This is a genomic window from Trinickia soli (assembly GCF_002879855.1).
Lineage (GTDB): Bacteria > Pseudomonadota > Gammaproteobacteria > Burkholderiales > Burkholderiaceae > Trinickia > Trinickia soli.
Genome location: NZ_PNYB01000030.1, coordinates 1 through 56416, shown reverse-complemented (window position 1 = coordinate 56416; position 56416 = coordinate 1). Strand labels below are relative to the sequence as shown.

Annotated in this window: 54 protein-coding genes, 3 pseudogenes and 1 riboswitch (1 of these 58 cut by a window edge); of the genes and pseudogenes, 26 read left to right on the top strand and 31 right to left on the bottom strand. The window is 60.8% G+C overall.

All coding sequences use genetic code 11. From position 1 onward, the window contains the following. The 7 genes from C0Z19_RS24655 to C0Z19_RS24625 all read right to left on the bottom strand — a co-directional run. Positions 1-640 carry the 5' portion of an alpha/beta fold hydrolase gene (locus tag C0Z19_RS24655; RefSeq protein ID WP_102612464.1) on the bottom strand. Its footprint begins 14 nt before the window's first position, so 640 of the gene's 654 nt are visible here — the first part of the coding sequence; its start codon is at positions 638-640; the stop codon falls past the left edge of the window. Positions 641-815: 175 nt separating this feature from the next. Next, positions 816-1325, bottom strand: a complete 510-nt coding sequence (gene lspA / locus C0Z19_RS24650; RefSeq protein ID WP_102612463.1) for a signal peptidase II — start codon at positions 1323-1325, stop codon at positions 816-818. A gap of 151 nt (positions 1326-1476) precedes the next feature. Then, positions 1477-2238, bottom strand: coding sequence for a hypothetical protein (locus tag C0Z19_RS24645; RefSeq protein ID WP_102612462.1), 762 nt, complete (start codon positions 2236-2238; stop codon positions 1477-1479). A gap of 163 nt (positions 2239-2401) precedes the next feature. Further along, positions 2402-3019, bottom strand: a complete 618-nt coding sequence (locus C0Z19_RS24640; RefSeq protein ID WP_102612469.1) for a class I SAM-dependent methyltransferase — start codon at positions 3017-3019, stop codon at positions 2402-2404. Between the two features lie 173 nt (positions 3020-3192). Beyond that, positions 3193-3870, bottom strand: a complete 678-nt coding sequence (locus tag C0Z19_RS24635) for a pyridoxine/pyridoxamine 5'-phosphate oxidase (RefSeq protein WP_199180794.1) — start codon at positions 3868-3870, stop codon at positions 3193-3195. Between the two features lie 333 nt (positions 3871-4203). Further along, positions 4204-5301: an extracellular catalytic domain type 1 short-chain-length polyhydroxyalkanoate depolymerase gene (locus C0Z19_RS24630; RefSeq protein WP_102612460.1), complete on the bottom strand. Its 1098-nt coding sequence runs from the start codon at positions 5299-5301 to the stop codon at positions 4204-4206. A 36-nt stretch (positions 5302-5337) separates the two neighbouring features. Then, positions 5338-5763, bottom strand: a complete 426-nt coding sequence (locus tag C0Z19_RS24625; protein WP_102612459.1) for a ribbon-helix-helix domain-containing protein — start codon at positions 5761-5763, stop codon at positions 5338-5340. Positions 5764-5944: 181 nt separating this feature from the next. Here C0Z19_RS24625 and C0Z19_RS24620 point away from each other — a divergent pair. Then, positions 5945-6149 (top strand): annotated as a pseudogene (locus tag C0Z19_RS24620) (3-keto-5-aminohexanoate cleavage protein); the annotation flags it as partial. On the opposite strand, the gene C0Z19_RS24615 reads toward C0Z19_RS24620, so the two are convergent. The 3 genes and pseudogenes from C0Z19_RS24615 to C0Z19_RS28805 all read right to left on the bottom strand — a co-directional run. After that, positions 6146-6622 carry a nuclear transport factor 2 family protein gene (locus C0Z19_RS24615; RefSeq protein WP_102612457.1) on the bottom strand — a complete coding sequence of 159 codons (477 nt, stop codon included), beginning with the start codon at positions 6620-6622 and terminating at the stop codon, positions 6146-6148. The pseudogene C0Z19_RS24620 and the gene C0Z19_RS24615 overlap by 4 nt on opposite strands. Positions 6623-6682: 60 nt before the next feature. After that, a complete protein-coding gene (locus C0Z19_RS24610; protein ID WP_102612456.1) occupies positions 6683-7414 on the bottom strand; it encodes an oxygen-binding di-iron domain-containing protein in 732 nt (243 codons plus the stop codon). A gap of 203 nt (positions 7415-7617) precedes the next feature. Beyond that, positions 7618-7737, bottom strand: a pseudogene (locus tag C0Z19_RS28805) (gluconate 5-dehydrogenase); the annotation flags it as partial. Positions 7738-8384: 647 nt separating this feature from the next. On the opposite strand from C0Z19_RS28805, the gene C0Z19_RS24595 reads away from it, so the two are divergent. Together C0Z19_RS24595 and C0Z19_RS24590 are read left to right on the top strand one after the other, a co-directional pair. Further along, a complete protein-coding gene (locus C0Z19_RS24595; protein WP_102612454.1) occupies positions 8385-8906 on the top strand; it encodes an arsenate reductase (azurin) small subunit in 522 nt (173 codons plus the stop codon). A gap of 12 nt (positions 8907-8918) precedes the next feature. Further along, positions 8919-11408 (top strand): arsenate reductase (azurin) large subunit, encoded by a 2490-nt coding sequence (locus C0Z19_RS24590; RefSeq protein ID WP_102612453.1) that lies wholly within the window; start codon positions 8919-8921, stop codon positions 11406-11408. Positions 11409-11811: 403 nt separating this feature from the next. Here the strand turns inward: C0Z19_RS24590 and C0Z19_RS24580 are convergent, their stop codons facing one another. The 3 genes from C0Z19_RS24580 to C0Z19_RS24570 all read right to left on the bottom strand — a co-directional run bounded on the left by C0Z19_RS24580 (position 11812) and on the right by C0Z19_RS24570 (position 14423). Then, positions 11812-12339 (bottom strand): hypothetical protein, encoded by a 528-nt coding sequence (locus C0Z19_RS24580; RefSeq protein ID WP_102612452.1) that lies wholly within the window; start codon positions 12337-12339, stop codon positions 11812-11814. 113 nt (positions 12340-12452) lie between these two features. Next, complete coding sequence (locus tag C0Z19_RS24575; RefSeq protein WP_102612451.1) at positions 12453-13442, bottom strand: D-2-hydroxyacid dehydrogenase family protein; 990 nt, start codon at positions 13440-13442, stop codon at positions 12453-12455. 195 nt (positions 13443-13637) lie between these two features. Continuing rightward, a complete protein-coding gene (locus C0Z19_RS24570; RefSeq protein WP_102612450.1) occupies positions 13638-14423 on the bottom strand; it encodes an AraC family transcriptional regulator in 786 nt (261 codons plus the stop codon). Between the two features lie 155 nt (positions 14424-14578). Here C0Z19_RS24570 and C0Z19_RS24565 point away from each other — a divergent pair, with 155 nt between their 5' ends. Beyond that, complete coding sequence (locus tag C0Z19_RS24565) at positions 14579-15430, top strand: alpha/beta fold hydrolase (RefSeq protein WP_102612449.1); 852 nt, start codon at positions 14579-14581, stop codon at positions 15428-15430. A 35-nt stretch (positions 15431-15465) separates the two neighbouring features. Here C0Z19_RS24565 and C0Z19_RS24560 read toward each other — a convergent pair whose 3' ends face one another. The 4 genes and pseudogenes from C0Z19_RS24560 to C0Z19_RS24545 form a co-directional block, all read right to left on the bottom strand. Next, on the bottom strand, positions 15466-16578 hold the full coding sequence (locus C0Z19_RS24560; protein WP_102612448.1) for a histidinol-phosphate transaminase: 1113 nt from the start codon (positions 16576-16578) through the stop codon (positions 15466-15468). Positions 16579-16999: 421 nt separating this feature from the next. Beyond that, complete coding sequence (locus tag C0Z19_RS24555; RefSeq protein WP_102612447.1) at positions 17000-18445, bottom strand: DEAD/DEAH box helicase; 1446 nt, start codon at positions 18443-18445, stop codon at positions 17000-17002. A gap of 185 nt (positions 18446-18630) precedes the next feature. After that, positions 18631-19305 carry a type 1 glutamine amidotransferase domain-containing protein gene (locus tag C0Z19_RS24550; protein ID WP_102612446.1) on the bottom strand — a complete coding sequence of 225 codons (675 nt, stop codon included), beginning with the start codon at positions 19303-19305 and terminating at the stop codon, positions 18631-18633. Positions 19306-19542: 237 nt separating this feature from the next. Continuing rightward, positions 19543-19692, bottom strand: a pseudogene (locus C0Z19_RS24545) (ABC transporter permease); the annotation flags it as partial. A 282-nt stretch (positions 19693-19974) separates the two neighbouring features. Here C0Z19_RS24545 and C0Z19_RS24540 point away from each other — a divergent pair. Next, positions 19975-20307 (top strand): putative quinol monooxygenase, encoded by a 333-nt coding sequence (locus C0Z19_RS24540; protein WP_102612445.1) that lies wholly within the window; start codon positions 19975-19977, stop codon positions 20305-20307. Positions 20308-20684: 377 nt separating this feature from the next. Here the strand turns inward: C0Z19_RS24540 and C0Z19_RS24535 are convergent, their stop codons facing one another. Beyond that, on the bottom strand, positions 20685-20990 hold the full coding sequence (locus C0Z19_RS24535; protein WP_102612444.1) for a panthothenate synthetase: 306 nt from the start codon (positions 20988-20990) through the stop codon (positions 20685-20687). A gap of 313 nt (positions 20991-21303) precedes the next feature. On the opposite strand from C0Z19_RS24535, the gene C0Z19_RS24530 reads away from it, so the two are divergent. From C0Z19_RS24530 to atzF, 8 genes are all read left to right on the top strand, one after another. Then, positions 21304-21624 (top strand): hypothetical protein, encoded by a 321-nt coding sequence (locus tag C0Z19_RS24530; protein ID WP_102612443.1) that lies wholly within the window; start codon positions 21304-21306, stop codon positions 21622-21624. Positions 21625-21849: 225 nt separating this feature from the next. After that, positions 21850-21949: riboswitch (guanidine-I (ykkC/yxkD leader) on the top strand. A 58-nt stretch (positions 21950-22007) separates the two neighbouring features. After that, complete coding sequence (locus C0Z19_RS24525; RefSeq protein ID WP_102612442.1) at positions 22008-23078, top strand: putative urea ABC transporter substrate-binding protein; 1071 nt, start codon at positions 22008-22010, stop codon at positions 23076-23078. A gap of 35 nt (positions 23079-23113) precedes the next feature. Next, a complete protein-coding gene (locus C0Z19_RS24520; protein ID WP_102612441.1) occupies positions 23114-23926 on the top strand; it encodes an ABC transporter permease in 813 nt (270 codons plus the stop codon). Beyond that, entirely contained in the window at positions 23923-24714 is a 792-nt protein-coding gene (locus C0Z19_RS24515) for an ABC transporter ATP-binding protein (protein WP_102612440.1), read from the top strand. Before C0Z19_RS24520 ends, C0Z19_RS24515 begins: the two co-directional genes overlap by 4 nt. Positions 24715-24730: 16 nt before the next feature. Beyond that, positions 24731-25435 (top strand): urea amidolyase associated protein UAAP1, encoded by a 705-nt coding sequence (locus C0Z19_RS24510; RefSeq protein WP_102612439.1) that lies wholly within the window; start codon positions 24731-24733, stop codon positions 25433-25435. Between the two features lie 15 nt (positions 25436-25450). Then, positions 25451-26092 (top strand): urea amidolyase associated protein UAAP2, encoded by a 642-nt coding sequence (locus C0Z19_RS24505; protein WP_102612438.1) that lies wholly within the window; start codon positions 25451-25453, stop codon positions 26090-26092. Positions 26093-26264: 172 nt separating this feature from the next. Then, positions 26265-29864 carry an urea carboxylase gene (gene uca / locus C0Z19_RS24500; RefSeq protein ID WP_102612437.1) on the top strand — a complete coding sequence of 1200 codons (3600 nt, stop codon included), beginning with the start codon at positions 26265-26267 and terminating at the stop codon, positions 29862-29864. Positions 29865-29883: 19 nt separating this feature from the next. Then, a complete protein-coding gene (atzF, locus tag C0Z19_RS24495; RefSeq protein ID WP_102612436.1) occupies positions 29884-31704 on the top strand; it encodes an allophanate hydrolase in 1821 nt (606 codons plus the stop codon). A gap of 16 nt (positions 31705-31720) precedes the next feature. Here the strand turns inward: atzF and C0Z19_RS24490 are convergent, their stop codons facing one another. Then, positions 31721-31993: an SDR family NAD(P)-dependent oxidoreductase gene (locus C0Z19_RS24490; RefSeq protein ID WP_269844890.1), complete on the bottom strand. Its 273-nt coding sequence runs from the start codon at positions 31991-31993 to the stop codon at positions 31721-31723. A gap of 107 nt (positions 31994-32100) precedes the next feature. Next, positions 32101-33003, bottom strand: a complete 903-nt coding sequence (locus C0Z19_RS24485) for a LysR family transcriptional regulator (protein WP_102612434.1) — start codon at positions 33001-33003, stop codon at positions 32101-32103. A gap of 160 nt (positions 33004-33163) precedes the next feature. On the opposite strand from C0Z19_RS24485, the gene C0Z19_RS24480 reads away from it, so the two are divergent. The 7 genes from C0Z19_RS24480 (at position 33164) to maiA (ending at position 38812) form a co-directional block, all read left to right on the top strand. Next, a complete protein-coding gene (locus C0Z19_RS24480) occupies positions 33164-34150 on the top strand; it encodes a 2Fe-2S iron-sulfur cluster-binding protein (RefSeq protein WP_102612433.1) in 987 nt (328 codons plus the stop codon). 51 nt (positions 34151-34201) lie between these two features. Continuing rightward, entirely contained in the window at positions 34202-35458 is a 1257-nt protein-coding gene (locus C0Z19_RS24475) for an aromatic ring-hydroxylating dioxygenase subunit alpha (RefSeq protein ID WP_102612432.1), read from the top strand. A gap of 1 nt (position 35459) precedes the next feature. Beyond that, positions 35460-35933, top strand: a complete 474-nt coding sequence (locus tag C0Z19_RS24470; protein ID WP_102612431.1) for an aromatic-ring-hydroxylating dioxygenase subunit beta — start codon at positions 35460-35462, stop codon at positions 35931-35933. A gap of 8 nt (positions 35934-35941) precedes the next feature. Continuing rightward, complete coding sequence (locus C0Z19_RS24465; protein WP_102612430.1) at positions 35942-36253, top strand: non-heme iron oxygenase ferredoxin subunit; 312 nt, start codon at positions 35942-35944, stop codon at positions 36251-36253. A gap of 26 nt (positions 36254-36279) precedes the next feature. Further along, positions 36280-37326, top strand: a complete 1047-nt coding sequence (gene gtdA, locus C0Z19_RS24460; protein ID WP_102612429.1) for a gentisate 1,2-dioxygenase — start codon at positions 36280-36282, stop codon at positions 37324-37326. A gap of 130 nt (positions 37327-37456) precedes the next feature. Then, on the top strand, positions 37457-38155 hold the full coding sequence (locus C0Z19_RS24455) for a fumarylacetoacetate hydrolase family protein (protein ID WP_102612428.1): 699 nt from the start codon (positions 37457-37459) through the stop codon (positions 38153-38155). Positions 38156-38167: 12 nt separating this feature from the next. Further along, positions 38168-38812: a maleylacetoacetate isomerase gene (gene maiA, locus C0Z19_RS24450; RefSeq protein ID WP_102612427.1), complete on the top strand. Its 645-nt coding sequence runs from the start codon at positions 38168-38170 to the stop codon at positions 38810-38812. 84 nt (positions 38813-38896) lie between these two features. Here maiA and C0Z19_RS24445 read toward each other — a convergent pair whose 3' ends face one another. Both C0Z19_RS24445 and C0Z19_RS24440 read right to left on the bottom strand, forming a co-directional pair. Continuing rightward, positions 38897-40123: a porin gene (locus tag C0Z19_RS24445; RefSeq protein WP_102612426.1), complete on the bottom strand. Its 1227-nt coding sequence runs from the start codon at positions 40121-40123 to the stop codon at positions 38897-38899. 147 nt (positions 40124-40270) lie between these two features. Beyond that, positions 40271-41635, bottom strand: a complete 1365-nt coding sequence (locus C0Z19_RS24440) for an MFS transporter (protein ID WP_102612425.1) — start codon at positions 41633-41635, stop codon at positions 40271-40273. 278 nt (positions 41636-41913) lie between these two features. Between C0Z19_RS24440 and C0Z19_RS24435 the strand changes: the two genes are divergently transcribed. Then, positions 41914-42357, top strand: a complete 444-nt coding sequence (locus C0Z19_RS24435; RefSeq protein WP_102612424.1) for a hypothetical protein — start codon at positions 41914-41916, stop codon at positions 42355-42357. Between the two features lie 62 nt (positions 42358-42419). On the opposite strand, the gene C0Z19_RS24430 is transcribed toward C0Z19_RS24435, so the two are convergent. Further along, positions 42420-42695, bottom strand: a complete 276-nt coding sequence (locus C0Z19_RS24430; protein ID WP_233196275.1) for a CGNR zinc finger domain-containing protein — start codon at positions 42693-42695, stop codon at positions 42420-42422. A 142-nt stretch (positions 42696-42837) separates the two neighbouring features. Here C0Z19_RS24430 and C0Z19_RS24425 point away from each other — a divergent pair, with 142 nt between their 5' ends. Beyond that, positions 42838-43026: a hypothetical protein gene (locus tag C0Z19_RS24425; protein WP_102612422.1), complete on the top strand. Its 189-nt coding sequence runs from the start codon at positions 42838-42840 to the stop codon at positions 43024-43026. 7 nt (positions 43027-43033) lie between these two features. Here the strand turns inward: C0Z19_RS24425 and C0Z19_RS24420 are convergent, their stop codons facing one another. The 7 genes from C0Z19_RS24420 to C0Z19_RS24390 form a co-directional block, all read right to left on the bottom strand. Continuing rightward, positions 43034-43972, bottom strand: a complete 939-nt coding sequence (locus tag C0Z19_RS24420) for an NHL repeat-containing protein (RefSeq protein ID WP_102612421.1) — start codon at positions 43970-43972, stop codon at positions 43034-43036. Then, positions 43969-44901 (bottom strand): SMP-30/gluconolactonase/LRE family protein, encoded by a 933-nt coding sequence (locus tag C0Z19_RS24415; protein ID WP_102612468.1) that lies wholly within the window; start codon positions 44899-44901, stop codon positions 43969-43971. The genes C0Z19_RS24420 and C0Z19_RS24415 overlap by 4 nt, the downstream gene beginning before the upstream one ends. 53 nt (positions 44902-44954) lie before the next feature. After that, a complete protein-coding gene (locus tag C0Z19_RS24410) occupies positions 44955-46085 on the bottom strand; it encodes an ABC transporter substrate-binding protein (protein ID WP_102612420.1) in 1131 nt (376 codons plus the stop codon). Between the two features lie 61 nt (positions 46086-46146). Continuing rightward, positions 46147-47205, bottom strand: coding sequence for an ABC transporter permease (locus C0Z19_RS24405; protein WP_102612419.1), 1059 nt, complete (start codon positions 47203-47205; stop codon positions 46147-46149). Positions 47206-47232: 27 nt separating this feature from the next. After that, positions 47233-48720, bottom strand: a complete 1488-nt coding sequence (locus C0Z19_RS24400) for a sugar ABC transporter ATP-binding protein (RefSeq protein ID WP_175084095.1) — start codon at positions 48718-48720, stop codon at positions 47233-47235. 39 nt (positions 48721-48759) lie between these two features. Then, complete coding sequence (locus C0Z19_RS24395; protein WP_102612417.1) at positions 48760-49863, bottom strand: porin; 1104 nt, start codon at positions 49861-49863, stop codon at positions 48760-48762. Positions 49864-50051: 188 nt separating this feature from the next. Then, entirely contained in the window at positions 50052-50993 is a 942-nt protein-coding gene (locus C0Z19_RS24390; RefSeq protein WP_102612416.1) for a LysR family transcriptional regulator, read from the bottom strand. Positions 50994-51165: 172 nt separating this feature from the next. Between C0Z19_RS24390 and C0Z19_RS24385 the strand changes: the two genes are divergently transcribed. From C0Z19_RS24385 to C0Z19_RS24375, 3 genes are read left to right on the top strand one after another with little or no spacing between them, the layout of a single operon-like run. Further along, positions 51166-52218, top strand: a complete 1053-nt coding sequence (locus tag C0Z19_RS24385; RefSeq protein WP_102612467.1) for a 4-hydroxythreonine-4-phosphate dehydrogenase PdxA — start codon at positions 51166-51168, stop codon at positions 52216-52218. Between the two features lie 49 nt (positions 52219-52267). Then, entirely contained in the window at positions 52268-53440 is a 1173-nt protein-coding gene (locus tag C0Z19_RS24380; RefSeq protein WP_102612415.1) for an L-rhamnonate dehydratase, read from the top strand. A gap of 2 nt (positions 53441-53442) precedes the next feature. Further along, positions 53443-54360: a dihydrodipicolinate synthase family protein gene (locus tag C0Z19_RS24375; RefSeq protein ID WP_102612414.1), complete on the top strand. Its 918-nt coding sequence runs from the start codon at positions 53443-53445 to the stop codon at positions 54358-54360. A 372-nt stretch (positions 54361-54732) separates the two neighbouring features. On the opposite strand, the gene C0Z19_RS24370 is transcribed toward C0Z19_RS24375, so the two are convergent. Beyond that, positions 54733-55140, bottom strand: coding sequence for a tautomerase family protein (locus tag C0Z19_RS24370; RefSeq protein WP_102612413.1), 408 nt, complete (start codon positions 55138-55140; stop codon positions 54733-54735). A gap of 117 nt (positions 55141-55257) precedes the next feature. On the opposite strand from C0Z19_RS24370, the gene C0Z19_RS24365 reads away from it, so the two are divergent. After that, positions 55258-56208 (top strand): LysR substrate-binding domain-containing protein, encoded by a 951-nt coding sequence (locus tag C0Z19_RS24365; protein WP_102612412.1) that lies wholly within the window; start codon positions 55258-55260, stop codon positions 56206-56208. The last annotated feature ends 208 nt before the right edge of the window (positions 56209-56416 follow it).

The window sequence follows — 56416 nt, the reverse complement described above, 5'->3', positions numbered from 1 at the left end:
AAAGAATTTCCGCGAGAGCCTCGGGGGCCAGTCGAGGAATATCGTGTGCACAGTCGAGGCGATGCGTGACCCATTCAGGATCCAGTCGCAACCGTTCGTATAATTCAACGAACGGGCTCCCCTCCCAGCCGAACGCAGCGACGAAGGCCTTGCAGGGAACACTGCGCCAATTACCCGTCAACTTTATCGCCTGCAGAAAGGTGGCAATGGGATGGGGACGGCATCGGCGGTCGAGATGGGCAGGGGGTATGCAATTCAACCCATCCGCAGCGACGCCCGCGATGAAACGTTCCCGATAGCTCTGGGTGGTGAGCGACCACACCGATGCACCGTCGTTCGGCACATAGGCATCGGCATAGACAATCGCATCTATGCGCGAGGGCTCCTTGTCCGCCGCGCCAGTGATGACCATTCCCCCGTACGAATGACCGACAAGAACGACACGCGTGTCGCTCCTGCGAATGGCCCGAACCGCCTCGTCAATGTGACGATCGAGATTGACCCTCGTCGAAATCTCGTCAGCCATCCCCGAGAGGGTGAGCGCCTGTACTTCGTGACCTTCGCTTGATAGCACTTTGCTGACAGCATCGAAGGCCCAGCCTCCATGCCAACCACCCGGCACCAAAACGAATCTTGCCATCGGATTTATCCTCGCAAATGCGCAAGCCTGGCCAGCGCTGCGCAATTGGGCACAGCAATGACGACACGCGCGCGCTCATTGTCTTTTGGATATCGCGCTCACGCAATTGGCGATTCCGGCCCTGCTCTGCTCACGCTTACCGCGCGGCACCCGGCGGTATCAGGGGCCGCGGTTCTCAGGCCTTCACCGACCCGGGCGAGCTGGGCCGCCGTTTCGTGCCACCAAGAAGAAGTAGCACCACTCCGAGCGAAATCCCAATGTCTGCAACATTAAATATACCTGTTCGCAAATGCCCGATGCCCATGTTCAAGAAATCGAAAACGCGGCCATCATAGACACAACGATCGATCAAATTGCCAAGTCCGCCGCCCAGAATGCAAGCAATCGCAATCACTTCTACACGGCCCAGCCTGGACGAACGCACCAGCCATCCGAACAGCCCCACCAAAATCGCGAGAACACCGTATATGAAGACAAGATTTCGAGTGGCATCAGACATTTCAGCCCCGAAGCTCAGGAACGCTCCGTGGTTATAAGTCGGAAGAGCCAGAAGGCCTCCAGCAAGAAGCGACACCACCTCGCCGGGCGCCAATATGTGCTTGAATAATGCCTTGGTCGACTGGTCAATGATGACCCAGACAAGCGCGCCAACCAGCGCAGTAGCAAGTCTCTGTTTGGTTGTCATTTTAGAAACGGTCTGTAGACGGGCAGGAGCATATTCTATCCACCCTTGAATGCAGTGGATCGACGATTTACGCACTGATGTCGAAGGGCCGATGTCGGCCGAATACTGTCGGAGCGTTCGATCGACCGCGCAAACGCTGCCGCGATGGTCATCACTGAGCCCGCGTTGTTGCCAGTCGCCTGGTGCCCCACTGCACGAGCATCGCTAGGACTGCCGCCTCAGCAAACGCCAGGAGCGGGCGTTGGTAAGGCAGTGAGAACGAAAGCAACAAACAAAATGCGGCGAACGAGAATCTGCCAAGTACCATGCCCCGAAGCAGCGAGATCACAAAAGCCGCTCCATGTGCGCGGTGAGACGAAACCGATAAGACAATCCCGAGCAGCGGAAATACCGCGAGCAGACCGCTCCATGCGGGGCCTGCCCATCCAGACAGCGAGGTGACCAGTACCGTCAGCACCGCGCCGGCAACCATCCTGCCTATCAGGTCGGGCCGCGTAAGTGGCGCGCCCGCTGCGACCGCTGAGCTTCGCGGCAAGAACGACTGGCCGAAGCACACGGCGGCGAGGGCGGCGGCGGCGGCCCACATAGTTGAACTGGGCAACATTGATAGGCCACACGCGGATATAAACCACGCGATGAGCCCGACAGCCAGTGCAACCGGCCACGTACGCGAGCGGCAGGTCCATGCATACGCGAAATTGAATGCTTCTGACGCGAGGATCGCAGAGAGAGACAGCGTGGCAGCACGCGCTCCGAAGCTCGGACCATGCGCGAGCACAAGAAGGAACAGAATCGGACCGGCCACCACGGGCAAACCAGCCAACCAGCCAGCAATCGAAGGCCCCCACCATTTGCCCGACATTGAAACGACAAGCAAAAATAGCGGGACGAGCGTAAGTTTGAGCGCGAGCATGCTGAAATCGAGCGGATTCGAAGTGGGATCATACCGTCGTCCCCGACGTCACGGCTCCTGATTATTGTCTGACTCGCCGCGCCGCTGAATGCCTGTTATCCGGACCCCGCAACAAAGGACTGCTTCCGGCCATCTTTCGCCTGATGCCGGCCAAGACTAGCCCTTAGGTGCCGTCTTTGACGAAGGCCAGTTGGGTCCATGTCACGCCCATGCGCCGATTTCCGTGCTGGATGGATTCGGTCTCGACGTTCAGCACAGTTCGCAAACGATAAGCGCTTGCAAGTTGAATGGTCTCTTCCGCCGAAACATCGAACATCCGTCGCCCTTTCGGAACCATGCCGTGACGTAAGGACATGACCAGCATGGCGCCGTCGCGCAGCAGAGCGCTGACGATCGGCATCGCCCGATGACGCTCGGTTTCGTCAAGGTGCATCCAAACGGCCGACAGCATCGCAAAGTCAAATTCTTTTCGTTTTGAGCGCAGGATCGCGAGATCCGGCAGGCTATCGTCCAGCCATTCGATCCGGGGGGGATGCTGCCTGGATCCGGCAACGCGCAACGCGTCCACCGGTTCTACCGCTACGACTGTATGCCCCATCGCCGCTAAAGCAGCGGCGTCGGTTCCGATACCGGCCCCAACGTCGAGAATGCTAGCCGGGCGCGTCGGAATGAGATGCGTGATGGGCTCATGATGTTCCGCAAACGAAATGTCTTGCCATTGCTCGATGAGCGATTCAGCGCTGTCTTCGTAGCCTTCCGTACCGCTTACGTTGATAGACATCACCGCCACTCGTGCCCCGCTTTTTGCGTGAACTGTTTCGATTCAAATGAATTGGTCGCCTTGGTACTCAGTAGTAGATCAACGCGATACATGGCCGCCGGTGTTCCGAGAGGTCTTTCTCGCATTCGACGCCGGAGAGTTCTTCCGGGCTGGTGAGCGCGACAGAGCACTTCTCAAGGCCAGAGCATCTGCTTCGACCAAGTCGAGGCCATCCGCGCATACTTGAGCCGAGCATGCTTGCGATTGCGGTCAGCTTGCCAAAATTCAATCTCTATCGGCTCGACCAAGTACAGCGTCCAGTCCGCAGCTACCAGCGACGGGTCTTCCTCCTGACGTTGGCGAGCAAGCTCAATTGCTTCTTCCCAATCGCTCCATGATTCGAGTGGTTGGCTTTGCTTTCCCAATAACGACTCAGCGCGCGCCTCGGCAGACCGCGCCCGAAAATCGGCAACGCTACGTTGCGGATCGCATGGAGTGACGGTGCCACGAACCCGAATTTGCCGCCCAAACTCTCGCCAGTAGAAATTTAAAGCCGCGCGAGGCAACGATGCAAGCTCAGCGCCTTTTCTGCTGTTCGCACTGCTGGCGAAATACAACCCTTGCCTGTCGAAGTCTTTCAAAATCAAGGTCCTCGATGACGGCCAACCTTCCTCGTCGATCGTCGAAAGCGTCATCGCGTGCGGTTCTATGGCACCGTGCTTAACGGCATCGCGAAACCATTGATCGAACAACAGCAATGGATCTTCAGGAGCCTGCTCGATGTCGAAAAAGGCCAATTCACCTTGGAATACTTTCAACTGCCGCACGACGCGACAAGCATCCGTCGGCAAAGTATCTTTCGTGTCCGTCAAAGTACCCCCTTTCGGCATCACTCAGTCGCCTGAAATTGTCAGAGATCTGAACCGCACCGTCTAGCGTCCGCTTCTGGTAACCAGATCCCTCCGGCGCGTCGAAGCGACAATCCAACGCGATTTTCAATTCGGCTTCTTCCGCAATGGTAGCGTAGCGTTCCAGCAATTCGTCTTCTGCGGCCCGTACGGCATCGGCAGCAGACTTGTTTTCAAGGATACCCGCCGCCGTCAGGCAATAAAGTGCACAACACAAGGAAGCACCAATTGCTCGACGCCTTCAACGACCCCCAACGATACCGTTGCGCTTTTATATAAGCACAGGCGCGGAGCGCATTATCGCCGTTGCGGATGCTCAAGAAAGAAGCGCAGCATTTCGGCACTCGCATCAGGACCGGCGGGATCCGTGTAACTGCCTCCTGCATTGCCGCCCGCCCACGCGTGCGCCGCGCCATGAATTGTCCATAACTCAGCATCGATACCGTCGCCGGAAACCAGCCGCGCGACGGTACATCCGCGTCGGCCTGCGTCGGTCCGACGTGCTTCGCTGCCGACGTCCACCTGTACATCGAAGCCATTCACGATATGCATGGCATTCGATATATGCACGGTGGCATCAGCATCACCGTGAAAGACGATCACGGGCCGTTGCGGTGCGTCCGTACTGGCGCGCTGTGCCTTGGAACGTTTGCCGCCTTTCATCGCCGCCAGCGCCGACGGTACATCCTGCGCGCAGCGCGCTGCGAGACCGGAATGAATTCCGGCCGCAGCATACAACTCGGGATACTCGGCGATCATGATCGCTGCCATTGCGCCCCCCGCGGACATGCCGGCGACGTACACGCGCGCAGAATCAACGTTGTGGGCGGCGATGATCTCGCGCGTGATGCCTGCGATCAATGACGGCTCGCCGCGCTCGCGATGCTGATCGTCAGGCTTGAACCAGTTCCAGCACTTCGACGGATTGGCCCGCCGCGGCTGCACCGGATAAGCAACGAGGCATCGATGCGACTCGGCAAGTGCGTTCATCTGCGTGCCGGCTGCGAAGTCGTCGGCGTCCTGCGTGCAGCCGTGCAGCATCACAATCAGCGGCAGCGGCAGCGGCTCGCCGGCGGCCCCCGCTGGCACATAGAGCCGATATTGACGGCTGCCAGCGGCATTCGAATACGCGTGAGTGCCGAAATGTCCGCGATCCTCCACGTCGATGCCTGCGTCCCTTGCCGTATACGGGGCGGCTTCCTTCGTCTTTGCCTCGGCAAACGGGAAGGGAATGGGTCCCGGCAACTTGTCATGCCACACGGTTTCGTTCGCCGCACCAGCCGTCTCGCCTCGCAGCGCGCGTTGTATGACTTCTGTCGCTTCGGCAGGGCCGCGGGTACGCAGCACCGTCATCGCTTCCTGCATTGAGTTCAGGAAGCCCTCGTTCAGTTTCATGTCATTTGTCCGGTTAGCGGGTTGGGCGTCGCGCGGCTAGCGGATTCTGCCGGCGAGTGCCGTCTTGACGGCAGGCGAAGCGTGAAATGCGCCCAGCACCACCACGCTTTCGATGGTCGCGAGCGCGAGTTCCGGTGAGACGTCGGCGGCGATACTGGCCAGCCCCAGCACCTGAATGTTCAGGCGCTCGTGCGCAGCCTGCACCGTCTCCAGATCCTGCCTGGAAAAATGCTGCAGCCCGAGCACCAGCGCGCGTCGCGTAATGGTTTCCTGAACGACATGCGCGTGCAGCGCGAGCTGGTTTCGAATCGCCGTGCGGATCAGGTCGGTCCGGTTCGAATAAAAGCCTTCCTCGACGAGCAGATCGATCTGCCCAAGGTCGACGGGACCCAGGTTGATCGTGATTTTTTCCGAGTCGCCACCTTTGGTGCGCATCGTGTCGGGTAACGTCGATTTCTTCATCGAACCATCCTGATACCATCTACATGGATGGTTTATACGGAAGTTTTATGTGCCGTGCAACATCAAAATTTGGGGCCGAGACGGGGGTTGGCGCGCGTCCCTTGGTTGCGCATGCGCGCGGCGTATGGCTACGCCAATGGCAATGTTGGCCACGCTGGTGCGCAGTCGCGCTTCGGTCCTTACCTATGGCGCCGTGATGAGCTCGCATGGGCGAGTCGGCCTGGAGGACAGCCTGTATCTTGGTGCCGGGGAAAAAGCAAAGTCGAATGCCGAGCAGGTGCGCAAGATCCGGCGCATCCTGGAGGAACTCGGAATCGAGGTTGCCGCACCGGATGAAGCGCGGCAGCTGCTCTGGCTTGAAGGGACGCGATGAGGTCGCGTTTTAAAGCGGCGGACTAGCGCGATACGCATCGAGACTTCTGCGCGCTTGCGCTCGGATTGCGCGCTGCACGAAAGGTGTCCAGCCGAGCAATGCCCCCTTCGGGCCGAGCGCTTGGCGCGCCCAGCGCCACAAATCGAAGCTGTCGCGATGCTGGACAATGCGCCCGTCACGAAACGCGAAGCGCGCCTCGATCCGGTTCTCCACCGTGCGGCCGGTCTGACTGAACAGATAGCGCGCGATCCACTGCGCCCGCCCGGTCTGATCGTTCGCGTCGACATCCGCAAACGTCAAGGAAAACGCTTGCGCGCGCTGCACCAGCATGCGCCACATGTCGCGTGCGGCCTCACCGCGCAGTTCACCGAATACGGGATCGCTGAACACGACGTCGTCGGCATAGCAGGCAACCATCGCGATGGCGTCGCGCCGCTGAAAAGCGTCGTAAAAGCGTTGAATCAACTCGGCGTTGGGATGAGTCATCGTGGGTGTCGTGGTTGCTGTCGTTGTCGTTGTCGTTGTGAACGAGCCTCCGCGCTGAGCTTAGCCGCGCTCCACGCTGTCGGCGAGTCCGCGCAGCAGGGCCGCGCCGTCACCACGCCAAGCGCTACCATGCATGCAGGCAAGCGTCGTCGGCTTCAGTGCAGCGAGGCGCTCCAGCATTACGCGGGCGTTCCTGGTGTGTGAGAAGTAGTCCATCTCGCGACGGAATGCCTCGCTCGGTTCGAGGATATCGCTCTCGGTGAGCGGCGGGAGATGCGAACCGCCTTGGGTAAACAAGTCGCCGCAGAGCAGCGTTGCCGACGTAGTTTCCATGAGGAAGCCGCATTCCCACGCGTGTGGTAGATGCGGTGTATACAGCCAGCGCACACTGTGCCGTCCAAGCGAGACTGTCTCGCCATCATCGAGCGCGCGTGGCGGCCGGTCGGCATAATCACTCACCGAGACCATGGCCGCGATCTGGCCGCACAGTGGCTCCGCACGCGGCGCTACCGCGAGAAACGCATTGAGCGCGCCGCATTCGTCGGCCTCGAAATGCGAGAAACCGACATAGCGCAGACGATCGAGTGCCACGATCCGCGCGACCGCATCCGCGACGACAGGGAACATCTTGCGCAGGCCGGTATGAAACAACAACGGCTCGTCGTCATCGATGAGGTACTGATTGAACGAGAATCCCCCCCCGCCGGGAATCTCGACCGGAGTGGAAATGCGATAGATGCGGTCCGCAATCTCGTCAATCGTTGTATCGCTAGAAAAGGATGGGGTCGCCATGATGCGCTCCTTTGATGCGCTCCTTTCTTGAATCACCGACGTAGGGGGCGTGTCAGCTCCCCCCGTGCAGCTTCGTCGATTGTTGCCCATCCGCGTATTGATGTCCAATGGCCACCGCTCGGCCGCGAGCACATGCCGCAGAACTGCTGCGTGACCGGAAACATCATATGAAGCACACGGTCGCGCCGGGGCATGTCCGTTGTCGGGCCAAGCCTCTGGATGCCATGCTGCCCCCAGTCGATCGCCACGCCCTTGGTCAGCATCTTCACCGCTCCTTTACTCGACTCGCGGGTATAAGCCGCAATGCTCGGACGCCCCAGTTCATGCCCGCTCCCTCTCCATACAGGAAAATCACCGTGCATGCACTCGTCATTCACGCGCCGCTGGATCTGCGCATCGAGGACGCTCCGACTCCGGAACCCGAAGCCAATCAGTTGCTCGTGCGCATTCGTGCCGAATTCGCGGTTGCCGTCGAGCTGTTGAACAAGGGGCTCCTCGACGTCAAGCAACTGATCTCCGACGTGTTTCCTTATCGCGAATCGGTGCGGATGTTTCGAACCGCGAGTGATAGATCGAAGCCGTGTGCAACTGATTGGGCACCTTGAACATTTCTTCTTTCTTGGCTTTCGGTCGACGCCGGACACGACCTCCCGAAAGGCGAGACTCCCAAGGAAGCTCAGACAGTTGCGTGACTACGAGATTTCTATTCTGAGCGCTGTAAGCCTTCGCTGGATCCTGCCTACCGCCGCCGGAGTTCGCTACCGGTAAACCCGCGAGCACACGATTCGCCTTTCAGCACGCTTGAAATACCGAAAGGTTTGCCCTAAACCCGTATCAATACTTCAAGAAATATAAAAATTGTGCGCCGTACCCATTCGGCAGTGCGATCACAAGTCATTCGAGCGAACGACATCAATCCACACACAAATCCAATCAATTCGCTCCCTCACAACTCATAACGGAGGAGACTATGAGTCTTAGCCGCAGGCAATTTCTCAAGCTCACTGGTGGTGCGGCCGCCGGAGCCACCGTCACCGTCGCAGGCACTCCGGCCGCTCAAGCAGCTCAAGCAGCCCGAACCGATGCTGGTCGAACGACTTTGCCCTACACCCCAAAGGTGATCGCACATACTGCTCAATTACGAGAGAACGCCCCGTTCGCGTTCACTTTTCCAGATGCCTCGTCGCCGTGCGCCGTGGTTAAGATGGGCACGCCCGTGCCCGGTGGCGTCGGCCCCGAACGCGACATCGTGGCGTTCAGTGTGTTGTGCACGCACATGGGCTGCCCGGTTTCGTACGATTCGGCCACACGCGAATTTAGATGTCCATGCCATTTCAGCACGTTCGATGCCGAAAAATCCGGTCAGATGATTTCGGGTCAGGCAACCGAGAAGCTCCCGGCCATCGTGCTCGATTACAACGCGAGCGACGGCACAGTGCGTGCAATCTCGGTCGACGGTTTGATCTACGGCCGTCAATCCAATCTGCTGTAGAGAGGGGCGATCATGGCTACCAACAAGGATCGGGTGGCGCTGCCGCCCGTTCAAGCCCAGCGCACGAATCTCACGTGCCACTTTTGTATCGTCGGATGTGGATACCACGTCTTCAAGTGGCCGGAAAACACCGAGGGTGGGCGCGCACCCAATCAGAACGCATTGGGGCTGGACTTCCGTACGCAATTACCGCCGTTGTCCTTAGTCATGACACCGGCAATGCAGAACACGGTCATCGACAAGGATGGGCACCGGTACAACATCATGGTCGTGCCGGACAAGCAATGCAGCGTCAATCACGGCTTGTCGTCGACGCGCGGCGGGCAGCTTGCGAAGGTGATGTACAGCCCCGATGGCGGGGTAGCGAAGGAGCGTTTGCGAAACCCACGGGTGTACTTGGCTGATCAATGGATGGACACGAGCTGGGACGATGCGCTTGCGCTGTATGCTGGCCTCACCAAGAAGATTCTCGATAGCACCGGCCCTTCGGTGCTCGCCTTCGATTGCTTCGATCACGGCGGCGCCGGCGGCGGCTTCGAGAATACCTGGGGCACAGGTAAACTGATGTTCACCGCGCTCAAGACGCCGCTCGTACGCATCCATAACCGTCCTGCCTACAATTCGGAGTGCCATGCGACGCGTGAAATGGGCATCGGTGAGTTGAACAACAGCTACGAGGATGCCGAACTGGCCGACGTCATCATGGCGATCGGGTGTAACTCCTACGAAACACAGACCAACTATTTCCTCGCCCACTGGGTGCCGAATCTGCAAGGGCAGACAGTCGACAAGCGCAAACAGCGCTTCCCCGGGGAGAGTGTTCAGGCGGCGAAGATCATCTTCGTGGACCCGCGTCGCACCACCACGATCGCGATCGCTGAGCGCGTTGCCGGGAAACAGAACGTATTGCATCTGGACATCGAGCCCGGTACCGACATTGCGCTCTTCGACGGCCTGTTGACATACGTCGTGGATCAGGAATGGCACGACAAGGAATTCATCGCGCAATTCACCAACGGATTCGACGATGCATTGAAGACCAACCGTCTTTCCATGGACGAAACCAGTCGCATCACGGGAGTGCCTGTCGAGCGCCTGAAGCAGGCGGCTGAATGGGCGTACAAGCCGAAGGCGTCTGGGCATCGCCCACGGACCATGCACGCCTATGAAAAGGGAATCATCTGGGGAAACGACAACTACCTCATCCAATCCGCGCTGGTTGACGTCGTATTGGCCACCCACAACGTCGGGCGCCGCGGTACCGGTGTCGTTCGAATGGGCGGACATCAAGAGGGCTATACGCGCCCGCCATATCCGGGAGACACGAAGATCTACGTCGACCAGGAGATCATTCACGGCAAGGGCATGATGTACACAGCGTGGGGGGCGAATCCGTTCCAGACGACCTTGAACGCGGAGGAGCATCGTGCGGTCATCCTGCATCGCGCCGGCATCGTACGAGAAGCGATGTCGCGCCAACGTGGCGCGTCGACAGCGCAACTCGTGGATGTCGCTTACGACGCGGTGAAAAACAAGGGGGGGTTGTTTGTCGTCGCTATCAACCTGTACCCGACCAAACTTGCCGACGCGGCGCATCTGATGTTGCCGGCTGCACATCCGGGCGAAATGAATCTGACCTCGATGAACGGCGAGCGGCGCATGCGTCTGTCGGAGCGCTTCATGGACCCGCCCGGCACCGCGTTGCCCGACTGCTTGATTGCAGCGGCAATCGCGAACACCCTCAAGCGTATGTACGAAGCCGAGGGCAAGCATGACATGGTCGCGCGGTTTTCCGGCTTCGACTGGAAGACCGAGGAGGACGCGTTCAACGATGGCTTCCGGCAAGCGGGACAACCGGGCGTCGCTCCGATCGACAGTCAGGGCGGCAAGACCGGAAATCTAGTGACGTACGCTCGGCTGCGTGCGATGGGCAACAACGGGGTTCAATTGCCGGCCAAGTCGTATGAAGGCGGCAAGCTGATCGGCACCGAGATGCTCTACACCGACGGCAAGTTCGACACTTCTGACGGCAAAGCGCAATTCAAGCCGGCGAAGTGGCCGGGCCTGCCCAAGACAGTTGCCGATCAGAAGGCAAAGTACAAGTTCTGGATCAATAACGGCCGCGTGAACGAAGTCTGGCAGACGCTTTATCACGATCAGTACAACGAGTTCGTTCGCGAACGCGTGCCGATGGCGTTCCTCGAACTCAATCCGGAAGACGCACGTTCGCTCGGTATCGCTTCCGGCGATGTCGTGGAGCTCTATAACGATTATGGTTCGACCTACGCGATGGCCTATCTCGAGCCCGCGATCAAGCACGGCCAGACGTTCATGCAATTTGGGCATTTCAACGGGATCGTGGGCAACGTAACGACACCGTGGACAGACCGCAACGTCGTGCCGTACTACAAGGGGACGTGGGCGAATTTGCGCCGGGTGGGCACCGTGCAGGACTTCAAGGAAACCGTGAGCTTCAAGAGCCGACGGATCGATGCGACCTGAGCGCACTCGTCACTGTCCTTCGACATGACGGAGCTCACCGATGCGAATCTCGTCACGGTCGAGCAGCGTGGCCGCATCATGATCTATTTTTTTGACAGTTGCGATCCACGGCGAGACGGGCCGTGGATCCGGGGAGAGGGAGCTGCCTGGATCCGGCAACGCGCAACGCGTCCACCGGTTCTACCGCTACGACTGTATGCCCCATCGCCGCTAAAGCAGCGGCGTCGGTTCCGATACCGGCCCCAACGTCGAGAATGCAAGCCGGGTGCGTCCGAATGAGATGCTTGATGGGCTCATGATGTTCCGCAAACGAGACGTCTTTGTAAACAATTCCGCGCCGCCGACCCAATGTCTGGAACTGGCTGCCATGCAACCGACGACGATGCGTCGACGCTCTCAGCGATCATGCAAGGGCGTCCACGATATTCCGTACGGCATCGATACGCGGCACCTCCCTGGCCAAATCCTCCACACGGCACCACGGGTACGGAAGATGATGGGCCCACAGAAGAAGAGGCCCGGCAGCCTCCTTGGGCAAGACGACCATCTCCTGAATCGTGATCTGCAGGCGCGAGATTTTTCCTGAAGCGTCCGCACATTGCCAGTCGTATCGGCCATAGCCGATTCGCGCAGCTCCGGTTTCCTTTTCCGTCATGCAAACGAGCCAGCCGCATTCGAACGACCTCGCATCGTCCCGCGGAGGCTCGCTCAGGCAGAACGTAAAAACGTTCTCGTAGCGCAGGGCAAATTGCGTTACCAGCACCGACGATATTTCAGTTCTTCCACGGGCTCCGGCCGGAAACGAGATCTGATCGGTCTCGACGACCATAACCAGCTCAGCATCGTCTTCGAAGGCTTGCGCCATCAAGTAGGGACGATTGTTGTCTTTGGCGCGAATATAAGCTTTGATGGAATGTGCGAGCTGCATCATGTGGATCGACTCCCGATTTGATTATCCACAGCAATAGCCGTGCTTCCCGTAGGCGCGCCCGGATCGTGCTCGATCTTCGGGCTGCGCACGTATCCGGTTTTGCAGCGTGACGGCTAACGATTTTCGATCAACGCCCTGCGTTTGTCGATAAAGACCAGATTGAGCACGGCGCCATAGTTGCCGGCGGCGAACTGCAGCACGTTGCAGAAGGCGCTCCGGAAGTAGGCCTCGTAGCTTTGCTCGGCCACATAGCCGAGATGCGGCGTGCATAGCACGTTGGGCAAGCCGAAGAGCGGATGCTGCCGGTCGTAGACCGGCTCGGATTCATAGACATCCACCGCTGCGTACCCGGGCCGGCCGTACCGCAGCGCCATCTCCAGTGCGCCGGGCGCCAGCAGTTCGGCGCGGCTCGTGTTGACGAAAACCGCGCTGCTTTTCATGGCCGCCAAGTCGTCCAAGCCGATCGATCCGCGCGTCTCGTCAGCCAAGCGCAGATGCACGGTGACGACATCGGCGTCGCGGAAAAACGCTTCGCGGCTCGCGCTTGCAACGCAGCCGGCGGAGATGGCCTCCGCGCGAGCGCGTTCGCTCCCCCACACCTGCACTTGCATGCCGAATGCGTGGGCATACTGCGCTACTTTCTTCCCCAACTTGCCGAACCCCAGAACGCCCAACGTTTTACCGTAGACCTCGCTGCCGATGTTGACCTGCCACTGTCCTTGACGGAAGGCATCGACGGCCTCGCTAAGGCGGCGGCAGGCGCTCATGATCATTAGCCATGCGAACTCGGCCGGCGCGTGCGGCGAGCCGGTGCCCTGCATTACGGCGACGCCGGCCGCATCGCAAGCAGCCATGTCGACGTGGCGGCCGACCGGTCCGGTCTGGCTGATCAGGCGCAGCGCCGGCATCTTCGCCAGCAAGGCCGCATCGACCCGCGTGCGCTCACGTATTAGCACGAGGCATTCGGTACGCGCGAGGACGGCTTCTACATCGTCTGCTCGACTCACATCGCCCAAGATCGTGAGATTGTGATCAGCCAGTAATTCGACGCACTGCAGCCGCGCGACGGCCCTTTGATAGTCGTCCGGGATCAGTATATTCATGTCACTGACTCGATGATGATTGGCGGGTGCGTAACTGAGCGTTCATTCGACCGTGGCACCGACGATGCATCGTGGCAAAGTCGACAATGCCTCTTTAAAAAAATCGATGATACGCCATTCAATACCATTTATTCGTCTGTCGCATCGTATCTTAATAATCGCTAAAGAATCCCGTTCCGCAGGGGGCCGTATCCTTCATTCTGCGCGGCGCGCCTCCATATACCGGCTCGGCGTTTCCCCAAGTACGCGACGAAATGCGGATGAGAACGCGCTGGGACTTGCGTAGCCCAGGTCCAACGCGACTCGAGTCACAGGCTGCCCTCCACTCAATCGTTCGATGGCTGTGAGCAGACAAACCTGCTGGCGCCACTCGGCAAAACTCACGCCCGTCTGCACTCGGAAGAGCCGGGTAAATGTTCGCCGACTCATTCCGACCTCGGCAGCCATCACGTCGAGGCCGATGGAAATTGACGGCGCCTCAAACAGCCGCTGACACGCGCGAGCGAGACGGGAATCCCCCGGCAACGGCGCGTGGAGTGACAAACGCGGCATGGAGGCTATTTCTGCGACGAGCAGATCCATTAGCTTGCCGGCACGGCCATCGACGTCGTACATGGCTGGTAGCTCGACAGCCTCCTCAAGGAGTTGCTCGAGAAGTGCCGAAACGCCATAGACGCAGCAATGGCCCGGCAGTTGCACGGCCTCCGCTTCATCCGGCGACACGAAGGCATTGAGCATGGTCACGGGGCCGCTCATCGTCATCTCGTGGGCAATACCGGCAGGTACCCAGCAGGCTCGCCGCGGCGGTACGAGCCACCGGCCTTCGGGAGTGGCCACGCTAATCGAGCCGCGAGAGGCGAACGCGAACTGCCCGCGTCGATGCGCATGCACTGGAAACGATGAACTTGCCGCAAAATCGTTCGCGGTCACAACCACACTGCGCGGGATGTCTTCGAATGGATCGACCAGAGTGTTTCGCATGGCCCAAATTCTACAGTGAATGACCCGCCATAGAAGGCGGGCCCGCATCGACCGGCTTACTATCCGCCGAATCTGTCGCGAGAAGCGCTATGGAGTCTGCGAGACGTTCGTGTTGCACGCGATGAAGACCGCATCCCATTCACATCGGAGTTGATATGCCCAATACGTTTCATCGCGTGGGGAATGGCCCTCGCCCTGTCCTCGTTCTACACGGCTGGTTCGGGGACGCTGACTCGTTCGCACAAATTGAACCCTGGCTTTCCGGTCACGCGTTCAGTTATGTATTCATGGACTATCGCGGCTACGGGGGCATGCAGCAGACGCACGGCGACTACACGATCGATGAGATCGCCTCCGATGCGCTGGCGCTCGCTGACGCACTGGAAATTCATGCCTTCAGCCTGATCGGCCATTCGATGGGCGGCATGGCGATCGAGCGGATAGCGACACGTGCCCCGGATCGGGTGCATGCACTCGTTGCCGTTGCCCCGGTTCCTTGCGGCGGGATTTCCTACGATACGGCGACGCGGCGTCTACTCGAAGATGCCGCCGAGCATATCGACATTCGTAGAACCGTCATCGATCGAAGCACTGGCGGCCGGTTGCCTACGTCCTGGATCGAATGGAAAGCGGCGTATTCGGCAACGCATTCCTCTCAGGAAGCGTTCGCCGCATACTTCCATGCGTGGGCCGATACGGATTTCAGCGACGAGATTACCGGACGGCATCCAGTGAAGGTGTTGGTGGGGGAGCACGATCCAACATTCAACGCCGGACTGATGGCCGAGACGTATCTGCGCCGATATCCCCGCGCCACGCTCGAGATCTTGAAGAATGCAGGCCATTATCCGATGAACGAGACGCCGCTCGCCCTTGCCACCGCCATCGAATCCTTCCTTCTCGATCCGGCGACGGTTGCGGATGCGCGCTTATCTTCCGAGCAAGCCACGGACTCGGAGCCTGTCAGTGACGCTGCGCGACCCACCAGAGACAGTCGGCTCGCCTGAAGTCGGACAGTCGCCACCCAATCATGGTCGAATCGTCAACCGGTATGCATCGCAGTTGATAAGGCATCACGAAATGCGACCATCTCTGCCGTAGTGCCGATGGAAACTCGAAGATATCCGCTTGGCCCGATCTCGCGAACGAGAATCCCACTGCGCAGCAACTTATTCCATATCAGATGACGATCATTAAAACGCCCAAACATGACGAAGTTGGCATCTGAATCGGCAACCTGAAGCCCTTGCTGTCGAAGCCAGGATACCGTCGCATCACGTTCGGCCTTTAGTGTTGCCACTTGCGATAGCATCTCGTCGCGTGCAGCGAGTGCTGCGCATGCGGCAGCCTGCGTGAAAACGGACAAGTGGTAAGGGAGGCGGACAAGTTTGATCGCTTCAATAATGGGGGCTGCGCATGCGCAGTAACCAACCCGCCCCCCGGCAAATTTGAATGCTTTGCTCATCGTTCGCGACACAACAAGACGAGGATTGCACGGTAGCAGCGTCACGGCACTAGCTACGCCGTCACGGCGAAATTCTCCATATGCCTCATCCACGACAACTATTCCAGGAGCGACATCAAGAATTGCTTGTATGTCTTCTATAGGAAGTGCTGTCCCGGTCGGATTGTTCGGTGAAGTCAGAAAAATCACGCTTGGCTGCAACGATTGAATAGCGTCAATCGTCTGGGGCAGATCTATCGCGAAACTTTCAGTCCGTGGCAAGCTGTGCAACCGGGTAAAGGTCGTGCGGCAATACTCGTCATACATTGGATAGGCAGGCGTAAATGTTAGGGCTAGCCGGCCCGGGCCGCCAAACACCTGAAGAATTTGTTGAAGTACTTCGTTTGAGCCATTACCGGCCCAAACCTGACTGGCGTCAAGATAGACACCCGTATCATGCGTCAGGTAAGTGGCCAAGCAGGTTCGCAGCTTGGTGAAGTCGCGATCCGGATATCGATTTGCATTCGCCCCGGCCTCGGCTATCGCCTCGGCGATGCTTGCAACCAACCCTTGTGATGGCGGATACGGATTTTCGTTGACGTTTAGGCGCACCGGGACGTCGAGTTGGGGCGCCCCATATGCTTGATGTAGTCTGAGATCCTCACGGATAGGTAAGTCTGCAAACGAAATCTCTGTCCAAGTCCGTCTCATCAAGGTAACTCCGTTGTCGGCGGTGGCAATAAAAAAGGCGCCTAGGGCGCCTTGGTCGTTTATGCGTGGAAAGGGAGAATCGAAGTCTCAAGTTCCTTGCTATGGACGTAACGAACCACGGCGCGTCGAGTCGCGACCGTGATGATGGTGGTGAGGTTTGCTCAAGAGGTTACGGATTTCCATGCTGTGAATATTGACACACAAATCTCGGTCTGAGCGCATTCGTCTCGGATGGGTTTGTTGCGGCAACAGCATCGAGTGACCGCTCATGGCCGCACAGGGTCCCCCCCCGGCTACGGCGATGGCCTCGGCACGGCATGCAAAGAGGTAAGTCGACCCAGAGCCGGACTTCCCCACCGCCCGCCAGCTAGCCACAAACCGCATCCATGTTTCATGGGCTGGCGTTACTCATCCCCACGGATCAAGGTTGGCGTTTGCCGCGGCCCCCAGCGGGTTTGCCAGCCGGCTTACCTGAACCCGCCGCTGGCTTGCTGGCGGGTTTGCTGCGTGGCTTTTGCAGGCTGAATGGGCTACCGCTGGACAAGCTTGTGCCTTTACCCGTGGCCATTGCACGCTGCGCCACAGGCTTGCGTTTGTTTTCGCCGCTTTGTGGGCGCGGCTTTTTGCCGATCACCTGCATGGCGCCCGACGCAGCCTGCAGCGCTTTGGGCTTCTTGGGCTTTTTAGGTTTCTTGATGATCTGGCCCGTCGCGCTGGTTTGCGGCACGCGGTGTTCGGCTTCAAAACCCGGCTCCTCTTCGCGGGGCAGCGTTTGCCCGATCAGCGCTTCAATCGCGGCCAGTTGCGGCGCTTCGTCGGCGCACACGAGGGACACCGCCACCCCGCTGGCGCCTGCGCGGCCGGTACGGCCAATACGGTGCACATAGTCTTGCGCCACGATCGGCAGATCAACGTTGATCACCAGCGGCAGGTCGTCGATATCCAGCCCGCGCGCAGCCACATCGGTGGCTACCAGCATATTTACTTCGCCCGTCTTGAAGCGCTCCAGCGCACGCAGGCGCGCGGGTTGCGGTTTGTCCCCGTGGATGGTGTCGACCGAGTAACCCGCTTCGTCCAGCACGGCCGCCAGGTAATCCACGCCATTGCGGGTTTTAACGAACACTAGCGCGTGCTCCCAGTTGTTCTCAGCCACAAGGTGCATGAAGAGGTCAGGCTTGGTCCTTTTATCCACCGGCACCACCCACTGCTTGATCTTGCTTACCGTGGTATTGGGCGGGCTGACGCTGATATTGACCGGGCCGCGCAGAATGCCCGCCGCCATGGCGCGGATATCATCGGTAAACGTGGCAGAGAACAGCAGGGTCTGGCGCTGAGCGGGCAATGCTGCAAAGACGGCGTTGAGTTCGCGCGCAAAGCCCAGATCCAGCATGCGGTCGGCTTCATCCAGCACCAGCGTTTGTACTTGATCAAACTGCACTGCGTTCTGGCGATGGAGATCCAGCAAACGGCCCGGCGTGGCAACGAGCACATCCACGCCTTTGCGCAACTTCATCATCTGCGGGTTGATACTCACACCGCCGTAGGCGGCCAGAAATCGTAAATCGAGGCCTTTACCATACTCGAGAAAGCTTTGCAGCACTTGTTCAGCCAGTTCACGCGTGGGCACCAGCACCAGAACACGCGCGCGGTTGCTGGACACCGCCGGGCCGTGTTGCACCAGCCGTTGCAACAGCGGCAGCGCAAAACCCGCCGTTTTGCCCGTGCCGGTTTGTGCCGAAGCCATGACGTCCTTGCCACTGAGCACAGCAGGAATCGCCTTGGCCTGCACCGGCGTAGGCGTCTGGTAATTCACGTCCCGCACATTACGCAGCAAGGGATCGATCAGGCCAAGAGAGGCAAAAGACATTGGCGTGTTCCGGGCTAAAACCGCAAATTCTAACGGTTACCGCCTGATCGCGCCGGGCCGGTGTCATCGGCAACCTGAGCTTCCCCTGAAATTTCGCCTTCCAGTAGGTCGTGTATAAACTCGACCCAAAGGAAGGAAAGAAGAAATAAAGCGCGAAATACGAATACTCCAGGCGGGCAAAACACTCAGTGCAAAAGCGCCATCAAGTTCTTCGCGGTAGCCGTCGAGGAAGCCGGATTCTGGCCCGTGACCAATCGGCCATCGGTAATCGAAAAGCTTTGCCAATCGTCCGCCTTCTCGTAAATGCCTCCGAGTCGCTTCAATTCATCTTCGACAAGAAACGGTACGACATTCGTCAGTTGCACGGCTTCTTCCTCGGTATTTGTGAAACCGGTGACGCGTTTTCCTTTCACAAGTGGTTGGCCGTCGATCGTCACGTGGTGCAAAACGGCCGGGCCGTGGCACACCGCGGCCACGGGCTTGCCGCCCTTCCAGAAGGCCTCGATCAACGCGATCGAATTTTTTTCCTCTGCCAAATCCCACATCGGGCCATGGCCACCTGGATAGAAGACTGCGTCATAGTCCTGGGCCTGCACGTCAGCAAGCTTGACCGTGTTGGCCAGGACGGACCTGGCAGCCGGGTCCGCCTTGAATCGCTTTGTCACATCCGTCTCGCCTTCAGGCGTGTCGCTCTTGGGGTCGAGAGGTGGCTGGCCACCCTTCGGGGACGCAACCGTGACATTCACACCCCCATCGAGGAATGTGTAGTAGGGAGCGGCAAACTCTTCGAGCCAGAACCCAGTTTTCTTCCCGGTATTTCCTAACGTATCGTGAGAGGTCATTACCATCAGAATTTTCATTGTCTGCTCCGAATCAAGAAGGCCCGAATCGACTCCGCCACCTCCGGTTCTTGAACGTACACGCCCGCGTTGTGACTTATCCCCTCCTCGAAGGTTGGCGGTGTGCGGCTTCAGGCTGACACCGGACTCGAACGATGCGATGCGTCGGCAATCGGCCAAGCCCGTCCGCTATACAGAATAGGTTGCTTTTCGAATGACGACCGGATTTTTAGTCGACGATGCAGGGTGATCGCGGAGTCAAGCCACCGCCCTTGCCGCGCTCTTGCCCCGCAGCCATTCAAGCGCTAACAAGAGGCACGTTGAGAAAACGATGAGGATCGTTGCAAGCGCCGCGATCGTCGGCGTGATGTTTTCGCGGATACCGGTAAACATCTGGCGCGGCAGCGTCTGTGCAACCGCCATTCGAAGAACGTTGGAGAAATGTGTGTAAGTCGCAGTGGACTTGACTCGCCTCCGGCGAGTGAGTTAGCGTAATAATATGCAACGCAATCTGATTCCCTTCGTGACTGTCATCACAACGACGACCATCGGCAACGGTGGGACGTCCTTGATGCGCACGCGGTAATCTTCGTCGCTGCATATCTTCAAGGGCCCCGCCGGCAAAAGACGGGGCCTTTCGCGTTTACGGCTGATCGTCTTTCGTCGGCATCACACCAGCACGGAGTCGTCATGAGCAAAGTAGATTGTCACAGCCGAAATAGCGAACGGGAGGTGATGCTTGTTATCTCGATTCAAACCATTCCAGGGAAAGGCCACGAGCAAATCGCGGCGTATGAAAAGTTAGCGCCGCTTGTGCGTGCGGAACAAGGCTGTCTCCAGTACGATCTCCATTCTGTCGTCGGTGACGAAAACAGATTTGTCTTGATCGAGCGCTGGGCATCAACTGAAGCATTGGCGGCACACGACGTAACGCCTCACATGATTGCAGCCGATGCACATAGTCCGAGCTTCAGGGCGGCACCCGCACGGGTTTTACAACTTGCCCCCGATCGCCTCGCATAGTCGATCTGCCAACGCAACCAGCGATCAGGGCCGGCCCAGATGACGAAGTGATGGGCCGCCCATCGCCGAGTGGACGTTCTGCCGAACGTTCGTCGCCAGAGGTAGACAGGCCGCTTGAACGCGAAGTGGCCATCTTTGGTGACGAAAGTCCGCTTCGGCTTACGACTTATTCGATATCTCTCGGTCGCGAAGGTCCGCCGGCCCGCGCGGAATCGACATTCGACCGTCGGCGAGAGAGTTCAGGTGAATAGCGCTTTATGGCCGATCTCCGCCTGACGGCGGATCGGCAGCACTCGGCCCCTTCTGCGCCACTCGCCCCTCCTGGCGGCGAGCGGCAGTTCTCCGAGGTCGCGCTGTCACACGCCGTGCCGTGCTCGCTATTTCCACTTCGAGCCAAGCATTTCGAGTCCGCTCTTCTTGAGGTCCTCCGCTAGCATCACCACGCGAAACTCACAGTCGGCATTGAACGTAAGAAACCATGGCTCCGAAAATTTTGGAATGTGCGACGGCTCCTCAAGGTCAACCACGAGGATTGCTCCCCGCGTTCCGTTCTGCTCGGTAAAGTAGGCGGCCTCCGGCTTCGTCTCTTCGAGAATCCTCTCGATTAACGCGCCGACGGAACCATCGCGCACAAAAGCGTTGAATGGCTCGTGCGGTATTCGTATGTTCAAAAGCATGCGCATCGTCAGTCTCCTTGATCCTGTCCAAATGGACACTTCAAGAATAGGAGTTTGCCGGCTCGCAACGGCGGCATTCCGCTACCGGCACAATCAATTTCGAAAACGGGCGCTCGCCACACGCGGCGCCAAGATTGGCAAGCTCTATAATCACCAAAGGCGCGCCTCGATCGCCTGCAGAACGCTGACGCAGCCCCTGCCGACTGGCTCAGGCGCATTGGCCGGTCACTTGGCGCCAGCTTGGCACGCCGCCCGACCGCACGGCGCGATGCGCGACGGCACTTCCACCGACAGGCAGCGATAGATCAGTGAGGGATTTATGGAAATTGAGCCAACCGACTGGTTTCCGCTGGACGACTACGCCCCGGTGCGCGATGGATGGTACGAGGTTCAACTTGTCAGCGGGGACACTGCCTTCGCGAAGTTTGGCGATGGTGAATGGACCGAAAAGCCTTTGCTCGTCTTCACTCATTGGCGCGGCTTGAGCGCCGACCCGGCCGGGTCCGGCGAAACGCAAACGATCAGCGCGGAAGCGACGCTGGCTGAAGGCGTCCGCGACGTTCTGAACGTGTTTTTCCCTGGTCGGGGCGATGAAGTGCATCAGCCGTCCGAAGATTCCGGGCCCAGTAAGGGCACCTGACAAAATCCCCACGCCGTCCGCACCAGGCGGCCAAAAGTACGTCAAGCCCGGATAACGCACGCACAGTTAAGGTGCCTGTTCCGCACGCGCAGGTGCGTGCCCTCCCCGAAACGGCGCGGGAACCCGACGCGACGCCCGCCAAATGCGGCGATTCGCGGTTGGCACGCTTCTCGCTCTACTCCGCTGGCAAGGAGCCGGCGCTGCATTCGGTTCGCACACAATCTGGAAATGGACGGCTAGGGTTCCGGCCTGCTTCACGCAGGTGCTGGTCCGAGAGCTGTCGACCTCTGGCGAGGTTACACGGCGGGACAAAAGCCCGGGAGAGAACGCGATGTCTGCGCTGCTCCCTGCCGTTGCTAACCGTCCCCTCCGAGGTCAACCTCATGCGCAAGCTCGTTCGCTTTCTTGGCATCGCCACCGTCTCCCTCGCCGCCTTCGCCTCCCCATCCACGTTTGCCGCGGGCCGTACCGACTTCAAGGTTTGCTGGACCATCTACGCCGGCTGGATGCCGTGGGGTCAGGCAAAGACCCAGGGTATCGTCTCGAAGTGGGCAAAAAAATACGGCATCAACGTCGATGTCGTGCAACTGAACGACTACGTCGAATCCATCAATCAGTACACCGCCGGCAAGTTCGATGGCTGTGCGATGACCAATATGGATGCGCTGACCATTCCCGCCGCCGGCGGGGTGGATTCGACGGCCCTGATCGTCAGCGACTATTCGAACGGCAACGATGGCGTGCTCATGAAGGGCAAGGGTAAGCAGATTGCCGATCTGAAGGGCCAGCAGGTCAATCTCGTGCAGTTCTCCGTGTCGCACTACCTGCTGGCTCGCGCATTGGAGAGCGCGCATATGAGCGAGCGCGACCTCAAAGTCGTGAATACATCCGATGCCGATATTTCCGGCGCATTCGCGACGCCCGCCGTCCAGAACACGGTGACATGGAACCCGATGCTCGCTGACCTGAAAGCGCAGCCCGCCGTCACCGAGGTCTTCGACTCGAGCAAGATCCCCGGCGAAATCATGGACATGATGGTGGTCAACACCAAGACCCTGCACGAGAACCCCGCGCTCGGCAAAGCACTGACGGGCGCATGGTTCGAGATGGTCGCGCTGATGCATGCCAACAACGCTGCCGGCACCACCGCGCTCACTGCAATGGCCAAGGCATCGGGCACCGATCTCGCGGGCTTCAAGGGTCAACTGTCGACGACCGCGCTTTTCTATACGCCGAAAGCCGCACTGGATTTCATGACGAGTCCCGACATGCCGAAGATCATGACGCGCGTTGCTAACTTCTCGTTCGATCACGGTCTGCTGGGACAGGATGCCAAAAGCGCGGACGTGGTCGGCATGGCGTTCGACAAAGGTGTCGTGATCGGCAATAAGAGCAACGTCAAGCTGCGTTTCGATCCGAGCTACGTCGAAATGGCGGCCGCCGGAAAGCTCTAAGCCAAACACCTCACGTATTCGACAAGGCAGCATCCATGCGACTCATCAATCGACATCCCAGCCGAAGCGGCGGCCTGATGCTGCTGTTGCTGCCCTTCATCGTGCTCGTGGCGGTGTATTTCACGGGCTCGTCGATGCGCCTCAAGCTCAATCCCGACGACAAGTTGCTGCCAGGCGCGACGCAAATGAGCGAGGCCATCAAGGAGGTCGCCTTCACCGAGGACAAGCGTACGGGGGAGTATTTGCTGTGGGCGGATACCGTGTCGAGCTTGCGGCGGCTCGGCATCGGCCTCGTCGTCAGCGCTGCAATTGCACTGACAGCGGCCATCGCCACCGGCTCGTTTCCGCTGGTGAGTGCGACGTTTTCACCGTTCATCACGGTGATTTCGATGATCCCGCCACTCGCGGTGCTGCCCATTTTATTCATCGTCTTCGGGCTCGACGAATTGTCGAAGGTAGTGCTGATCGTGGTTGGCATTACCCCGATGATCATCCGTGACCTGCATGCGCGATCTCGTGAAATCCCCGTCGAATTGTGGGTCAAGGCGCAGACGCTCGGCGCCAACAGCTGGACGTTGATTCTGCGTCTCGTGCTGCCGCAATTACTGCCGCGTCTTCTGGTGGCCATGCGTCTGTCGCTGGGTGCGGCATGGCTTTTTCTGATCGCCGCGGAAGCGATCGCTTCGACGGATGGCCTCGGCTACCGCATTTTTCTGGTGCGCCGCTACCTCGCCATGGACGTGATCCTGCCTTACGTGGCGTGGATCACCCTGCTCGCGTGGCTCATCGACGAACTGCTGCGCCGCGTGACGCAGTGGTCGTTCCCCTGGTTCGGAGGCGCACGATGATCGAAGTTCGCAACGTCTGGAAGGAATACGGCGATCAGGTCGTGCTCGAACGATTGAACCTGCGTATCGAAGAAGGCGAGTTCTGTTCGCTGGTCGGCGCATCGGGCTGCGGCAAGTCGACCTTCCTGCGGCTGTTGCTCGGCCAGGAACGCGCGACGCGCGGCAAGATTTTGCTGGACGGTCAACCGTTGCCCGCTGAGCCCGATGCGCATCGCGGCGTGGTATTTCAGCGCTATTCGGTATTCGACCATCTCACGGTAGTGGCCAACGTGATGCTGGGACTCGAATTGCCGCGCGCAAAGCTCACGGGCCGACTGTTCGGTGCGCGACGGCGCGCGGCGCGCGACGAGGCCGCAGCGATGTTGGAGCATGTCGGCCTGGGCGCGGCGTTGAACAAGTATCCGCAACAACTGTCGGGCGGCATGCAACAGCGCCTCGCGATTGCCCAAGCGCTGATGATGAAGCCGCGCATCTTACTGCTCGATGAACCGTTCGGCGCGCTCGATCCCGGTATCCGCAAGGATATGCACGAATTGCTGCTGAGCCTGTGGCGCGAATCGAAGCTCACCATTTTCATGGTCACGCACGACCTGAAGGAAGGCTTCACGCTGGGTAGCCGCGTGCTGGTATTCGACAAGGTCCGCGTCGATCCTCAGGCACCTGGCGCCTATGGCGCGCGCATCACCTACAACATTCCGCTGGACCACAGCCGCGACTGCGCTTCGTCCCTCCATTTGGCGCAGTCCGTGGTGGACGGCTCATCTCGTGTCGAAGCGGTTTCAGCCTGACAGGAAGCTTAACAACATGGATTTGCTACTCGAAGAAACCGTCCCCGGTGGCGGCCATACCTCGCTGATCGTCAAGCGCGGCCAGTCGTTGCGCGTGACCGACCTGCGCGGCGGCGCGAACGTGAGCGTGATGTTGATCAATGCCACAGAGAAGAGCGAGCGGCTCAACCTGCCCGATACGTTGAAGTGCCAGCACACGGCGCGACTGACGGCCGGTCATTGCCTGTACTCCGATATGGGCCGCGTGCTTGCCGCGATCGTTGCGGACACCTGCGGCTGGCACGACAGCATCGGCGGTGTATCGAACGCCGAGGAAGTGCAAGAACGCTACGGGTCAGGCCGCTACCAGGAACTGCGCAACGCGTTCTATCGCAACGGCACCGACAATCTGCTCGTCGAAATGGGCAAATGGGGGCTGGGGATCCAGGACCTGCTGATGACGCTCAATCTCTTCAGCCGAGTCGACGTCACAGATGCGGGCGCCCTGAATTTCGTGCCGGGCAATTCGAAGGCCGGCGACTACGTCGAGCTGTACGCGCCAATGAACACGCTCGTCGTGCTCACCGCGATCCAGCATCCGCTCGATCCGCATCCGCAATACGCACCCAAGCCGGTCCAGCTTGCGTTGAGCCGCGCGCAGCACGATGTCGCCGAGCTCTGCCGAACCGCGTGCGAGGAAAACATGCGCGGTTTCATCAACACCGAACGTTTCTTTCTTTGAGCGGAGCCCGACACCATGACCACGACGCTTACAGTGAGCGACAAACGCCCCGAACACGCGATTTTTCGCGAGACACTCGCGGCCGGTGAACCGTGGCTGCACGAACTGAAAGGCGGGCAGACACTCCGCATTCTCGATCTGGAAGGCAATCAGGCCGTCGATACGCTCTTCTACAGTCTCGCCGATCCGCGTGAGCGCTTCGATCCCCAACGCACGCTGCGTCGGCAGAAGAGCCTCTACCTGACGACCGGCACCATACTGTATTCGAACCTCGGCAATCCGATGCTGACGATCGTCGCCGATACCTGCGGCCGTCACGACACGCTCGGCGGCGCTTGCGCGCAGGAGAGCAACACCGTGCGTTACGCACTCGAAAAGCGTTACATGCATAGCTGCCGCGATAATTACTTGCGCGCCTGTGCGCACGACGGACGTTTGTCGAAGCAGGATATCGGCGCGAACATCAACTTCTTCATGAACGTCCCGGTGACGTCCGAAGGCGGTCTGACGTTCGAGGACGGCATCTCGGCGCCAGGCAAGTACGTGGAATTGCGCGCGGAGATGGACGTGATCGTACTGATCTCCAACTGCCCGCAGTTGAACAACCCGTGCAATGCCTATAACCCGACACCCGCGGAACTGCTGATATGGAACTGAAGCGTATCCGCGCGCGGCTCGACTGACGCATGCCGGTTCGCTCCGGACGATGCCTTACTGGCGCGCGCGAGCAATGACCTACGCAGATCGCTGATGCCGATCTCTGCCGCGGACGACCGCGGCATGCATTCCCACTGGCGGGACGGCCCGCCCATGAATCAAGACCCCATTCATGTTCGAGAAAATCCTCATCGCCAATCGCGGCGCGATCGCGTGCCGCATTCTTCGAACGCTGCGCGAACTCGACGTCACCGGTGTCGTCGTCTATGCGGAAGCGGATCGCGCGAGTCGTCATGTGAGCGAGGCACCCATCGCGCACGGGCTCGGCGAAGGCCCGGCATCGGCCACCTACCTCGATACGGAAAAGATTCTCGAGATTGCTCGCCGGGAGAACGTTCAGGCGATCCATCCGGGCTACGGGTTCCTGTCGGAGAACGCAAGCTTCGGCGAGGCGTGTGAAGCGGCAGGCATTGCGTTTATCGGACCGACGCCCGCACAGCTGCGGGCTTTTGGGCTGAAGCACACAGCGCGTGCAATCGCCGCGGAAGAAGGCGTCCCGATGCTCGAAGGCACGGGGCTGCTCGACGATCTTCCGGCAGCGCTCGATGCAGCGGCAGCGATCGGCTATCCGGTGATGCTCAAGAGCACGGCAGGCGGCGGCGGCATTGGCATGCGGGTGTGCTGGAACGTCGACGAACTGCGCGCGCATTTCGACGTGGTCAAGCGCCTGGGCCAGAACAATTTCAGCGACGCCGGCGTGTTCCTCGAAAAGTACATCGAGCGAGCACGGCACCTCGAAGTGCAGATCTTCGGCGACGGCCGGGGCGACGCGATCGCGCTGGGCGTGCGCGACTGCTCGGTGCAGCGGCGCAACCAGAAGGTGCTCGAAGAGACCCCCGCACCTCATTTGCCGGACGGCATGCCGGCGGCATTGTGCGACGCTGCCGTGAAGCTCGCGAAAGCGGTCAATTACCGCTCGGCCGGTACCGTTGAATTTGTCTACGACAGTGCCGCACAGCGGTTCTACTTCCTCGAGGTGAATACGCGCCTGCAGGTCGAGCACGGCGTGACCGAGCAGGTGTGGGGCGTCGATCTCGTGCGTTGGATGATCGAACTGGCGGCGGGCACGCTAGCGCCGCTGCAAGCACTCGCGGCAGCGTTGACGCCGCGCGGGCACGCGATCCAGGCGCGCCTCTACGCCGAAGACCCAGGCAGCGATTTCAAGCCGAGTCCGGGCTTGCTGACCGATGTCGCGTTTCCGTGCGCCGACGGCCGCGCGCTGCGCATCGATACCTGGGTGGAAGCCGGCTGCGAAGTACCGCCCTACTTCGACCCGATGCTGGCGAAGGTGATTGCGTGGTCGCCGACACGCGATGCGGCGCGCCTTGCGCTCAATGAAGCACTGCAGCGTACGCGCATCTATGGCGTGGCGACCAACCGCGACTATCTGACGCAAATCCTCGACGATCAGCCGTTTGCGTCGGGCGAACCGTGGACGCGATGCCTCGAAGGGCTCATGTATCGGGCGAGCACGATCGAGGTGGTCAGCGGCGGCACGCAGACGACCGTGCAGGATTATCCCGGCCGCGTTGGCTACTGGGCCGTCGGCATTCCGCCTTCAGGTCCGATGGATGACCGCGCGCTGCGGCTCGGCAATCGGCTGCTCGGCAATGCGGCAGACGCGGCCGCGCTCGAAATCACCATGAGCGGACCGACCTTGCGTTTCAAAACGGATGCGGTCGTGGCAGTGACGGGCGCGCATCTGTCCGTATTGCTGGACGACGTCGAGCAGCCGCTGAACACGACCTTCTTTGTCGGCGCAGGTTCGACGCTCGCGCTCGGCACGATCCGTGGGGCGGGCGCGCGTTCCTATCTGTGCGTGCGTGGCGGCTTCGATGTCGCGGTGTATCTCGGTAGCCGCAGCACCTTCACGCTCGGTCAGTTCGGCGGACATGGAGGGCGAGCGCTCCGTGCGGGCGACGTATTGCATTTGCACCCGCTGCAGGACGACAGCACGGGCGCAGTGCTGGCCCATGTCCCTGAACTGGAAACCGTGCGGACGCTGCGCGTCGTTTATGGGCCGCACGGCGCGCCGGAGTATTTCAGCCAACGTTATATAGAGCGGTTTTTTGACACCGAATGGGAGATTCATTTCAACTCCAGCCGCACAGGCGTGCGTCTGATCGGGCCGAAGCCGGAGTGGGCGCGCGAGGACGGTGGCGAGGCCGGGCTGCATCCGTCGAACATTCACGATAACCCCTATGCGGTCGGCGCCGTCGACTTCACCGGCGACATGCCTGTGATTCTCGGGCCTGACGGCCCGAGTCTTGGCGGCTTCGTGTGTCCGGTGACAATCATCGAAGCGGATCTTTGGCAAATCGGCCAGTTGAAAGCCGGTGACAAAGTGCGCTTCGTGCCGGTGCAAATCGATGAGGCGCGCGAGGCGGCACGCCACCGTATGCATGAATGGCAGACGCTCGAATTCGACGCGAAGCCGGTTTTCACGAAGGCAGCGCCGCTGGTATCGCCTATCGTCCTCGATACCGGTTCGGATCGCGAGCGGCTCGTCGCGCGGGTGTCCGGCGACACGCATCTACTGCTCGAAATCGGCCCGCCGGAGCTCGATCTCGTATTGCGTTTCCGCGGCCACGCGTTGATGCAGTCGCTCGAAGCGATGGCGCTGCCGGGCGTCATCGATTTGACTCCCGGCATCCGCTCACTGCAGATTCACTATCAGCCTGAGCGCTTGCCGCTACCGCGGTTGCTCGCGCTCGTCGAGCGCGCATGGCAGCACGTTTTGCTGCAGAAGGATTTGCGCGCGCCGTCACGGATCGTGCATCTGCCTCTGTCGTGGGACGACCCCGCCTGCCGGCTCGCGATCGACAAATATATGACGACGGTGCGCCGGGACGCGCCCTGGTGTCCGAGCAATCTCGAGTTCATCCGCCGCATCAACGACCTCGATTCGATCGACGCCGTCAAACGAATCGTCTTCGATGCGAGCTATCTGGTGATGGGACTGGGGGACGTATATCTCGGCGCGCCGGTCGCGACCCCGCTCGATCCGCGCCATCGACTGGTGACGACCAAATACAACCCGGCGCGCACATGGACGGCCGAGAACTCGGTCGGTATCGGCGGCGCGTATCTATGCGTCTATGGAATGGAGGGACCAGGCGGTTATCAGTTCGTTGGCCGGACGTTGCAGATGTGGAATCGCTACCGTCAAGTCGCTGATTTCGCGGGGCGGCCGTATCTGTTGCGCTTCTTCGACCAGATCCGCTTCTATGAAGTCCCTGCCGACGAATTGCAACGCATCCGCGCGGACTTTCCGCTCGGACGATATCCGCTGAAGATCGAAGAGACCGAGCTATCGCTGGCCGACTATCAAACGTTTCTGACGAGGGAAGCGGTGGGCATCGAGCGATTCCGCGCGCGGCAGCAAGCCGCGTTTCAGGCCGAACGCGAGCGCTGGCGGGAAGCGGGAACCGCGGAGGAAGAATACGACGCACCGATCGCGCAGGACATGGAACTCGCGCCGCTGAAAGAGGGCGACGTCGCCGTGGACAGCGAGATCGCGGGCAGCCTCTGGCAGGTGCGCGTGGGCTCCGGCGACACCGTCGAGGCCGGCGACGTTCTGCTCGTCATCGAGTCGATGAAGATGGAAATCTCCGTGTGCGCGCCGTGTGCGGGGACCGTCGGCGAGATTTACGTAGCGCCCGGCTCCGCGGTGCGCGCGGGGCAACGCGTCGCTGTCATCGAACGCCTTTGACTTTACGGTGAACACACCCATGTCTTCATTTGATCTGCGCCTGCCTACGCTGCGCGCCGCTTACCGTGCCGGCACGCTCACGCCGCGCAAGCTGATTGGCGAGCTGCTGGCGAAAGCCGCTGCCCTCAATCCCGAATTTCATTTGTTCATCCGCATGCTAAGCGAAGCGGAAGTCGCACCCTACCTGGAGTGGCTTGACACTCAGGATATCGACGCATTGCCGCTCTATGGCATTCCGTTCGCGATCAAGGACAACATCGACTTGGCCGGTGTTCCGACAACGGCGGCCTGCCCCGCGTTCGCCTATACGCCGGCCGAATCGGCGACGCTCGTCGCACGGTTGATCGCGCTGGGCGCCGTGCCGCTCGGCAAAACCAATCTCGACCAGTTCGCGACCGGCCTGAACGGCACGCGCTCGCCCTATGGCCAGTGCCGCAACAGCGTGCATCCCGACTATCCGTCGGGCGGATCGAGTTCGGGGTCGTCGCTGGCCGTCGCGCTGGGCGTCGCGAGCTTCGCGCTCGGCACCGACACCGCGGGCTCCGGCCGCGTACCGGCAGGGCTGAACAACCTCATCGGACTCAAGCCGACCAAGGGTCTGCTGTCCACCGCCGGCGTCGTGCCGGCGTGCCGTACGCTCGATTGCGTGACGTATTTCACGGCGACCGCGCGCGAAGCCAGCGAACTGCTGGCACTCACCGCGCAGGTCGATCCTCGCGACGCATACAGCCGCAGGAACCCGCAATGGAACACCGGGCGTGCATTCGGCAAGCTCACGAGGTTCCGCTTCGGCGTACCGTCCCAACTCGAATTCGCGGGCTGTGCGCAAAGCCCGGCGTTGTTTGCGAAGTCCCGCGCGGCGCTCGAAGCCGCGGGCGGCGAAGCCGTTGAAATCGACTTTGCGCCGTTCCTCGAAGCGGCGAATCTGCTGTATGAAGGCCCATGGGTCGCAGAGCGCTACAACGTCGCGGGCGAATTGATCGAAGCGGATGGGGACGCCGTGTTGCCGGTCATTCGCGATGTGCTGGCAAAAGCCCCTGCTGCCACCGCGGTGGAGCTATTTCGCGCGCAATACCGTCTGCAGGCGTTGAAGGTTATCTGCGACGCGGCGCTCGAACCCCTCGACTTCGTTCTCACGCCGACTTATCCGCGTCCCGTCACACTCGCGGAGTTGGAGCGCGACCCCATCGCACCCAATTCACTGCTCGGCTACTACACCAATTTCATGAATCTGCTCGACTATGCGGCCGTAGCGACGCCGACTGCGTTCATGACGAACGGCCTGCCGTGGGGCGTGACCGTGTTTGGCCGCGCATTCACGGATCAGTATCTGCTGAGCGTGGCCGACATGCTGCAGCGAATAAGCGGCATTGAATGCGCTGGGGGTGGTGGCATACCCGACGCAGGTGACCGGCCGGCAGTGTCCAACGATCGCGTGCGCGTCGCGGTGTGCGGCGCTCACATGCAGGGCTTGCCGCTCAATCGCGATCTCGTGTGCCGTGGCGCACGCCTGGTGGAGGCGACGCAAACCGCACCGCACTACCGCTTGTCCGCACTGGCGGCCACGCCGGATGGCACGAGGCGGCCCGGCATGCGGCGAGTACCGGACGGAGGCAAGGCCATCGAGATCGAGGTATGGGAAATGTCCAGCCTGGAACTGGGTTCGTTCATCGAGACCATTCCCTCCCCCCTTGCGCTAGGGAAAATTGAACTGGCGAATGGCAAGTGGGTGACCGGCTTTGTGTGCGAACCCTATGGTCTGGAGTCCGGGGGTGACATTACGGCGTTGGGCGGCTGGCGCGCATGGCTCGCCAGCCCGCACGCGCCGACGAATCGTTAGCCAATGGATTAACCGTCTATGGGATATTCGCGGTCTTCATCAGTTCCTCCCACTGCGCGTGCGAGAACTGTTCGAGCGGCGCACGGCGCTGCATGCCGGCGTTGTTGACCAGGATGTCGATCGCACCAAGATCACGCTCGATGCGAGCGACGCCGAGTTGAACGTCTTCCGGCGAGGTCACATCGAAGGGAGCAGCATGCGCCGTCGCCCCCTCTGCGCGCAATCGCGCGACGGCCCCGGCGAGGATCGATCGAAATCGATGACGGTGTTGATGACGTTCCCCGCGCAAGCCGCGCAAAGACAGGATTGGTCTGGCGCAATAGCGAAGTCTTATGGCTGGGTCGCATCGATTTGAACCTGTCGGCCCCGAACCCGCGCTGGCGCCCTATCGCCTCATCACTGAGAAAACTCCTCGAACACCAGCTGCCGGAGCCACTGATTGCTGCGCTCGCGATGATTCCTCGCGTGCCAGAGCACATTGATCGTGATATCGGGGATCTTGACCGGGCATGGGGCACTGTCGAGACCGAAGGGCGCGAGTGTGCGCGCAGCGTATGCCTCGGGAACCACCGCGATCAAATCGGTCGTATGAAGGATATGCCCGACGGCCACGAAGTGCGGCACGCGCAGACGAACGCGACGCGGCACGCCGGCGCGCTGGATCGCGGTATCGACCATGCCGTGCCCGGTCCCCTCGGCGACGATCGAAACGTGCTCCGCTTCGAGAAACGCCTTCATCGTCATGCCCGCCTTCGCGAGCGGGTGTCCCTTACGAAACAGACACACGTATCGCTGCTTGAACAATCGGCGTTGGAAGAAACCCGTTTTAAGGTCAGGCAAAAAGCCGATGGCGAGATCGACCTGGCCCGTCTCCATGGCATCGCACAGCGCATCGGCCTGATTGCGCACCGTGCTGATCGTGACGCCCGGTGAAGCCTCGGCCAGCCGTTTCATGAGAGCCGGCAAAAAGTAGATTTCGCCGATATCGGTCATGGCAACCGTAAACGACCGGTTGCTCGAGGCCGGCTCGAAACTCGACGTCGCATTGAGCGTGTTGTAGATCGCGCCAAGCGCGTAACCGATCGGCTCGGCAAGCGACTCGGCGAACGGCGTCGGCATCATGCCCTTGGATGTGCGAAGAAAAAGCTCATCTCCGAGCAACCTACGCAATCGGTTCAGCGCGTTGCTGATCGCCGGCTGCGAAATGCCCAACGTAGTGGCAACGGTCGACACCCGCCGCTGGCGAAGCAACTCGTTGAAGACCACGAGCAGGTTCAGATCGATGTCCTGAAGCTCCATTGCTTTGTCTTCCTCCTGACCGGCCTCTCGCGTGCCCGCGTTTCCATGCGTGCATTATCACTATCGATGATGTGAATTATCAAGCGGATTCTATTTATCAATAGCGCAGCCGGCGGCATCATGACGTCGTGAATTGACCAGCCTCGGAGACACTGGCGCCATGGATGTTTCGATTTTGCCGTTGCAGCGGATGCTCAATGTGCGTGCTGGCGAAAACCTGCTCGATGTGCTGCGCGCGCATGAGATCCCCGTTTCCTACAGTTGCATGGCGGGCCGCTGCGGCACCTGCCGTTGCCGCGTTGTTTCCGGCAACGTGCTCGTGACGGGATCGCGAGAAACGAACGCCCCCGCAGCGACGGGTCAATCCGTGCTGGCCTGTCAAACGACGATCGTCGAGGACTGCGCGATCGAGCTGCCCGAAATCGACGAGATCGTCGTGCATCCGGCGAAGATCATCAAGACGACCGTCATAGGCATCGAAGACGTGACGCACGACATCAAGCGCGTTCGTCTCGCACTGTCGAAGCCGTTCGAATTTTCGCCGGGACAGTATGCGACGCTGCAGTTCACGCCGCAGCATGTCCGGCCGTATTCGATGGCCGTCACGCAGAATCCGTACGCGGTGGAGTTTCATATCCGTCTCGTGCCGAACGGACGCGTGACCTCTTATGTGGCGAATCACCTCAAGGTGGGCGATACGGTACGTCTGAGCGGCCCGCTCGGCACCGCCTACTTGCGTCGCAGGACCACCGACCCGGTCGTATGCATTGCCGGCGGGACCGGCTTGGCTCCCATCCTTTCGATTCTGCGCGGCATGGCCGAGGCAGACATGGCCACTCCCGTGCATGTGTATTTCGGCGTGCGCTCGCCACGCGACGTCTACGGCACGCATTGGCTCGACGAACTGCAGGAGCGACTGCCGAACCTGACCGCGCACGTCGTCGTGGCTTCCTGGGACATGTCGGAAAAGTATCGCAGGGGCGTGGTAACCGAGGCAGTCGGCGCGGACTGGTCGAGCCTGAAAGGCTGGAGGGCCTATCTGGCCGGCGCACCGGTCATGGTGGACGCCGCCTCGATCCTGCTTCGGCAAAAAGGCGTCGCCAACGAACATATCTACGCCGATGCGTTTTATGCGAGCGGCGTCTGACCGCTTGGTCCATGTCATCGCAACACCTACAGCAAACTCAGGAGACAGCGTATGAACGACACGTCGCTCGTTTTCACGACGCCGCAGTGGAAGCGGGAAGGTTCGAGCCGCATTCCGTTCTGGGCATATACCGATGCCGACATCTACCGCCGCGAACTAGAGCGCTTCTTTTATTCGGGCCATTGGTGCTACGTCGGCCTCGAAGCCGAGATTCCGAATCCGGGCGACTTCAAGCGGACGGTTGTCGGCGAGCGTTCCGTCATCGTCGCGCGCACGCAGGAGGGCGACATCAGCGTCGTCGAGAACGTCTGCGCGCATCGCGGCGTGCGCTTTTGCAGGGAGAAGTTCGGCAACCGCAAGGACTTCACCTGCCCTTACCATCAATGGAACTACGACCTGAAGGGCAACCTCGTCGGCGTGCCGTTTCGACGCGGCGTCAAGCTCGACGGCAAGATCAACGGCGGCATGCCCGCGGATTTCGACACGAAGGAGCACGGGCTCACGAAGCTCAACGTGGCAACGCGTAACGGCGTCATCTTCGCGTCGTTCGATCACGACCTGCCGTCGCTCGAAGCCTTCCTCGGCCCGACGATACTGCGCTACTTCGACCGCGTATTTGACGGGCGCAAGCTGACGATCCTCGGATACAACCGTCAGCGCATTCCCGGCAATTGGAAGCTGATGCAGGAAAACATCAAGGATCCGTACCACCCGGGCCTGCTCCACACGTGGTTCGTCACGTTCGGCCTTTGGCGTGCCGACAACAAGTCCGAATTGAAGATGGACGAGCATTTCAGGCATGCCGCGATGATTTCGACACGCGGCTCCGGCGGCAAGGGGGAAGTGACGAGCGGCGTATCGAGCTTCAAGGATCAGATGACGCTGAACGACAACCGCTTTCTCGATGTGGCGCATGAGCCCTGGTGGGGTACGCCGACGGCGGTCATGATGACCGTCTTCCCGAGCGTCATCATCCAGCAACAAGTGAATTCAGTGTCGACACGGCACATTCAGCCCAATGGAGAGGGCTCGTTCGATTTCGTCTGGACGCACTTCGGCTTCGAAGAAGACAGCGAAGACATGACGCGCCGCCGGTTGCGCCAAGCGAACTTGTTCGGGCCTGCGGGCTTCGTCTCCGCGGACGACGGCGAAGTCATCGAATTCTCTCAGGAAGGATTCGAGCAAAAGCCGTTTCATCAAACCATCGCGGAACTAGGCGGGCGCGAAATTGGCGACACCGACCACATGGTGACCGAGACACTGATTCGCGGAATGTACGACTACTGGCGACGCGTCATGGAGATCTGACATGCTCGATTTCGATACCTATCAGAAACTCCTCGCGCTCTACGCGGACTACGCGGCTGTCGTGGATAACAACGAGTGGGACAAGTGGCCAGAATTCTTTACCGAGCACTGCGCCTACAAGGTCCAGCCGCGTGAGAACTACGACCGCGGCCTTCCGCTCGCGACGCTTTCGTTCGAAAGCAAGGGCATGTTGAAGGACCGCGTCTACGGCATGACCGAGACGATCTTTCACGACCCCTACTACCAGCGGCATGTCGTAGGGATCCCGCGCGTTCACCGCGCCGATCACGAGCGCATCGAGGCGCAGGCGAACTACGCCGTGTTCCGTACGAAGCCCGATGAGATGTCGACTGTCTTCAACGTCGGCCGATACATCGATACGATTCGCCGCACGAAAGACGGCTTGAGGTTCGAGTCGCGGCTTTGCGTGTTCGACAGCGAGATGATCGCTAACTCGCTCATTTACCCGATTTGAGGTCAGTCATGTCGAAGCAGTGGACAAAGGTCATCGATTGCGCGGCCGTACCGAGCGCCGATGTGGTAGCCGTCGAGGCCGCCGGGCGCGAACTCGCCATCTATGGCGTGGACGGCGAAGTGTATGCAACGGACAACATTTGCACGCACGGTCACGCTCGGCTGTGCGACGGATTCCTCGAGGGTCATGAGATCGAATGCCCGTTGCATCAAGGCCGCTTCGACATCCGTAACGGAAAGGCGCTGTGTGAGCCGCTCGCCACCGATATCCGCACCTATCCCATCAAGATTGAAGATGGAAGCGTGTACGTCGAGATCTGATCACTCATGAACCGAAGGAGACGCTGATGACGATAGCTTCGATGCGCGAAGCACGCTCGACCTACTACGAGAAACTCGGAGAACAGCGGCTCTCTCCGTTGTGGGAATCGCTGCACCACCTCGTGCCGAAGGCGCCTCAGCCGCAAGCAGTCGCGGCCATCTGGAAATATTCTCAGACTCGCGACCTCGTCATCGAGGCGGGCGCCGTGATCAGCGCCGAAGAAGCGGTCCGGCGCGTGCTCGTTCTAGAGAACCCCGGCTTGCCCGGAAAGGCGAGCATTACGTCGACCCTTTACGCCGGTCTGCAGCTTATCTTGCCGGGAGAGATTGCACCGAGTCACCGGCATACGCAATCCGCGCTGCGGTTCATCGTGGAAGGCAGCGGTGCGTGGACCGCCGTCAACGGCGAGCGCACCACCATGCGCCCGGGCGATTTCATCATCACGCCCACTTGGACCTGGCACGACCACGGCAACCCAGCGCTGGACCAGGGCGGCGAACCGGTCATCTGGCTCGATGGACTCGATATTCCGTTGATCGCCAGCCTCAATGCAGGATTCGCGGAAAACTATCCAGAGTCGACTCAACCGATCTCGCGCCCCGAGGGCGACAGCTTCGCGCGCTTCGGCCACAACATGTTGCCGGTTCGTCATCGCGTAACCGATCCGACTTCTCCGATCTTCAGCTATCCCTATGAGCGAACCCGGGAAGCGCTGGATGAGCTCTATCGGAACGGCGATCTCGACGAATGGGACGGCGTGAAGCTACGCTACGTCAATCCGGCGACAGGCGGATGGCCGATGCCCACCATCGCCACCTTCATGCAGTTTTTGCCCGCCGGCTTTTCCGGCAGAACTTATCGCAGCACCGATGCGACTGTGTACTGTGTCGTGCAAGGGCATGGCCAGGCATCGATCGCCGGTACGCCGTTCGCGTTCGAACCGCACGACGTGTTCGTCGTGCCTGCATGGCAGCCAGTCAGTCTCGCCGCTTCCATGGACAGCGTGCTGTTCAGCTACTCGGACCGGCCCGTGTTGTCCGCGCTCAACCTGCTGCGCGAAGAACGCACATAGTCCCACCAGTACCCATCGATCGAGGGCGAGCCGTTGCGTTGCATCGAGTTGCATTGCGCTTCGTCCCCTCGCCTCGCCCGGTCGATGCCAATTATCCGGATCTCTTCACTCGATAATCGAGGCTACCGTCATGTCATTCGTCTTTCCTCCCGAACCGACCGTCGCGGTCCCCGTCGCCGGCACTCAGGACGAGTTCCCCGTGCGGCGCGTTTACTGCGTCGGTCGGAACTATGCCGCGCACGCCCGCGAGATGGGCTTCGATCCCGATCGCGAGCCGCCATTCTTTTTCTGCAAGCCCGCCGATGCCGTGGTGCCCGTCGCCTATGGGGACACGCTCGAGCTGCCGTATCCTGCGCAGACGGCCAACTACCACTACGAGGCAGAGCTCGTGGCTGCGATCGGCAAGGGCGGCTCGGATGTCGCGCTCGCCGATGCGCTCGATCATGTCTGGGGTTATGCCGTTGGCCTGGACATGACGCGCCGCGACCTGCAAATGAAGATGCGTGAAATGGGGCGGCCGTGGGAAATCGGCAAGGCCTTCGATCGTTCGGCGCCGATCGGGCCGATTCACGTCGCGAGCGAGGTCGGGCATTTCGAGCGCGGCCAATTATGGCTGAACGTGAACGGCGTTCCGAAGCAGAACAGCGACGTCTCGCACTTGATATGGTCCGTTGCCGAGACGGTCGCCGATCTCTCGAAGTTCTTCCGTCTCGAGCCGGGCGATCTCATCTATACCGGGACACCGGAAGGCGTTGGCGCGGTGGTCAAAGGAGATTTGATGACCGTCGGCGTCGAACGTCTCGGCGAGCTGAACGTGCGCGTAGCCTGAGCCGGAGCCTCCATGGATCTTTATAGCTTCTTCAACAGCTCGGCGTCGTATCGCGTGAGGATCGCACTCGCACTGAAAGAGGTGCCTTTCGATTACATTCCCGTGAACATTCGCACCGGCGTGCATCGCGAGGCGCAATACGTTGAGCGAATCAATGCTTCGGCGAGCGTCCCTGCTTTGGTCGACGGCGAACTCGCCCTCGGCCAATCGCTGGCCATCATCGATTATCTCGATGCGCATTACCCGGAGCCCCGCCTGGTTCCGGTCGGCACAATGCAGCGAGCGCGCGTTCTCGAGTTGTCATATCTGATCGCCTGCGACATCCATCCAGTCAACAATATGCGCATCCTGAAGTACCTCGACACGGTGCTCCACGTTAGGCCCGACCAAAAGGAGGCTTGGTACAAGCACTGGATTGACGAGGGAATGAGCGCCGTCGAACGGATGCTCGCACAACACCGCGACGGGCCGTGGTGCTTTGGCGATACGCCGACGCTTGCCGATTGCTGCCTGGTGCCGCAAATGGCAAACGCGCAGCGGATGGGGTGCGAGATCGGCCGCTATCCGTTGAGTCTTGCCGTCTATCGCCATGCCATGGCGCATCCGGCGTTCGACGCCGCACAACCGAACCGGCAGCCCGATTTCGTCGGGACGTGAGGCGCGAGCTTCGCGGGCGCCGTGACAATTGAATCGCCCGCGGCCGATACGGCACGCGGGCGATTCACGTCGCTTGGAAGAACCTTAGAACTTGTGGCGTATGCCGAGACGCAGGCCGATCTGCTTGTCGGTCGAAGAAGGCGTGAAGCCGCTGACGTTAGCCACGGCGGGCTGCCCCAGCGAATCGCGTCCCATGGCGCGCTGGAGCACGGCGAGCGCGTAAAGATCCGTTCGCTTCGAAAGGCTATAGATGGCGCCGAGATCGAGTTGCAGATACTTTGCCCCACCGTCTCCGTTGACGGAATTGCGCTTCGTGTAGTCGAAGGCGACGCCGGTCAGCAACGCAGGCATCCAGCGGTACCGCACACCGAGTTCAGCGCTCGTAAAGGCTGCATGTCCCACGTAGCCGCGCGGATTCGGACCCGAGGAAGCGCCCAGCGAATCGAACCGCGTATTCGTCACGACAGCCGACACCGTCGCCGCACCGAGCGTATAGGAAGCGCCGCCGCCGAGTATTTCGGTCGTATGTGCGGATGCGTATCCCGCAATCGCCGGCGACGACTCGGGCGTCGTCGCCGATCCGAACGACCCCAGGTTGTCTGCCGACGCGAGCCCCTTGTTTGGCGTGTTGCCATAGAACGAGACGTTCGGATTGCGTGCATTCAGATAACCGATGCCGGCCGCAAACGTGTCGCTGCTGTAGCTCGCGCCCACCGACCAGATCTGATTCTGGCTCTGGTTGCCCGCGACGCCGCCGAAACTGTAAAGGGCTCCCGCGCGTAGCCCATGAAAAGTCGGCGTAGTGAACTTGATCGAGTTATTGATCCGATTCGTGTTGCTGAGATTGTCGACGTCGTTCAGGTGCGAGGACATGTAGCCGCCCCACGCACCTGAGGCGCCGAATGGCTGCACCGAGTCGACCAAAGGATCGTATTGGCGCCCGAGCGTGATGGTGCCCACGTTCGCCGACATCAAACCCACGTAAGCCTGCCTGCCGAACTCGGCGCCGCCTTGCGCGAGGGCGCCGCTATTCGCCATGAAGCCGTTTTCCAGAACGAAGATCGCGCTAAGGCCACCGCCGAGCTCTTCTTTTCCTCGCAATCCCCATCGGCTTCCCGAGAGGCCCGTGGTATGCGCATCGGAAATCGCGAACTGAGCGCCGCCGCGCGGGACGCCGCCCGTCACCCCCGTTTGCGCGTTGTTCGTATAGGTGAGCCCGATATCGACAATGCCGTAGAGCGTAACGCTGCTCTGGGCATGCGATGCGGTGGCCGCGACGGCGAGGCCGCAAGCGGCGAGTTGCTTCTTCATCAAGTGTCTCCGTGATGTCGTTAGGACTGCTTAGGGTTGGCGGGCGATGGCGGTCTGCGACACACGACGAATTGCAGACCGCTCGACCGCTTCTCTTAGGAATGTTCGTGGTGCAGTTGGATGCCGAGCGCGCCGACGACGCTGCGCTCAGGACGCATCGGCCCGGACCAGTGCTGCGAGCGCTGTCCGTGCTGCGCGGCGGCTCGCTTGCAGGCCGCACAGGTAGATGGCGGCGGCCGCGATGACCGCTGGCGCGGCAACGATAAGGAACAGCACCGGCAGACGGATATTCGCGGCGAGTAACGCGCCGCCGAAGAGCGCGCCGCATACGGAGCCGAGGCGGCCGATGCCGAGCGCCCAACTGAGGCCGGTGACGCGACTCGCTGTGGGGTAGTAACGTGCGGCGAACGCGTTTGCGCCGATTTGCGAACCGCTGATGCAAAAGCCGATACCCGTTACGGCCAGGCCGAGCGCGGCGCCGTGCGCGGAGCCTGTCACCCCGAGAAAGACGGCGCCGAGTGCGTAGGCGAAGGCGAGCACGACAGTCGCGGAATATCGATCCATGAGCCGCCCAATCACCAGCGCGCCGAGCGTGCCACCCACCTGATAGAGGACGGCGATTCTCGACGCGGCGACCAGGGACAGGCCCGACGCATGAATGAGCATCGGCAGCCAGTTGGTCATGAGGTAGACGATGAGAAGGCTCATGAAGAACACGCACCACAAGAGCAGCGTTCCGGCACGAAACGGCTCGTCGAATAGCTGCTTCACCGGCGATCCCTCGGTCTTCACCTCGTGCAATACGAAGCGCGTGTCGGCTTCGCTCGGCACCGGCGCGATACGCTCCAGCAATGCGCGGACGTTTTTCGGATCTGCGCCGCTGACGACCAGGTAGCGGACCGATTCGGGCAGCCAGGCCGCCATCGCGGCTACGAGGACAAGGGGCGCCACGCCGCCGAAGACGAACACGCCGCGCCACCCGTAGTCAGGAATCAGTTGCGCCGCGATAACGCCGCCCAACCCTGAGCCCATCGTAAATCCGCAGAACATGACGGTCGTCAAAAATGCCCGGCGGCGTTCGGGACAATATTCAGACGTCAGTGCAATGGCGTTGGGCATCGCAGCGCCAAGTCCAAGGCCGGTGGCAAAGCGCAACGCAACGAGGACCGATACGCTCGGGGAGAAAGTGGTGGCGAGGCTTGCTATGCCGAAAAAGCCGACGGTCGCCATCAGCGTTTTCTTGCGTCCAATGCGGTCGGCGACCGGCCCGAGCAGCAATGCGCCGATCATCAAGCCCCCGAGCCCCACACCAAACAACACGCCGAGAATGTGCGGGCCGATGTGCCAGTCACGCATGAGAACGGGTGCAATGAAACCCACACATGCGGTATCGAAACCATCTACGGCCACGATGCAAAAGCACAGGAAAAGGGTTCGCCATTGAAAGAACGAGAACGGGCGCTCGTCGAGCCAGGCTCGGACGTCGATAACGGATACCGGGGGTTGCTGCATTGACGTGTCTCCTTTCATTTCGGCCTGTGTGTGGCCTTCGTTATGGAAGGAAACTAACCGCGCCGCGCGCCCCCGTCGACATAGGAACGTGAATGCGCCGCATTCACCGCGTCAATATTGCTGAACAGGCAGCGCTAGGGACGAGCGTGCCGTCGAGAAGCCGACTTTAAAAAATTTCGTTACATCTATTACGGTCTGCGAACCGCCAGGCAACATTTTGCTTTCTGCTGCTGGATATACTTCGCGCGGTCACTTAAGCCAGAATCAAAAGGTCTGATATGCGGAAGAAAAACGTTCGTATTGCTGTATCGGCAACGGTGGTCGCCCTGGCCGCGTTGGGTTCCTTGCCAGTCTTTGCCGGCGATTTGAACAATGCGCTCGGCGGTGCGGTGGGCGGTGCGGCCGGCGCGGCCTTGGGCGGCGCCGTAGGCGGCAGCACCGGCTCCGTCATCGGCGGCGCCGTGGGCGGTGGCGCGGGTGGCGCCATCACCTCGAATCGACGCGAACGCACCGGCGCAATTGTCGGCGGCGCGCTTGGCGGCGGCGTAGGCGCGGCGGCCGGCAACGCAATGGGCGGGCGCACGGGCGGCATTATCGGCGCTGCTGCCGGCGGCGGGGGCGGTGCGGCGCTTGGCGGCCATATCTCCCGCACGAATTCCTACGCGAACGACTACCGCGCTCACACGAGATGGCGGCATCGCCGGCATCATCATCGCGACTAACTCGCTCAGCGTTGGCCAAGCGGACGTAGCCTGACGACCCGAAAGCGGATAGCGTGTTGCCACTACGCCTCTCGTGTCGCATGGTAGTGGCGCTGTGCTTTTGCGCGATTCCCACAGGTCGCCATCGAGCACCATCGTCGTGACCTGCTCCGCGAGAGATCGAGGAACAACCACGAGCATGCGCTGCACTCTCGGACATTAGAGAGGATCGGTTGTGAAAGCAGCTCGTTCGCGGCGATGGCAAGCCGGTCCTTGATGAGCGAGCTGCCAGCCTTCTCAGGGCGTACCGTCCAGCGCACCGCTGCTCGTCCTTCGACGCACAGCGTCGAATGCCTCATTGCCTCGACGATGTCGCCCTCGAGACGCAGCCGAGCGGTGTCCGAAGGCGGAACGCCGCCGGCGATCGCAGAGAACACGGCGTGCATGGCTTCTCGCAGTTCCGTTAGCTCTCACGCCATAGTCCAATGCTCAAGGTGATTCATGACGGATACTTCGCGGCAATTTCATCAACCGTTTCCCGGGACGTTGCCTTTGGCGCATTCTTTTGACTTCGAGGGCCAATCAGTAAGATACGGCGTCATCGGCTCGGGGCATTTGATGCAGGAAGATGCACCCGAAGCGATCGTCGGCGAGATGATGGATTTCATGCTGCTGGGCGGGCGACATTAAATGGCTGTCATCCGCGCGACCCGATCACCTTCGAAACGTCCGGCTCGCGCTGCGTGGCGATGTAGCTTTCGAACCGGCGCGTTCGAACATCGAAGACCCCGACGCGATCGTCGTCTTGCGATACGAACGCGACACCACGCTCGCGATCGAAAGACAGGGCGATTGCGCGCGCCTGCATCGGCACGTGGTCGACTTCCTCAAGCGTGTGAGGATCCACGAGCGACACGCTGCGTTCGCCGTAGTTGGTGACGAGCAATAAATTGTCGCTCCAGCGATAAATGCGCGTGGGATCGTCGCGCGAGGGCGCGCGTTTGCGAACCGTCATGCTTTCCGTGTCGATCGCGGCCAGCGTCCCGCTCCACCGGTTGCTGACGAACAGCGTGCGCTCATCACCGCTCAAACAATATCCCTCGGGCTTGTCGCCCGGGTGGCAGGCGACCGGCGCCGCCAGCGGGTCCCACGGTTTGACTTTCGTCACGGTGTGGGAAAGCAGATTCATGCAGTAGGCAGTGCCACCGTCCCGCGTCAAAGCAAACAGATGGCTCTTGATACCGCCCGAGGGCACCGCGCGGCGGGGTCCGTCGTCGATCGACGGCCGATCGAGCACGAGCAGCGTAGCCTTTTCCTCGCTCAGCGCGTATAAGCGATCCTGCTCGTCCATCTGCAAGCCATGGATCCGGTTGAACGGTGCGAGGTCGATCGTTCTTACCAAAACGCCCGCGGCGATGTCGATCTGCAATAGCGAGTGGCCGCCCGCGCCCGCATGGCCCGACGTCTCCACACCGTAGTGTCCGACCCAGGCGTATCGATCCGCGCGGTCCGTCACAAACTCGTGCGGGTACGACGGCAACGCGACGCTATGGACGCGCCTGCCCGATTCGATGTCATACCAGCTGATGCAATGGCTGCACTTTTCGACCAACAGCAGCGTGCCGTGCGCGCTCATGTTGCACCTCGCGTGTTGACTCGGATGCGATAGAGGGAAGTCGATGCGCAGATGTAAAGCTCGTCGCCGTCCCGCCCGCCGAACGTCAGATTGGCCACCTTCTCCGGCACGCCGATTCGTGCGATCCGCGTTCCGTCAGGGTGATAGACCTGCACGCTGTCGGCGCTGCTCGTAAAAATCCAGCCTTGACGATCCACGCGGAAGCCATCCGCCAAACCGGGTTCGATCACAGCGAAAATGCGCGGGTTAGTCAGTTCCCGCCCCGCGACGACGTCGAATGCGACGATGTGGTGATGGCCGCCGCCATCGGAGCGAAGCGCGGCAGATGTGTCGGACACGTATAGCACCGATTCGTCCGGAGAAAACGCAAGGCCGTTGGGCTCTTCCACGAAATCCGATACGACAGCGAGCGTACGCGTGCGCGGATCGTAGCGGAATACGTAGTTGTCGCCCAGTTCGGATTCGGCGGCATGACCCTCCCGATCCGACACGATCCCATAGGGAGGATCGGTGAACCAGATCGTGTCGTCGCTTTTCACGATGATGTCGTTGGGCGAGTTCAGGCGCTTGCCCTCGAAACGGTCCACGACGATCTCGTCCTGCGTCAAGCCCAGCCCGTCGCGCAACCGCGTTCGAACGATCGCGCGCTGCCCATGCGAGCAGTGGAGAATCGATCCGTCGCGCTCGCGGGCGTGGCCGTTCGTAAACTCCACGCCGTCACGCCAGATCGTCATGCCGTCGCGTTCGGACCAGCACAACATCCGATTGTTCGGAATGTCGCTCCAAAGCAGCACCTGCGCTTCGTCGATCCACACGGGACCCTCTCCCCATTGCGCTCCCGTACACAGCCGTTCGAGCGCCACGCCGGCGGGGAACAACGAACCTGCCCGCGGGTTGTAGACGGTGATTTGTGTTTCGACGGTATTCATGTCGATCAGCATGTTCCTTATTCACCCATAACGTCGTTTAACGTTCGATTTATTCATTTGCCCCAAATATGCCGGTACGCCTCGCGATAGTGGTTGGCAGGGTCATAGATATTGTTCGGCCCGACATCGGACGCGATGTTTTCGGGCGTCACGAGATGCACCGGCGTGCTGTAGCCGCTCGCCGGAGCACCCGCGAACGCACGATTCAGTTCGTCGACGAGTTGCCATCCGTGGAGCATGAGCGGCTCGGGGATTGTGCCTACCTGATAGCGATTGCCGCGAATGCGCTCGTACGCCGATTGGCTGCCGTCCCCTGCGGACACATTGAAGGGGGGGCCCGCCGGCTTTTCGCCCGCGCTCGCGAGCGAAGGACCCATAAAATCGAAGTACAGATCGTTGATGCCGAGCGAGTAGTTCCATTTGCTGCCGTAGCGCTGCAGCAGCGCGGTGGACAGTTGCGGAATTCTCGTCGACGTCTCCGACAGCGGCGTGTCTTCGACCGCCAGCAAAGCACAACCCTTGCATTGCCTGATGACATTCGCCATGGCGTTCGACTTCGCCACGGCCACTTTGTACAAGGAATCGGTAAACACCACGACCCCGGCCGTGCCGTTGGACTTCACGACGGCGTAGTCGGCCGCCACCCTCGCCACGGCGATTGGGTCCGTGCTCACGTTGGTGAAGAGCCCGGTCGACGGATCGGGGCCAGCCTTCGACCCGGCATGCCAGCCCACGACAGGAATTTTCAAGCTATGCGCCTTCCGGATGACCACCGCCTGCTCGGCAGGATCGAAACCGCCGAGGATGATGCCCGCCGGGTTCAACGCCATCGCTTGGTTCATCGCCGCCGTGCGGCCCGAGACGGTGCCCTGCCCATCGAGAATGCGCACCTTCCAGCCAATCACATGGACAGCCTGGGCAACGCCGTCGCTGACCCCGAGCACGCCACCGTTACGCAAATCGGAGGCCACGTAGACGATCGTCTTGTCGGGCTGAGCCGTCGGTCCCGTGGTCGGTCCGTCCCAAGGCGGCGACGGTTGAACGGCGGCGGCAACGACCTTCTGCGCCTTGGCGAGATAATCGTCTGCTGCGGCGGCGTGGGTCGCAAAGGTTGTCAATGCCGCCGCGGCAAGCGCCGCCGCGATCAGGTTGAAACGCCGGCGAATCGACTGCATGTGCTTCATTGTCCTATCTCCAAGGCTATTCGTTGTTCATGCCGATGAGGCATGCGATGAAAATCGGCGACTACCGTTTCGCGGCGGAGGTACTCGCATTCGAGGTCGTACTCGACGGGACACGTCTCGGGGCACGCGAGCGCCGGCGGCTTCCATAACCGGCGATGCCGATGGCAATCAGTAAGGTCACGCCGTTGAACAGCGGCTCGACGAAGAACGCACCGCCCAATTGCTGAATCCCCGAGATTCCCACAGCGAGCAGACCCACGCCGACGAGCGTGCCCCAGACGTTCACGCGACCGGGCCGGATCGTCGTCGAGCCGAGGAACGCGCCGACGAGCGCCGGCAGCAGGTATTCCAGGCCTACGCTGGCCTGCCCGATGCCGAGCTTTGAGGCGAGCACGACACCCGCAAACGCGGTCAGCAACCCCGACGACATGAACGCGCCAATGACATAACGCCGTACCGGTATGCCGTTGAGTTGCGCCGCGCGAGGATTGGCGCCGATCGCGTACAGGAAGCGTCCGACTGGCAGATATTCCGTGGCGACCCAGAGAAGCAACGCGATCGCAACGACATACCATGTGGAGATCGGCAGCCCCAGGAGCGCAGCGCCGTTGATCCGATAGAAGGCGTCCGGCAGCGTGCCGACCACCTGTCGCCCACCTGTGTGCCACAGCGCGATCGCGTAGACGATCGTGCCGCTGCCGAGGGTCGCGATGAACGAATCGATCTTCGCCATTTCCACGAGCAGCCCATTGAGCAAACCGAACCCGAGTCCGAGCAGCAGCACAATCGCGACCGCCGCCGGCCAGGGAAGGCCGAACCGCGTTTGCAGGGTGATGGCCAAGATGTGCCACAGCACAATGCCGTACCCGACCGTCAAATCGATCTTGTTCGTCAGCATCGGAATCATCGCGGCCAATGCCAGCATCGCGATGATCGCCTTGTCCGACAAAATCGAATTCAGATTCATTCGCGTCGGGAACGTCTCGGGCAGCACGATCGAAAACAGCACGATCAACGCCACCATCAAAATCGGCAAGCCGTACACGGGCAGGATCGTCGAAAGGCCCTGCGACAGCGCGCGGGGCGACGCCCTTTCGTTGGTTCGAGGAACGGAACTCATGATGTGTCCTTTCAAAATACGTATCGATCAGGCAGCCGCACATTCGCTGGCGGATGCGCGCTGCAGCAGCGTTTCGATCGTCAACGCCGTGCGCGGGACGTTGTCGATCACGCGTCCGCGATTGAAAATCAAGGCGCGGTGAGCAATGTTCGCGACCTCCTCGAAATCGGTCGAGACGAGCAACACGGCAAGACCCCGTTCGAGCGCGCGGTTCACGAGCGCATAGATGTCCGCCCGTGCTCCGACGTCGACGCCCGCGGTCGGCTCTTCGAGGATGAGCAGCTTCGTGGCGATCTGAAGCCAACGCGCCATGACGACCTTCTGCTGATTGCCGCCGCTCAGGTTTTCGATGGCCTTGGCGGGGTCGTTCGGGCGAACACCGAACTGCGTCGTCAAGGCGAGCGCTTCCCGATGTTCACGGCGCGCGCTCATCAAGTTGAAGAAACTGCGCCCCGAAGCGAGCGGGTTGAGGAACACGTTCTCGCGAACCGAGAGCGGCATCGCAAGCGATTCTCCGGTCCGGTCTCCCGCGACGAACCCGATGCCTTGCTTGATCGCCTCTCGAGCGCTGCGAACGTCGAGCGCTGCGCCGCCGAGCCGGATTTCCCCCGCATCCAGGTCGGTCTGGCCGAACAACGCGCGCCCCACCGTATCCTGTCCGGCGCCGCGCAGCCCCGCGAGGGCCACCATTTCGCCCGCGGCCAACTCGAACGAGACGGGGCCCACGTCGCCGAATACCGCTTCGCGCAGTTCGAGCACGATGTCCTTACGACCGCGCGCCTGCGGCACGTGGATAGGCTGCGGCTTGCGCCCGACGATCATGGCGACGAGATCCTCGGGATTCGTTTCTTCGATGCGCTTTTGCCCGACCAGCCGGCCGTCGCGCATCACGGCAACGCGATCCGCGATTCGGAAAATTTCGTCGAGACGATGGGAGACATAGATCATCCCCACGTCACGCGCGCGCAGCGAGGACAGCACCGTGAACAAACGCTCGACGTCATCCTGCGGCAGGCTGGCCGTCGGCTCGTCCAGCACGATCAGCCGCGCGTCGGTGGCGAGCGCGCGCGCAATCGCCAAGAGCGACTTCTCAGTGCGCGTCAGTTCGCTGACCGGGGCGTCGGGATCGATGTCGGCGTCGACCGACGCCAGCGCCTCGACCGCGCGCCGGCGCACGGCGCGCCAGTCGATGAGCCCCGCCCGGCGCGCGAACCCGCAGCCGAACGCGACGTTCTCGGCGGCGCTCATCCAGTCGATGAGGCCCAGGTCCTGGTGAATGAACGCGATCGCATCCCGCGAACGCTCGCCCGAAAGCGGCGCGCCGCGAAACGTGATCGATCCCGAATCGATCGGGTAAACACCGGCAAGCAGCTTGATGAGCGTCGACTTGCCCGCGCCGTTCTCGCCGAGCAGCGCGACCACCGAGCCTTCATCGATATCGAGACTGACGTGGTCGACGGCAAGCGTGCCGCCGAATCGCTTCGTCACGTTGTCGAAGGACAGTAGGGATGACATCCATGCCTCCATGTGTTGCATCGATCAGTCTCGACGCCTTTAAAACGTATGGCGCAAACCGGCCCGAATGCCAAGCTGATTGCGCCCGCTCGATGCGTTGAAACCCGTGATCTGCGCTTGCGTCGCGGCGCCCGCCGCATGCTGATAAACAGCCATGACGTAGGTGTCGGTACGCTTCGAGAGGAAGTAGTCGGCGATCACATTGAACTGGTGGTACTTCGGCTTGGTGCCGTTCGCATCGTCCTTGCCGGTCAAAAAATCATAGGAACCCGACAAAAAGAATGCGGGCGAAAACTGGTAGCTGGCACCGACCTCGACGTTATTGAACGACACGTTCTGGCCCGCGTCGCCCGAAGCGAACACCGTATGCGAAAGATTGAGCAGCGCTTTCAGATTACCGAACGCATACGAGCCGGCCAATGCCGCCACGCGTTGACTCGATGCCTGCGCCAGGTAATTGCCGTAGATGACGTTGGTGAACGTCGTCGAATTTGTGTAGCCGTCTACGGCGACGGCCGGATTCTTCACATTTAAATAGGCGGCCGCGAGTTGAAGCGGGCCGCTCGCGTAGCCGGCGCCGATGCTCCACACGCTGTTTTGCGAAAGCTTTCCGGGCACGCCACCGAAGCTGTAAAGTCCGCCGAACGTGAAGCCACCGTAGTTCGCGCTCGAATACTTCACGCTGTTGTTCACGCGGAAGCCACTGCCGGTGTTGTCGATGTCTTCAGGGTGCGAGAAATACCAGCCGCCCCAGCGGCCGTTGGAAGAAATCGGCTGAATGTAGTCCACGACGAGGTCGTACTGGCGGCCCATCGTCAACGTGCCGTAGGGCGTCGAAAGGCCGGCGAAGGCCTGCCGTCCGAATTCGCGCCCGCCGGGGCCCGCTTGCCCGGAAAATCCGTCGAAGCCGTTTTCGAGGGTGAAGATCGCTTTCATCCCGCCGCCGAGATCCTCGGCTCCAGTAAAGCCCCAGCGGCTGCCGGCCACGACGCCGCTGACCGCCTGCCAACTATGGGCGCCACCTTGATTGGTGGCGTATGTCACGCCGTTGTCGATGATGCCGTACAGCGTGACGCTGCTTTGCGCCATTGCCAGCGGTGCGAAAAGCGAAACGGGAATGGCAAACAGGGCAGCACTTCTCATGACGTCTCCTTGCTTCTTGTCGGTGAATCGAAATTTTTTGCAAGTGTGGACGTCCGACAGTTGCTGCGCTAATCAAAAGATTTCAGCGAACGATAACCTCCGTTTATCAATCACCCGGTATTGCGATCTGCCGCATCGGCGCGATCGACGCGCCGGGCTGGCCGCCGCTCGGCGGCTGCGCCCCGACTTCACGCGGCGCTGCACTCTCCATGAAACATCTCGAGGAAATGCCGCGCGGGCACGCTTAGCGGGCGGTCGCGCCGCACAATGCTGCCGTACGACGGCAGCTTGTAATGGAACGTGTAATCGATCATGGCGACGAGTTCGTGCTCGGCGTTGCACTGCGCGACAGTGGCCGGGATCGCGCCGATCATTTGCGACCGCGCGACGAGACTCATCGTGGTCAGGATTGAGCCGGTCTCGATCAGCCCGCGGGGCATCGGCCGGTGGTGTTCGCTGAATTCGCGTTCGACCACGTCGCGCGCCGGGCTGCCAGTGGGCTGCAGGATCCACGGATACTCGGCCAGCATGCCGAAATCGACCTCGCGTCGTTGCGCAAGCGGATGATCGCGGCCCGCGACGATGGCAAGCGATTCATCGTCGACGGCGCGAAACAGGCATTCGCTGAGTTCGCGCGAGTCGCGGCCGATGACCACTTCGAGCACGCCCTCGTGTAACTGCGGCATCAGTTGGTCGCTCGTATCCACGGCGATCTCGATCGATAGCAGCGGGAAGCGCTCCTTCAGTTGTACGAGGGCCTCAGTCAGCCGTCCCGGCGTGGCGGCCATGATGCTCCCGATCGCCAGCCGCCCGGCACTGCCCAGCTGCAACTCCGAGAGCTCGCGGTTCAGCGCTTCCATGCTGCCACGAATGCCGCGGAAGTAGCCCATCACGCGCTCGCCCGCCGGATTCAAACGCAGGCTGCGTCCCGTGCGCTCGAACAGCGGTTGCCCGAGCGCGCTTTCGAGTTCGTGAAGCATCTTGGTCGCGGCCGGCTGCGTGAGGCCGAGCTGTGCCGCGGCGCCGCGCAGCGTCGAACAATCCTCCACGGCGAGCAGCAATGCAATCTGCCGCATCCGCAGCCGGTTAAGCAACTGCGGCGTGGAATCCCTTCTGTCTATTGAGCCCAAGCTGATTACCTACGGTTATCGATTCATCAAGAGTTTTCAATTTACGGAAGCATAGCGTCTACCTAGGATCAACCCTGAATCAGGTCGGCCGATGAACGGTCGCTTCAAGGAGATCACGTATGACCATCGAACGTCAGGCCGTGCTGCATCGGTCGAATTTTGCGGAGGCTGCATGACCAGCGCATCGTCCCTTCCCGTCGTCGCGCTTACGCTGGGCGACCCGGCCGGCATCGGCCCCGAGCTGATCGCGAAGCTGCTCGCGCGGCCGGATGCGACGACGCACGCGAATATCGTGTTGATCGGGGACGCTTGGCTTTGGGAAGAAGGTCAGCGGCTCGCGCACGTATCCATCGAAGTCGAGCCGATCGGCTCGCTCGCCGATGCGCGCCACCGCCGCTCGCCGGACCGCCCGGCCTTCTTCGCCGTCGACACGGTCGAACAGAGCGACGTCGTATACGGCGAAGCGCGCGCCGCCGGCGGCAGATCGGTGCTGCAAGTGCTCGACCGCTGCATGGATGCGACGATCGAAGGCAACGTCGACGCGATCTGCTTCGGCCCTCTCAACAAGCACGCCATGAAACTGGCGGGCCTCGCGCACGAAGACGAGCTGCATCATTTCGCCGAATATCTTGGCGTGAAGCACTACTTCTGCGAGTTCAACACGCTGGGCGACCTCTGGACGGCGCGCATTTCGTCGCACGTTCCGCTGAAAGAAGCCGCCGGCTACCTGAACGTCGAGCGGATCGTGCAGGCCGCCGAATTGATCTACCGCTCGCTGCTGGATAACGGCGTCGAAGCCCCGAAAGTCGCGATCGCCGCGTTCAACCCACACGGCGGCGACGGCGGCATGTGCGGCCGCGAGGAGATCGAGGTCATCGTGCCGGCCGTGGCCGCACTGCAAGCACGCGAGTGGCCGACCGCCGCACCGTTCCACGGTCCGTTCCCCGCCGACACTATCTTTTTGAAGGCGCAGGCCGGCGAGTATCAGGCGATCGTCACGATGTATCACGATCAAGGACAAATCGCGATCAAGCTCATGGGCTTTTCGCGCGGCGTGACCGTTCAAGGGGGGTTGCCCGTGCCGATCACCACGCCCGCGCACGGTACCGCCTACGACATTGCAGGGCTCGGCCAGGCCGATGTCGGGGCTACCTGGCAAGCGTTCCTGATCGCGTGCCGCATGGGCGCCGCGCACCGGCGCGCCCTAGCCGCGATTCGCGCGTAACGGCGCGCCCCTTTCATCTCATCGATTACGAAACAACGGAGACATCCGAATGAAAATCAAGTCCGTGCGCGCACGCCTGTTTCAATGGAAAGGCAAGACCGTGCCGCCGCAAGGCAACTTCTGCTCGAACGCGATGGACCTGCTCTACGCCCCGCAGGAGACGATGAGCACGTACCGCTTCCACTCGTGGACCGTGGTCGAAGTCGAAACCGACACGGGTATCGTCGGCTTCGGCAACGTCGCGCTCGCGCCGCAAGTCGCGAAGGTCATCATCGACGAGTATCTCGCTGCGCTCGTGATCGGCCAGGACCCCTGGGACTACGAGTATCTGAATCAGCGCATGTACCGCGCCACGCATGCGTGGGGACGCAAAGGCATCGGCATGGCCGCAATCTCGGCCGTCGATATCGCGATCTGGGACATCCTCGGCAAGAGCGTCGGCAAACCCGTATTCAAGCTGCTCGGCGGCCGCACGAAGGAAAAGATCCCCTGCTATTACTCGAAGCTCTACCGTACCGATCTAAAGCAGATGCAGGCCGAGGCGCAGAAGTTTCTCGACCAAGGCTTCCGCGCGTTCAAGATGCGCTTCGGCTACGGGCCGGCGCACGGCCAGCAGGGCGTGGTCGAAAACTTGAAATCGGTCGAAGCCGTGCGTGAGGTGATCGGCTACGACAACGATCTGATGCTCGAGTGCTACATGGGCTGGAACGTCGAATACGCCAAGCGCATCTTACCCAAGCTCGAAAAATTTCAGCCGCGCTGGCTCGAGGAGCCGGTGATCGCCGACGACATCGACGGCTATGCGGAGCTTAACCAGCTCACGAGCATCCCGATTTCAGGCGGCGAACACGAGTTCACCCTATACGGCTTCAAGCAACTGCTCGACCGCAAGGCCGTATCGATCGTGCAGTACGACACGAACCGTGTCGGCGGCATCACGATGGCGCACAAGATCAATGCGTTGTGCGAGGCATACAGCGTGCCCGTGATTCCGCATGCCGGGCAAATGCACAACTACCATCTGACGATGAGCACGCTCGCCTCGCCGATGAGCGAATACTTCCCGATGTTCGACGTAGAGGTCGGCAACGAGTTGTTCTACTACATCTTCAGCGGCGAGCCTGTTGCCGAAAACGGCTTCCTGCAGCTTCGCGACGACGTTCCGGGCCTCGGCCTCTCGCTGAAGACCGAATTTCTCGACCAATTCGAGATCGTGGAGTAACCATGGGCGCACGTTACCAGGGTGTTTTTCCCGTCGCGCCGACGATCTTCACCGAACAGGGCGAACTCGATCTCGACGGTCAGCGCCGCTGCCTCGATTTCATGATCGATGCGGGCTCTAACGGCATCTGCATTCATGCGAACTATTCCGAGCAGTTCGCACTGGCCGACGAGGAACGGGAACTGATCACACGGACGACGCTCGAGCATGTCGCCGGCCGTGTACCCGTAATCGTGACGACATCGCACTTCAGCGCGCGCGTGTGCGCGCAGCGCAATCGCCGCGCGCAAGCCATGGGCGCAGCGATGGTCATGGTCATGCCTCCCTATCACGGTGCGACGTTTCGCGTGTCGGAGCCGCAAATTCAAGCGTTCTTCCGCGAAGCCGCCGAAGGCCTTGATATTCCACTGATGATTCAAGACGCCCCGGCAAGTGGAACGGCGCTGTCGGCGCCGTTTCTCGCGAAGCTCGCGCGCGGAATCGACGCGGTGTCGTACTTCAAGATCGAAACGGCCGGCGCGGCCTCGAAGCTGCGCGAGCTGATCTCGCTCGGTGGCGATGCGATCGAAGGGCCGTGGGACGGCGAGGAAGGTATCACGCTGCTGGCTGATCTTGATGCGGGCGCGACGGGCGCGATGACGGGCGCGGGCTACCCCGACGGCATCCGCCGTATCACCGACGCGCACTTCGCCGGCCGACGAGACGAGGCGGTCGAGCAGTACGCGCGGTGGCTGCCGCTCATCAACTACGAAAACCGCCAAGCAGGCTTTTTGGCTGCGAAGGCATTAATGCTTGAGGGCGGCGTCATCACATGCGACAAGCCACGCGCGCCGTGGCCCGAGCTGCCCCCGCCGGTTCGCGCGGGCCTCGTCGACGCCGCGCGCCGGCTCGATCCGCTCGTGTTGCGCTGGGGCCGTTGACGTTTCCAACCGCTGCACCGCTGTATCGCTGTATCGCTGAACCCGGACAGGCGGCCCGTCAGAGGCGGCCGCCGGTCAAGAGTCTGAAGGGACCGAGTGAACATACCTTCCCGGCGGAAGACAGCCGAGTCCAACCACTGGCCGCAAAGGCACGCCAGGTAAGGGTTCTGGGTTCTTCGGTTTTGGCTACCCACACTTCTACCCGCAATTGCGTCGGCACAGTGTTGCCACTGGTCTCCAGCCGTCCGTGCCCGGGTGTAGACGATCTAACTTTCTAATAGCCGGCAGCCTGCGATTGGGCGATCGACCCCGCATCTACGGTAATCTCGCGCCGCTCGCTTTCGTCGCAGATAGCTGCACTCAGCCGTTTTGTCAGTTATCTACACCCAGTTGTTGAGCAAGTGCCATCGCGAATTTCCCTTCACCGACCGACCAATCTGAATAATCGTTTTCATGCATGAAAATGAACACGTCCTTGGGTGATACGCCCGCATTCGATTCGAGGTTTCGTGCGACGTTGGCATAGAGCTCGCGTTTCATCGCGTCGCTGCGGCCGCGCCGCAGTGTAATCTCGACCACTACCACGCGATCCGAGCGCGCGATTCCGTTGAACGTTCGACTGCACCAGAATTGCGACGACTCGTACTCAGCCAACATATTGAAGAGTTCGTCGCTCGGCATACCGATACTGTCCACCAACGCTTGATGTATGCCATCGACGATGCATTGTCGCTGTTGTTGGCTGATGTCTTTGTGTACGCTGGTACGGATGAACGGCATGTGACTTTACCTCAAGTTGAAAATGTATGACCCAACGTGGATTTGGCATTCTCGCAGTAGAATCTTGCCTTCCGAAAGCGATTTTTACTAACGATCTATTTTCAATAAACTCACATAGTGAAGCGCCATCTACCATCGCTGAACGCTTTGCGTGCATTCGAGGCCGCCGCACGGCTCGGCAGGATGACAGCCGCCGCAGACGAACTCGCTGTCACGCCTGGCGCAATCAGCCGCCAGGTTCTTCAGCTTGAGTTGCAATTGGGCGTCCGATTGTTCGAGGGACCGAAAAGCAGGCCAGAACTGACCAGTGCTGCAAAGACGCTGCTACCTGCGCTGTCTGCGGCTCTTGACCAAATCGAAGCAGCGGTGCGCGAAGTGAGTGATGAGGACCACGGGACGTTAGACGTTTCATGTTTCAGCACCTTCACTGTAAAGTGGCTGATTCCACGCCTCTACCATTTCAACGCACTGTATCCCGACATCGAGATCAAACTAAGCGCAACGGAACGGCCCGCAGATATCGATCGCGAACGCTACGACCTGGTCATTGCAGTGGATGATTCGACGGACGCCGATCATGTCGAGGTGTTGCCGCTGTTCCCCGAATGGTTAGGCCCAGTGTTGGCACCGTCCCTAGCGGCCCGCATCAAATTACGAAGACCAACAGATGTAGCCGGCAAGCCGCTCCTGCACACGAGGACCCGCTCGAATGCGTGGCAGATGTGGAGCAAATCGATTAACACTGCGCTACCCCCGCAGCCCGGCCCGGAGTTCGAGCACTATTACTTCACACTCGAGGCTGCTATTGGAGGCTTGGGAGTCTGCGTTGCGCCCTGGCACTTGGTCATCGACGATATCCGGGACGGTCGTCTAGTGGCGCCTTTCGGATTTCAGGATAGCGGATACCGGTACGTCGCGAAACGATTGCGGAAACCAAACAGAAAATTAGATAAGTTCTGTGCATGGTTGCATCTTCAGGCGCAGGAGGCGCCGTCGCCACAGGACCAGATTGGACGGTCCCGTACCCCAAGTAGAACGGGAAAACGGTCCAATTCGGAGCAAAAATGAATGGCCTGAATTGGCCGCGATCGGTCCGATGTAGCTGCGGCGAACGGCCGCGAAGCAGCACAGTTCGCGTCCGGCCGCACCCGTTAAGGGTTATTCGATGCCTGCCATCGGCCACAGGAATGTGACGGTGCCGCCGCGCGTGTGGGCAGGCGTCGAATAAGCCTCGATGGAGGAAACCGCGGAGTGCCCCGAAGCGCTTGAAGTCTTC

Bases quoted from the DNA above. Each gene is read 5' to 3' on its own strand.
- lspA (WP_102612463.1), bottom strand. From the start codon at position 1,325: ATGACAACCAAACAGAGACTTGCTACTGCGCTGGTTGGCGCGCTTGTC.
- C0Z19_RS24645 (WP_102612462.1), bottom strand. From the start codon at position 2,238: ATGCTCGCGCTCAAACTTACGCTCGTCCCGCTATTTTTGCTTGTCGTT.
- C0Z19_RS24640 (WP_102612469.1), bottom strand. From the start codon at position 3,019: ATGTCTATCAACGTAAGCGGTACGGAAGGCTACGAAGACAGCGCTGAA.
- C0Z19_RS24630 (WP_102612460.1), bottom strand. From the start codon at position 5,301: ATGAAACTGAACGAGGGCTTCCTGAACTCAATGCAGGAAGCGATGACG.
- C0Z19_RS24625 (WP_102612459.1), bottom strand. From the start codon at position 5,763: ATGAAGAAATCGACGTTACCCGACACGATGCGCACCAAAGGTGGCGAC.
- C0Z19_RS24615 (WP_102612457.1), bottom strand. From the start codon at position 6,622: ATGACTCATCCCAACGCCGAGTTGATTCAACGCTTTTACGACGCTTTT.
- C0Z19_RS24610 (WP_102612456.1), bottom strand. From the start codon at position 7,414: ATGGCGACCCCATCCTTTTCTAGCGATACAACGATTGACGAGATTGCG.
- C0Z19_RS24595 (WP_102612454.1), top strand. From the start codon at position 8,385: ATGAGTCTTAGCCGCAGGCAATTTCTCAAGCTCACTGGTGGTGCGGCC.
- C0Z19_RS24590 (WP_102612453.1), top strand. From the start codon at position 8,919: ATGGCTACCAACAAGGATCGGGTGGCGCTGCCGCCCGTTCAAGCCCAG.
- C0Z19_RS24580 (WP_102612452.1), bottom strand. From the start codon at position 12,339: ATGATGCAGCTCGCACATTCCATCAAAGCTTATATTCGCGCCAAAGAC.
- C0Z19_RS24575 (WP_102612451.1), bottom strand. From the start codon at position 13,442: ATGAATATACTGATCCCGGACGACTATCAAAGGGCCGTCGCGCGGCTG.
- C0Z19_RS24570 (WP_102612450.1), bottom strand. From the start codon at position 14,423: ATGCGAAACACTCTGGTCGATCCATTCGAAGACATCCCGCGCAGTGTG.
- C0Z19_RS24565 (WP_102612449.1), top strand. From the start codon at position 14,579: ATGCCCAATACGTTTCATCGCGTGGGGAATGGCCCTCGCCCTGTCCTC.
- C0Z19_RS24560 (WP_102612448.1), bottom strand. From the start codon at position 16,578: ATGAGACGGACTTGGACAGAGATTTCGTTTGCAGACTTACCTATCCGT.
- C0Z19_RS24555 (WP_102612447.1), bottom strand. From the start codon at position 18,445: ATGTCTTTTGCCTCTCTTGGCCTGATCGATCCCTTGCTGCGTAATGTG.
- C0Z19_RS24550 (WP_102612446.1), bottom strand. From the start codon at position 19,305: ATGAAAATTCTGATGGTAATGACCTCTCACGATACGTTAGGAAATACC.
- C0Z19_RS24540 (WP_102612445.1), top strand. From the start codon at position 19,975: ATGAGCAAAGTAGATTGTCACAGCCGAAATAGCGAACGGGAGGTGATG.
- C0Z19_RS24535 (WP_102612444.1), bottom strand. From the start codon at position 20,990: ATGCGCATGCTTTTGAACATACGAATACCGCACGAGCCATTCAACGCT.
- C0Z19_RS24530 (WP_102612443.1), top strand. From the start codon at position 21,304: ATGGAAATTGAGCCAACCGACTGGTTTCCGCTGGACGACTACGCCCCG.
- C0Z19_RS24525 (WP_102612442.1), top strand. From the start codon at position 22,008: ATGCGCAAGCTCGTTCGCTTTCTTGGCATCGCCACCGTCTCCCTCGCC.
- C0Z19_RS24520 (WP_102612441.1), top strand. From the start codon at position 23,114: ATGCGACTCATCAATCGACATCCCAGCCGAAGCGGCGGCCTGATGCTG.
- C0Z19_RS24515 (WP_102612440.1), top strand. From the start codon at position 23,923: ATGATCGAAGTTCGCAACGTCTGGAAGGAATACGGCGATCAGGTCGTG.
- C0Z19_RS24510 (WP_102612439.1), top strand. From the start codon at position 24,731: ATGGATTTGCTACTCGAAGAAACCGTCCCCGGTGGCGGCCATACCTCG.
- C0Z19_RS24505 (WP_102612438.1), top strand. From the start codon at position 25,451: ATGACCACGACGCTTACAGTGAGCGACAAACGCCCCGAACACGCGATT.
- uca (WP_102612437.1), top strand. From the start codon at position 26,265: ATGTTCGAGAAAATCCTCATCGCCAATCGCGGCGCGATCGCGTGCCGC.
- atzF (WP_102612436.1), top strand. From the start codon at position 29,884: ATGTCTTCATTTGATCTGCGCCTGCCTACGCTGCGCGCCGCTTACCGT.
- C0Z19_RS24485 (WP_102612434.1), bottom strand. From the start codon at position 33,003: ATGGAGCTTCAGGACATCGATCTGAACCTGCTCGTGGTCTTCAACGAG.
- C0Z19_RS24480 (WP_102612433.1), top strand. From the start codon at position 33,164: ATGGATGTTTCGATTTTGCCGTTGCAGCGGATGCTCAATGTGCGTGCT.
- C0Z19_RS24475 (WP_102612432.1), top strand. From the start codon at position 34,202: ATGAACGACACGTCGCTCGTTTTCACGACGCCGCAGTGGAAGCGGGAA.
- C0Z19_RS24470 (WP_102612431.1), top strand. From the start codon at position 35,460: ATGCTCGATTTCGATACCTATCAGAAACTCCTCGCGCTCTACGCGGAC.
- C0Z19_RS24465 (WP_102612430.1), top strand. From the start codon at position 35,942: ATGTCGAAGCAGTGGACAAAGGTCATCGATTGCGCGGCCGTACCGAGC.
- gtdA (WP_102612429.1), top strand. From the start codon at position 36,280: ATGACGATAGCTTCGATGCGCGAAGCACGCTCGACCTACTACGAGAAA.
- C0Z19_RS24455 (WP_102612428.1), top strand. From the start codon at position 37,457: ATGTCATTCGTCTTTCCTCCCGAACCGACCGTCGCGGTCCCCGTCGCC.
- maiA (WP_102612427.1), top strand. From the start codon at position 38,168: ATGGATCTTTATAGCTTCTTCAACAGCTCGGCGTCGTATCGCGTGAGG.
- C0Z19_RS24445 (WP_102612426.1), bottom strand. From the start codon at position 40,123: ATGAAGAAGCAACTCGCCGCTTGCGGCCTCGCCGTCGCGGCCACCGCA.
- C0Z19_RS24440 (WP_102612425.1), bottom strand. From the start codon at position 41,635: ATGCAGCAACCCCCGGTATCCGTTATCGACGTCCGAGCCTGGCTCGAC.
- C0Z19_RS24435 (WP_102612424.1), top strand. From the start codon at position 41,914: ATGCGGAAGAAAAACGTTCGTATTGCTGTATCGGCAACGGTGGTCGCC.
- C0Z19_RS24430 (WP_233196275.1), bottom strand. From the start codon at position 42,695: ATGAGGCATTCGACGCTGTGCGTCGAAGGACGAGCAGCGGTGCGCTGG.
- C0Z19_RS24425 (WP_102612422.1), top strand. From the start codon at position 42,838: ATGACGGATACTTCGCGGCAATTTCATCAACCGTTTCCCGGGACGTTG.
- C0Z19_RS24420 (WP_102612421.1), bottom strand. From the start codon at position 43,972: ATGAGCGCGCACGGCACGCTGCTGTTGGTCGAAAAGTGCAGCCATTGC.
- C0Z19_RS24415 (WP_102612468.1), bottom strand. From the start codon at position 44,901: ATGAATACCGTCGAAACACAAATCACCGTCTACAACCCGCGGGCAGGT.
- C0Z19_RS24410 (WP_102612420.1), bottom strand. From the start codon at position 46,085: ATGAAGCACATGCAGTCGATTCGCCGGCGTTTCAACCTGATCGCGGCG.
- C0Z19_RS24405 (WP_102612419.1), bottom strand. From the start codon at position 47,205: ATGAGTTCCGTTCCTCGAACCAACGAAAGGGCGTCGCCCCGCGCGCTG.
- C0Z19_RS24400 (WP_175084095.1), bottom strand. From the start codon at position 48,720: ATGTCATCCCTACTGTCCTTCGACAACGTGACGAAGCGATTCGGCGGC.
- C0Z19_RS24395 (WP_102612417.1), bottom strand. From the start codon at position 49,863: ATGAGAAGTGCTGCCCTGTTTGCCATTCCCGTTTCGCTTTTCGCACCG.
- C0Z19_RS24385 (WP_102612467.1), top strand. From the start codon at position 51,166: ATGACCAGCGCATCGTCCCTTCCCGTCGTCGCGCTTACGCTGGGCGAC.
- C0Z19_RS24380 (WP_102612415.1), top strand. From the start codon at position 52,268: ATGAAAATCAAGTCCGTGCGCGCACGCCTGTTTCAATGGAAAGGCAAG.
- C0Z19_RS24375 (WP_102612414.1), top strand. From the start codon at position 53,443: ATGGGCGCACGTTACCAGGGTGTTTTTCCCGTCGCGCCGACGATCTTC.
- C0Z19_RS24370 (WP_102612413.1), bottom strand. From the start codon at position 55,140: ATGCCGTTCATCCGTACCAGCGTACACAAAGACATCAGCCAACAACAG.